The sequence below is a fragment of the Mesorhizobium sp. WSM4841 genome (genome assembly GCF_055811515.1).
In genome coordinates, this window is sequence record NZ_JBVVQC010000019.1 from 57,672 (window position 1) to 110,265 (window position 52,594).

A 52,594-nucleotide genomic window follows, 5' to 3' on the forward strand; every position below is an offset into this window, starting at 1 on the left:
CATCCAGCTCCGAAAAAGCAGCCGAGCGCGATCAGATCGTTTCTTGAATTCAGGAATCCTTTGGCGTGCTGCAGCGACACTGCGTCTTCACGCGAAGTGCAATCTTGCGACGTCCCCTAGCCGGTAACCCGCGCGTAACCCTGGCTTTCGAATGGTCCTGGGAAGCCGGTGGGTTCCATCCGCCCAAAACGCGAAAAAGCCGCGGCGGACCGCGGCTTTTCGATGCTTGATTCCCTTAGAGGAAACTGGAGCGGGTGAAGCGATTCGAACGCTCGACCCCAACCTTGGCAAGGTTGTGCTCTACCCCTGAGCTACACCCGCTCGCGCGGCTTTTGGGCCGCAAGCCGCGCCTATATGGCTGAAGGGCGCGGCGATTGCAACAGGGAAATCGCAGGTTTTTTGGCCGCACCGGCGACGTAAACGAGCCTTCCCTAGCGCGGATAGGAACGCAATCGGCAGCCTTGCTGCGCAACGGCCTTGTCTCGGCCGCGTCATTGGCCGTAAACGGCATGATCCAAACCGCGACAACAAGAAGTCCCACAAGAAACAACATGCCGAAAACCGAAGCCGAGCTTTTCGCCTTTCTCGCCGATCTCGGGATCGAGGTCTCGACCTTGCGTCATCCGCCGCTGTTCACGGTCGCCGATTCGCAGGCGCTGCGTGGAGAAATTGCCGGCGGGCACACCAAGAATCTTTTCCTCAAGGACAAGAAAGACAATTTCTTCCTGGTCAGCGTCGGCGAGGAGGCGGTGGTCGATCTCAAGCAGATCCACAATGTCATCGGCGCCGCCGGGCGCGTGTCCTTCGGCAAGCCGGAGATGCTGATGGAGCTTCTCGGCGTCGTTCCGGGGGCGGTCACGGTGTTCGGCTTGATCAACGATACGGAGTTGCGGGTCAAGGTCGTTCTCGACCAGGAGTTGATGAGCCATTCGGTCATCAATGCCCATCCGCTGACCAATGAGGCAACGACATCGATCGCCGCCGCCGACCTCGTCAAATTCGTCGAGGCAACCGGGCATGATGCTGTTATCTTGAAAGTCACAGCATGATCGCCACATGGATGACGATAAACCGACTTCCGACTGGGGATAAGGACGTTGCGCCGAGTCGGTGGCCGGCGTCGCGACCGAAAGGATGACGAGATGAGCGACAACAATCCATTTGGCAGCAGTGGCGGACAGTATGCCACGTCGGTGCAGTATGGCGGCACTGACGCCACCTCCGCGAAAGTCGCGCTTGGCGAGCCGCCTGTCGCCGTCGACGTCATCAAGGATACAACGACCGCCACATTTGCCGCCGACGTCATCCAGGAATCGCGCCGTCAGCCGGTGCTGGTCGATTTCTGGGCGCCATGGTGCGGACCCTGCAAGCAACTGACGCCGCTGCTGGAAAAGGCGGTCACGGCCGCCGGCGGCAAGGTCAAGCTGGTCAAGATGAACATCGACGACCATCCTTCGATCGCCGGACAGCTCGGCATCCAGTCGATACCGGCAGTCATCGCCTTCAAGGACGGCCAGCCGGTCGACGGCTTCATGGGCGCCATTCCCGAGAGCCAGATCGCCGCGTTCATCCAGAAGGTCGGCGGCAAGAACAACGGTGCGCCGCAGGTGGCCGAGGCACTTGCCGCGGCCGCAGAGGCGCGCGCCGCCGGCGATGTGCAGACCGCGGCGGACATCTACGACGCGATCCTGGAACAGGCGCCGGAGACAATCGAGGCCATTGCCGGGCTGGGCGATCTGCTGTTCGAGGCCGGCGATGCCGAGGGCGCCGAAGCCGTGCTGGCGCGGGCGCCGGAAGCAAAAAAGGATGCGCCGCCGCTCGCCGCGCTGCGCGCCAAGATGGCGCTTGCCGCGCAGGCACAAGCACTTGGCAATCCGGCCGAGCTCGAGCGGCGCCTGGCTGAGAACCCCGGGGACCACCAAGCACGGTTCGATCTTGCCATGATCCAGAACGCCAACGGCGAGCGCATGGCCGCTGCCGACAATTTGCTGGCGATCGTCAAAGCCGATCGCTCGTGGAACGACGACGGCGCCAAGACGCAATTGCTGCAGTTCTTCGAGGCATGGGGCATGACCGACGAAGCAACGTTGGCGGCGCGGCGCAAATTGTCGTCGCTGCTGTTTTCCTGAGCGCGCATCAAGCTGTTTTTGCTTGATGGCCTTGCGGTCGGCGGCGGCTGCGCCAGATTAGGGCGAGAGATCAGGCCGTCGGTTCTCTAGCTTGTGCCGATCGGGGAGGATCGGGATTTGATGCGCTTCTTGAGGAAGCGAGCGGAGGTTCGAAGTGCAGGCGGGAAACGCGCATTACCGGCTCGATACGGATTTGCCGTCGACGGTGCCGATCTTCCCGCTTGAAGGCGCATTGCTGCTGCCGGGTGGCCGCATGCCGCTCAACATTTTTGAGCCGCGCTATCTTGAGATGGTGGATGAGGCGATCGCCGGATCGCGGCTGATCGGCGTCATACAGCCCAGCCTCGACGGCGCGCGGCGTGCCGACGGCGAGCCGGAGCTTTGCAATGTCGGCTGCGCCGGACGCATTATCGCCCTTTCCGAGAGCGGCGACGGCCGTTACTTGATTTCGCTGCAAGGTGTGTGCCGGTTCCGCATCGTGCAGGAACTGGCGGTCAAGACGCCCTTCCGCCAGTGCCGGTTTGCGCCCTTTCTCACCGATCTCGACGAAGATCAGGCAGAGGCCGGGATCGACCGGCCGGCGCTGCTCAAGGCGTTTCGCGCCTATTTGCAGGCCAACGACCTTGAAGCCGACTGGGAAAGCGTCAGCCGCGCCGAAAATGCCATGCTGGTCAATGCGCTATCGATGATGGCTCCCTACGGGCCGGCCGAGAAACAGGCGCTGCTCGAAGCGGCGGATTTGAAGACGCGCGCCGAAACGCTGATCGCCATCACCGAAATGGCGCTGGCACGCGAAAACGAGGATTTCGGGTCGAGTCTGCAATAGGCAAGGTAGAAGGACGCAGGGATTAGCCCAATTGCGGAAGTCGGCGCCGCCCCTCATCCCCCTGCCGGGACCTTCTCCCTGTATAGTGACGGGGAGAAGGGGCTGGTGGCGGGGCTCGGCACCCGTCCTGCAACGCTGGTGATTGGCGAAACCGCTGATGGCAGCGTCAACGCCCGAAGACTGAGGGCGAACGCGAAAGCTGAAGTGATTGCCCCAAAGAAGGACAGACCAAAATGGTGGATGGTCGTGACGGAACGAAGGCCAATGTCGACCCGAAACTGCTGGAATTGCTGGCCTGCCCGCTGACCAAGGGCCCGCTTACCTGGGATCCGGAGCGCAACGAGCTCATCTCGAGGGTCGCACGGCTTGCCTATCCGGTGCGTGACGGCATCCCGATCATGCTGCCTTCGGAGGCGCGCGCAATCCCCTTCGAGGAAGGATTGCCCCCGCCGCGCCTGGGCGGACCGTCCTGAACGGTGTAAGGCCTATTGAAAATTGCGCCCCTTGGGCAGCACCTTCTCCGCCTTTCCCGACAGCGCCGCGAGATCCCGCTGGACCGGCGCGGCTTGTGGAGAACGTGCGTCTGCAGCGCCCTCTTCGCGGTTGTCATTCTCCATGCGCCCACTGGCCGGACGCTCATTGACAGGCTGGCCGGTACCGGCCTCCTCCAAAAGCACGGACAGCCAGGGCGTCAGATCCTCGACCTTCTCGGCAACGATATGGATGACGTCCGATTCCGACTGCAGTTTGCCGGTGACACGGACCAGCCGCGCGCCCATGACAATGGGCCGGTAGCGGTTGAAGGTTCTTTCCCAGAAAATGACGTTGGCGACGGCCTGCTCGTCTTCCAGCGTCAGGAAAATCGCTTTGGCGTTACCCGGTCGCTGCCGCACCAAAACAAGGCCGGCGACCGAAACGCGCTTGCCGTCCCGAACCTGGCCGAGGCGCGCATTGGGCGTGACGCCGGAACGGTCCAGCCGCTGGCGCAGAAAGGCCAACGGATGCGCCTTCAGCGACAGGCCGAGCGAACGGTAGTCGTGGATGACATGCTCGCCGAGCGGCATTGTCGGCAGCCTGGTCTCGGGCTCGAGATCGCGCAAGCGGATCCCCGGCTGGTCGAACAGCGGCAGGGTCTCGGCGGCACTCCTGCCGTCGAGCGCGCGGACCGCCCATAGGGCGTCGCGGCGGTCGAGGCCGAGCGAACGGAAAGCGTCGGCTTGCGCCAGCTTCTCGATCTCGTCGACATAGAGGCCTGAGCGAAGCCAGACATCGCGAACGGTTGCGTAGCCGTCGCCGCGTCTGGCGACAAACACCTCCATGCGCTCCTTCGACAGGCCCTTGACCTGGCGGAAACCCAGCCGGACGGCATGATTGGTCCGGATGACGCCGCGCATCTGGGCATGGCGGTCGAGGACGCGGGCCGGGTCGAAAGGCGCTTCCTCCAATGCGCAGTCCCAACCGGAAAAATTGACGTCAACCTCGCGGATTTCGACGCCGTGGTCGCGCGCGTCGCGGACAAGCTGAGCCGGCTGATAGAATCCCATCGGCTGGGAATTCAGGATCGCGGCGCAGAACACGTCGGGATAGAAGGTCTTGAACCAGCAGGAGGCATAGACCAGCAGGGCGAAGGAGGCGGCATGGCTTTCGGGAAAGCCGTATTCGCCGAACCCCTCGATCTGCTTGAAGCAGCGCTCGGCGAAGTCCTTTTCGTAACCCCGCAAAACCATGCCGTCGACCATCCGCTTGTGATAATTGCCGATCGTGCCGGTGCGCTTGAAAGTGGCCATGGCGCGGCGCAGTTCATCGGCCTCGCCCGGCCTGAAGCCGCCGGCGACGATGGCGATCTTCATCGCCTGTTCCTGGAACAGCGGCACGCCCAGCGTCCTGCCGAGTATCTCTTCCAGCTCCGGCTTGGGATATTCGGGCTTTTCCTTGCCTTGCCGGCGGCGCAGATAGGGGTGGACCATGTCGCCCTGGATTGGGCCCGGCCGCACGATCGCCACCTCGATGACGAGGTCATAAAAGGTGCGTGGCCTGAGGCGCGGCAGCATCGACATCTGGGCGCGGGATTCGATCTGGAAGACGCCGATCGTGTCGGCGCGGCAGATCATGTCGTAGACATGTTTGTCCTCGGCTGGGAGGGTGGCCAGCACATAGGGCTGGCCATAGTCATCCCGCGCATCGGGATAATGATCCTGGAGCAGGGTGAAGGCGCGCTGCAGGCAGGTCAGCATGCCGAGGGCCAACACGTCGACCTTGAGGATTTTCACCGCGTCGAGATCGTCCTTGTCCCACTCGACCATCTTGCGCTCGTCCATCGCCGTCTTGATGATGGGCACGATCTCGTCGAGCCGATCCCTGGTGATGACGAAGCCGCCGACATGCTGCGACAGATGACGGGGAAAGCCCATGATCTCGTTGGCGCATTCGATAACCTGCCTTGTCACTGGATCGGTCTGATCGAGGCCGCCGGCCCTGGTTTCCTTTTCGCCGAGCTCCGAGGTCGACCAACCCCAGATCGAGCTGGACAGCGCACTCCTGACATCGTCCGACAGGCCCATCGCCTTGGCCACTTCGCGCATCGCCGACCGGCCCCGGTAGCTGACGACGGCCGCGGCAAGCGCGGTACGCTTGGCGCTGTATTTCGAGTAGATGTACTGGATGACCTCTTCGCGCTTTTCATGCTCGAAATCGACATCGATGTCGGGTGGCTCGTTTCTTTCCTCGGAAATGAAGCGCTCGAAAAGCGAATCGATCCGCTCAGGCCCCACTTCGGTGATGCCGATGCAATAGCAGACCACCGAGTTGGCCGCGGAGCCGCGTCCCTGGCAAAGTATGCCCTGGCTGCGGGCAAATTTGACGATGTCGTAGACAGTCAGGAAATAGCGCGCGTAGTTCAGGCGCTCGATCAAAGCGAGCTCCTCTCGGATGCGCTTCGTCACATCGGCGGGAACGCCTGAGGGATATCGTATCGCCGCTCCCTCTCGAGCCAGCCGTTCCAGTTCGGCCTGTGGCCCGAGGCCGGATTCCGTCGGTTCGTCGGGATAGTTGTATTGGAGGTCACTGAGAGAGAAGCTCAATTCTCCGGCAAAGCGCAGCGTTTCCGCCAGTGCCTGCGGATGCCTGCGGAAAAGCCGTGCCATCTCCATTGGCGGCTTCAAATGGCGCTCGGCATTGGCCGCCAGTTCCAGACCCGCTTCGGCAACAGGTACGGTGAGGCGGATCGCCGTCAGCACGTCCTGCAACCGGCGCCGTTCGGACGTATGGTAGAGAACGTCATTGGTCGCCATCAGCGGAATACCAGATAGCTCAGCCATGGCAGCCGCCTGCTCGATCCGGAAGCGGTCGTGGCCATGATAATCCGGCGAAACGGCAAGCCGCAAAGCCTTGCCGAAGCGATCTTTAAGCCGGCTAAGCAAAGTGAGGTCATTATTGGCGCCCGCCGACAGATCCGGCAGGACTGCCAGGGACATGAGATCGCCCCATTCGAAAAGGTCGTTGCGATAGAGAAGCGGTGCGCCCTTTTCGCTTTCGTCGCGCATATTGGCTTGCGTCAGCATGCGGCACAGATGGCCCCAGCCCTTGCGGTCCTGCGGATAGGCGAGAACGTCGGGCGTGCCGTCGCAAAAAACCAGGCGGCAGCCGGGATGATAGGAAAGACCTTCCACCTTGGCCTGCTGCCAGGCGCGCACGACGCCGGCCACCGTATTGCGGTCGGCAAGCCCGATCGACGAAAAGCCCAGAAACTTTGCCGCGACCACCAGTTCCTCCGGCTTCGAGGCGCCGCGCAGGAACGAGAAATTCGACTGGATGCCGAATTCGGCATAGGGAATGACCGTCAGCGCGTTCATGCGAAGACCCCATGCATGAACCAGCGCGGCGTGGCGTGCGAGGCGCCGTAGAGACCCTGGCGGTAGAGCCAGTAACGGCGGCCGTCGCTATCCTCGATGCGGAAATAATCCCGGATCGCTTCCTGCCCCGCTGCCTCCCGCCACCATTCCGGGGCGATGCGTTCCGGCCCTTCGGCGCGCGCGACCCGGTACAGCGCGCGCCGCCAGCGGAAATTCATCGGCGGTCCCTCAGGCATTTCGGTGGCCGGCACCTCGATCGGTTCGGGCGAACGGAACAGCCGGATCGGCCGTTCCGGCCGAAAGACAGGCTTGGAGGAAGTGTCTTGTATCTTGCCCGGCTTCTTCGGCGGAGAGACCCTTTGCGGCGCCTCCGCATAGGGAAGCATGGCGACGGCGCGCTCCGGCAGATGACTCTCGACGGCGACCGGTTTCAAAACCGCGCTGTCGCCGAGCCGGGCGCGGATGCGGTCGGCGAAAAGGGCGATGTCGGCGCCGTCATCGCTCGTCTCTCCGGTCAAGTCGGCCTGCTGCATGTCGAAGGCCGCGGCCGACAGGACCGAGAGGCGCACGAGATCGAAGCCATAGCCGGCATCGATGTCCTGTTCGAGCGCGGCAAGCCTTTCGTGAAACAATTTCTGGATCAGCAGCGGCTCGCGCAACGGCCGCGAGGTGCCGACGGCGATGCGGCTGACGGCGCCGTCGACGCGGAAGAGCAGCAGCGCCAGCCTTCTTGCGCCCTCGCCGCGGCGCTCGAGGTCCGCCTTCAATGTCGTCGCCAGCATTTTCACCAGCCGCTCTATTTCGTCGGTCAGCATGATGGGTTCTGCGAGATGGCGTTCGACCGAAAGCGGCGCCACCGGCAGGCGCGGCGACACCGCCTCGTCGAGGCGGCCGAGCGCCTGGTCGAGGCGCAAAAGCAGCGAGACACCGAAGCGGCGGGCGAGCGGCGCGCGCGGTGCTGCCATGACGGCGCCCGCCGTGCGCAGGCCGACGCTTTCCAGGCTGGCGCGGATATCAGGCTCGATGCGCAGCGCCGCCAGCGGCAAGGGTGCGAGGAGCGCTTCCTCCTCGCCACCGGGGACGATGCGGTCACTGGCAAACCGCGCCGCCGCCCAGGCTGCACCAGGTGTGGCGGCAAGGCCGGCGCGGACATCGAAACCCTGATGGAAAAAGCGCGACAGGATGTCGTCCAGCATCGACCGTTCGCCGCCGAAAAGATGGGTGCAGCCGGTGACGTCGAGGAACAGGCCGTCGGCTGCGTCGAGCGCCACCAGCGGGGTGTAGCGGTCGCACCAGTCGGCAAGGCTTTCGAGCAGGCGGCGGTCGGCCTCGGGATCGGCTTCCACCACGTCGATCGAGGGATGCATGGCGCGCGCGTCGGCTATGCCCATGCCGCGCTTCAGGTGAAGCGCCTCAGCCCGCTCGTCGAGGGCGGCGATGCGCTGCGCGTTCCCCTGGCGATGGCTGATCACCAGGGGCAGGTGATCCGACGGCCGGGAACGCCAGGACCGCCCCAGACGCTGGCGCAGGATCCTTTCCGCGGCGAGATGCGGAAACCACAGGGACAGGATTCGCTGACCGTTCTTCCCCGGTCCTTCTTTCCTCGAAACTGCGTTCATCGGGGTTCCACTCCAGTGTGAATTGTCCTGGCAAGGCCGTGCGGCTCTTGCCGATGCTGACGGTGAAGGCGGGGCGGCCGATCGAGCCGGCGAGCGGCCCGGCGATCGTCTCGCGGGGTGCCGACGGCGCCGCCGACAGGACGAGGCGGACGGGTGCCGCCGTCGGCTCGGATTCGCCGGCCTGGCGCAGCAGGAACACCGGCCGGCCGGCATTCTGTGCCCGGGCGTGCAGCCGCCGCGTCGCGGTGAGGTCCAGCCGCTGCGGACTGCCGCGGATTTCGAGGATGACGGCGGCGAGCGCTGTCATCCGGGCGGCCTCCTCGGCGGTCCACAGCGCATCGAGGAGCCTTGGCGCCTCGGAAAACAGCAATTGCTCCGGCTCGATGCCGAAAAGGGCGTGAAGCCCCCTGGCATAGGGAAAGCCGGCCTCCCGGAAGATTTCCGCGGTGCCGATCCACAGGACCGGCAGTCGCGGCTCCTGTTTGAGGATCAGGCTGACGAGCGACAGGGCGAAGCCGGCGACGGCCCCGGCATCGCGGGTCGCGGCGCCATGGATCTCGCTCAGCGCCGCCTTCGGCAGGCCGCCGCCGAGCGCAGTATCGAGAGCTTCGGCGCCGGTGCGCAGAAACGCATCGGGCGGCGCCACGGCGAGGCCGCGGCGGACGATTGTCAGATCGTGGGGCGTGACATCAGCTGTTGGATTCCGGGGCGCATCAACGGGAGCGCCGGCCGGCGCCTCCAGGCGCTCGGGCAGCGTTCCCTCGATCTTCGCGATCTGGCGGCGCAGGGCAAAAACAGTCTCCCGCGCCACGGCGCTTGTCGCCATGACGGTCAGCTTCCACTCACAATTGTTCCTGTTATGTTCTCTAGGATTCCAGAGGGCGGCCGAAGAGTCAAGCGGAGTCATGGGCGGAGTCATGGGGAATTTATTCCTGCCGCACGTGGACGGCAACCCGGCCATTTGCCGAGTCCGGCGCGAAAGCCTATATGCCGGGATCAGAAGGACAACGCATGGCCCGCATCTACAAGACCCGCACCTGGCACGACCAGCTTTCGCCGTCGATGGAGGAAATGGAGTTCCTGGCGCTGGAGGCTTACGCCCATCTGCCGGAGGAGTTTCGCAAGCTGACCGGCGAGATCGTCATCCAGATCGCCGAATTCCCGACCGACGAGATCATGGACGATTTGTCGCTGGAAACGCCTTTCGACCTGCTCGGCCTGTTCGAGGGGCGCGGCATCGCTGAGCGCTGGAATCCGCAGACCGGCGAGGGGCCGAACCGCGTCACGCTCTACCGCCGCGCCATCCTCGACTACTGGGCCGAGAACGAGGAGACGCTGGGCGACATCGTCACCCATGTGCTGATCCACGAGATCGGCCACCATTTCGGCCTGTCGGACGATGATATGGAGCGGATCGAAGAGGCGGCGGAGTAGGCTGTGTTGATATTCAGGTGATGCCGGCCTGCGAACGGCAGTTCCCTGCGCTTCCGGTGCTCACGTACCCAAAAGTACGCTCCGCTCCGGTTCTCGGAAAACCACCCAGTCTGGTCGCTTCGCGCCCGTCTTCGACTCCGGCGCGGCCTGACCTGAATCTCAACACACCCTGCGTCGGAGCTTTGCAAAATCTACCAGTCGCTGAGCTTGGTGCTGGGCCCGTATTCCTGACCCTCGATATCCTTTACCACGGCCTGGCCGCAGCGCATGGCCTTGGCCTCCATGTCGTAGGAATAGGTCGGCGAGCCGAACAGGTGCCAGCCCTTGTTGAGCGCTGCCGTCACCTTGTGGCAGAAGCTGGAATCGTCCGGACCGGACAGAAAGCGGTAGAGTTTCATTTTTCATTCCTGTCGTGAGTTGCCAATCATGCCCCGATGGCGGCCGCCTTCGCCAGCAGTTTTTCGGCCTGCGCCAGATGCAGCCGTTCGACCATTTTTCCATTCAGCGCGATGACACCCTTGCCGGCATTTTCGGCAAGCGCGAAGGTATCCTTTACCGAGCGTGCCTCGGCCACCGCTTCGGCAGATGGCGCGAAGGCCCGGTTCGCGGCATCGATTTGAGCCGGGTGGATCAGCGACTTGCCGTCGAACCCCATGGCGGCCGCTTCCCCGCATTCGCGCGCAAAAGCGTCCAGATCGCGAAAATCGTTGAAGACACCATCGAGCAGGTCGAGGCCGCCGGCGCGCGCGGCGAGCACCATCTGCATCAGCCACGGTGCGAGGTAGCGCCGGTCGGGCGTGGCGAGAGTGCCGGTCTCCTTGACCAGATCGTTCGTTCCGGCAACGAAACAAACCAGCCGCGAGCCCGGATCGCGGCCAAGCTCGGCGATCGGTCCGATGTTGAGCAGAGCCTTGGGCGTTTCGATCATCGCCCATAGTTTCACCTCGTCGGGTGCGAAATTGTCGTCGAGGACGTCGCCGGCTTCCAGAACGGCGCGCGGTGTGTCGACCTTGGGCAGCAGGATGGCGTCGGGCTCGCAGAGTGCCGCCGCCAGCAAGTCCTTGGGGCCCCATTCGCTGGAGAGCGGGTTGATGCGCACGACCATCTCGCAGCGCCGGCCGGGGCGATTTGCGAAGATGCCGGCCAGTTTTTCCCGCGCGGAGACCTTGTCGGCCGGGGCGACGGCATCTTCGAGATCGATGATGACGGCATCGCAGGCCAGCGACGAGATCTTGGCCAGAGCCTTGTCGTTCGAGGCCGGGACGTAAAGCACCGAGCGGCGCGGGCGATAGGTTTCAGTCATCTCAGATCTATGCCGCCTGCGGCCGGTCGAGGCAAGCACGCAGGGCAATCGCTTCGGACAGTCATAGCTTGTATTGGATATGAGCCAATCGTCGAAGTTGGCGCCGCCCCTCATCGCCCTGCCGGGCACTTCTCCCCGTATAGTGACGGGGAGAAGGGGCTGGCGCAGCCTCGGCGCCATTCTTGCAAAGCTGGTGATTGGCGAAACCGGCGATGAGAGCACCCCTCTCCCCGTCACTACACGGGGAGAGGATGCCGGCAGGCAGGTGAGGGGCAGCGCAAGCGCCCGGAAAGGGTGACGGGGCGGATTCAAACCTGAAGTGATTGCCTGACCCTGCACAAAAACTGCACGAGATTGCGGAAATTCTCCTCAGATCCGCCCCGCCGCCTGCATTTCGATCGGCGACATACGCCGCATGCAAGAGCGAGAAAAGCCCCGTTGGTCCCTGCCGTACCGCCTCCGCAATGACGGTTGGTGGCTGGTCGATCCACCCCGGCCGGACGGTTCGGCGACCCTCTTCCCCTTCATCCGCAAATCTCCGCCCCCCGGCCGGATCAAAGCCGCTGCGAAAATCCGATCATGACATCGTGGCTTACGGCCGCGCCGAGCTATTGCGCGCGACTCGGCGTTGCCGTCCTGCTTGCCGCGCTGGCGGATTTCTTCTTCTATGGGCAGCCCGTCGGCATCACGTTTTTCCTGTTCGGCATCACGCTTGCCGCCGCAGCAGCGGCCATCCAGCCGTCGGCGCTCAGCGCCCGCGGCCTGTGGTCCGCTGCCTTGCTTGTCGGGCTGCTGCCGCTTATCGAAAATGTCAGTGCGCTGTCGGTCGCGATCGGGCTTGCGGCGACGGCCGTCTTTGCGCTTTCGCTGGTCGGGCGGCTGTGGCGCGGCCCTGCCCGCATTGCCGGCCAGGTCGCGCTCTTCCTGCTCGCAGCACCCTTCCGGTTCGTCCACGATTTCTTCCGCTGGCGCAAGGCGGCACGGCGGTTCGGTCGGCGGCGCATCCGCCTGGCGGCGATCGCCGTCTGGATCATGCCGCTGACCCTGGGCGCAGTGTTTCTCGCGCTGTTCGGCGCCGCCAATCCGGTCATCGAATACTGGTTGTCGCTGATCGATCTCCTCGCACTGCTCGACTTCATCGAGCTGCCGCGGCTGGCCTTCTGGCTGTTCGCGCTTGCCGGCACCTGGGTCTTTCTGCGCCCGCGGCTGCCGCGCTTTTTGCGCCGCATTGCGCATCTTGCGTTGCCTATCCCCCTCGGGGTGACGACCACAAGAGCCGCCGCCAAGCCGGTCGAGGACATCGTCTTCGGCAAGGCCGCCATTCTTCGTGCGCTGGTCGTCTTCAACATCCTGTTCGCGGTGCAGACCGCACTCGACGCCACCTATCTGTGGGGCGGCATCGCCCTTCCCGACGGGCTGACCTACGCCGCCTATGCGCATCGCGGCGCCTATCCCTTGATGGTCACTGCGCTGCTGGCCGCGGGCTTCGTGCTGGCGGCGTTGCGGCCGGGCAGCACGACCTCCGGCGATCCGTTCATCCGCCGGCTGGTCTATGTCTGGGTGGCGCAGAACATCGTTCTGGTCGTCTCCTCGATCCTGCGGCTCGAACTCTATATCGGCATTTATGCGCTGACCTACTGGCGCGTCGCTGCCTTTGTCTGGATGGGGCTGGTGGCGGCGGGCCTCGCCCTGATCATCGCCCGCATCGCGCTCGGAAAATCCAATGAATGGCTGCTTTCCGCCAATCTTCTGACGCTATCGGCGACGCTTTATGCCTGCTCGTTCATCAACTTTACCGCACTGATCGCCAACTACAATGTCGAGCACTCTTTCGAAATGACCGGCCAGGGCACCGAGCTCGATTTCTGGTATCTGCGTTTGCTCGGTCCCAGCGCCTGGCCGGCGCTCGATCGCTTCCTCGAGCATCAGGGCAGGACGAATGCGGCCAGCGTTCCCTCCTACCGCGAACTCGCCCGTTTGCTTGGGCAGGACGAGGCCCGCTACCGCGCCGGCCGAGAAAACTGGCGCGCGTGGAGCTTTCGCGACTGGCGGCTTCTGCGCTACCTCGACAGGAGAGGGTCGCTCGTGGTTCCTGACGGATACGAATCTCACGCGCCGGGTCGCTGATTGATGCCGCATAACATCCTAGTCGCCGACGACGATCCGCACATCCGCGAAATCATCTGCTTCGCGCTCGAAAAGGCCGGCATGAAAACGGTTGCCGTAGCCGACGGCGCCGGCGCATTGCAGGCGATCGAACGCCGCGCGCCCGATCTTGTCGTGCTCGACATCGGCATGCCGGAGATGGACGGGCTGGAGGTCTGCCGGCGGCTGCGGCACACATCCGATGTGCCGGTGCTGTTCCTGTCCGCGCGTGATGAAGAAATCGACCGCATCCTCGGGCTCGAAATGGGTGGCGACGACTATGTCACCAAGCCTTTCAGCCCGCGCGAACTGGTCGCCCGCGTCAATGTCATCTTGCGGCGCGCTCGCCCGACAAAGGCCGAACAGGCCGACGACAGGCAATTCTCGCACGGCAGACTGGCTTTGCTGCCGGCCAGCCACGCCGCCAGCTTCGACGGCAGGCCGCTGGTGCTGACCTCGATCGAATTCGCCATCCTGAAAGGGTTTCTGGAACGCCCGGCGCATGTGCTTGACCGCGACATGGTGATGGCCAGTGCTTATGCCGCTAACATCCATGTCGCCGACCGCACCGTCGACAGCCATATCCGCAACATCCGCGCCAAGCTGGCGGCGGCCGGCTGCACGGATGCGATCGAGACCGTGCATGGCGTCGGCTTCCGGCTGGGCAGGTGCGGCGCGTGACGGCGCAGAAATGGCGGCCGCGCCTCGCCACGGTCGTTGTTGCCATCTTGATCATGGTGATGGCGCTGCCGCTGGTCGGCCTGTTCTTCTTCCGGCTCTACGAGAACCAGCTGATCCGCCAGACCGAGGCCGAGCTGATCGCGCAGGGCGCCGTCCTCGCCTCCATCTATGCGCAAGACGTCCGCGCCGCGGGCATCCCGGCCGAGAGGCTCGGCGCGGCCGTGCCTGCCGACAGAGACAATCCGGACTCTCCCTACCGGCCGATCGAGCCAAGCCTCGATCTCGCCTCCGACAGGGTTCTGGCGACACGGCCTGCGGCGACGGCCGCCACCGTCGATCCCGCCTTCACGGCGATCGGCGCTCGCCTGTCGGGCATTCTTGCCGAGACGCAGAAGACCACGCTTGCCGGCTTCCGGCTGCTCGACCCAAAAGGCGTCGTCATCGCCGGGCGCGAAGAGGTCGGCCTGTCGCTCGGCGCCGTCGACGAGGTTCGCGCAGCATTTGCCGGCCGCTATGCCAGTGCGCTCCGGCAGAGGGTTCCGAACCAGCCGTCACCATCGCTCTATTCGGTCAGCCGCGGCACGAGAGTCCGCGTCTTCGTCGCCATGCCGGTCGCGGTCGACGGCAAGGTCGCCGGCGTGGTCTATCTGTCGCGAACGCCGAACAACATCGTCAAGCATCTCTATAGCGAGCGCGGCAAGGTGGTGCTGGCGGCGATCGCCGTCCTCGGCGGTACGCTGCTCATCGGCCTGATCTTCCTGCGCACCGTCAGCCGGCCGATCTACGCGCTGATGGAACGGACAAAGCGCATCGCCGCCGGCGACCGCGAAGCCATCAGGCCGCTCGATCATCACGGCACGCGCGAGATGGCAGCGCTTTCCGACGCCTTCCTCGACATGGCCGAAAAGCTGCATGCGCGGTCGGACAGCATCCAGACCTTCGCCACCCATGTCTCGCACGAGCTCAAATCGCCGCTGACGGCGATCCAGGGTGCGGCCGAATTGCTGCGCGATTCGGGTAGCGCAATGGACGAGGCCGAGCGGCGGCGGTTTTCGAACAACATCGTCACCGACGCGGGGCGGCTTAATCTGCTGGTACGCCGTCTGCTCGACCTGGCGCGCGCCGAAAATCTTGCGCCCAGCGGCGAAAGCACGTCGGTTGGCGCCGCGCTGGCACTGCTGCCGGCCGAGGATAGGCTGGCGGTCCGCGTCGAGGCCGGCGGCGATATCCGCCTGCGCATCTCGGCCGAGAACGCGGCGATCGTGCTCGCCAATCTCATCGACAATTCGGAGCGGCATGGCGCGACGCTCGTTTCGATCACGGCGGCGAGCGCGGACGGCAAGGCGACGATCCTGGTGAGCGACGACGGCGCCGGCATTTCGCCCAGCAACCGGGGGCGGATCTTCGAGCCGTTCTTCACCACGCGCCGCGATTCAGGCGGCACCGGCATGGGCCTCGGCATCGTGCTGGCCCTCCTGAAAGCGCATGATGGCACGATCCGGCTGGTTGACTCCGAGCGCGGCACGCGCTTCGAGATCATCCTGCCGGCTGCATGAATTGGAGCATTTATCCTTTCCGAAAGCCGGCTTTCGGCATCATGCTCTGGAACTGGAGAATCGAAAAAGTGCGCTACGACGTCGTCATCATCGGTGGAGCCATCGTCGGCTCCTCGATCGCCTATTATCTGCGCGAGGAAGGCTTTTCGGGCTCGATCGCGCTGGTCGAGCGCGACCCGCAATTCGCCCATGCGGCAACGACGCTGTCCTGCGCTTCGATCCGCCAGCAGTTTTCGATTCCCGAAAACATCCGCCTGTCACAGTTCACGTTGAAACTGTTCCGGCGACTGACGGAAGAATTCGGGGCCGACGCCGATATCGGCTTTCGCGAAGGCGGCTATCTCATCCTTGCCGGCGAGAACGGGTTGCCTATCCTCAAGGCCAACCACGAGACGCAGTTGGCCGAGGGCGCCGACATCGTGCTTGAGGATGCGGAGGCGCTCGTCCGCCGGTTTCCGTGGCTGTCGACGGAGGGCATCACCGCCGGCGCCTACGGCCGCACGGGCGAGGGCTGGTTCGACGCGCATGCCATGCTGATGCTGTTCCGCAAGGCCCTGCGGGACAAAAACATCGATTTCATCACCGCTGATGTGACCGGTATCGAACGGCAGGGCGACCGCGTCACCGGGGTAAACCTCGACAACGGCGAGCGGCTCGACGCCGGCATCGTCGCCAACGCCGCCGGGCCAAATGCCGGCAAGGTTTCCGCAATGGCCGGACTGGCGCTGCCGGTGGAGCCGCGCAAGCGCAATGTCTTCATCTTCGAGGCGCGCGAGAAATATGATGACATGCCGCTGCTGGTCGATCCCTCAGGTATCTATGTCAGGCCGGAAGGCTCGGTCTATATCACCGGCGGTGCCGAGCCGGAAGAGGACGACGGCCCTGCCGATCCCAGCGATTTCGAGCCCGACTGGCCGCTGTTCGAAGAGGTGATCTGGCCGGTGCTGGCGACCCGCATTCCCGCCTTCGAGGCGATCAAGCCGACGCGCGCCTGGGCCGGCCATTACGACTACAACACGCTCGACCAGAACGCGGTGATCGGCCCGCATCCGCAGGTCAGGAATTTTCTCTTCGCCAACGGTTTTTCCGGCCACGGCCTGCAGCAGGCGCCGGCCGTCGGCAAGGCGCTGGCCGAGCTGATCGTGCATGGCGGCTACCGCACGGTGGACTGCTCGGCGTTGGGGTATGAGCGCGTCGCCGAGGGGCGGGCTTTCAGGGAATTGAATGTGATCTAGCCAAGAAGGGCTGGCGCCGCGACGGTCCTTTAGATGCTGGAGGGACAGCCCCCCTCTGTCCGGCAGGACAGAGGGGGGCGCGAAGGATCGCGACAGGCGAGCCGTCAGCGCTCGCGGCCGAACCAGAACGCGTCGGCCATGCGCGCCATGCCGATCCGTTCGTAGAAGCCGACGGCGTCGGGCACGGAAATCAGTGAGATGGCGACGGACGGCCCGAGCTGCCGCCGCGCTTCGTCAAGCAGGCCCTTGCCGACGCCGAGCCCCTGCGCCGATTTGCAAACGGCGAGCTCGGAAATATAGCATACCCACGAGAAGTCGGTGATGCCTCGGGCGAGGCCAATCAGCGGCTTGCCAGGCGCATCGAGGCGCGCCGTCAACACCAGATCTGCATTGGCAAGCATCGCCTTCAGACGAACGTCGTCATCGATGGGCCGAGTGACACCGAGGCCGGATTCCACCAGCATGCGGCGGAACTCGGCTGCGTCGAGGGTCGGTTCGCTGGCGTAGAGGACTTTGGGACGTGTTGTCATGCCGGCCAAGGTGCACCATAGGGGGCAACTTTGAAGCGGCCTGTGCTCCAGGACCAGGGCCAGCCCAAAACAGCCGCCTTTTATTTGCCCGCAGCTTTGTGTAAACCGGGCGCCAACACATCCCCGCAGCGAAAAGAAGACGGGCAAAGACCATGGAAAAATTCACCAAGCTCACCGGCGTTGCCGCGCCGATGCCGATCGTCAATGTCGATACCGACATGATCATCCCCAAGGATTATCTCAAGACGATCAAGCGCACCGGGCTCGGCAGCGGGCTGTTCGCCGAAATGCGCTACAAGGACGACGGTTCGGAAAATCCGGACTTCGTGCTCAACAAGCCGGCCTATCGCAAGGCGCAGATCCTGGTCGCCGGCGACAATTTCGGCTGCGGCTCTTCGCGCGAGCACGCGCCGTGGGCGCTGCTCGATTTCGGCATCCGTTGCGTCATCTCGACCTCGTTCGCCGACATTTTCTACAACAACTGCTTCAAGAACGGCATCCTGCCGATCACCGTCAGCCCCGAGGATCTGGAGAAGCTGATGGACGACGCCTCGCGCGGTTCCAACGCAACGGTGTCGGTCGACCTCGAAGCCAAGGAAATCCGCGGACCGGACGGCGGCGTGGTCAAGTTCGACCTCGACGACTTCAAGCGGCACTGCCTGCTCAACGGGCTCGACGATATCGGCCTGACCATGGAGAAGGCCGACGCTATCGCCTCGTTCGAGAAGAAGAACGCCGCTGAGCGCCCCTGGGCCTGAGCGGTACGATGACCCGGCCGCGACAGGCCGGGTTCGTGGCGGCTGAACTGAGGGACAGTCATGACACGTTCGCTTCTTGCCGGCGCCTGCGCGCTGGCGTGGATTCTGATGCCGGTGGCTGGCGCGCATGCACAGACCGACATGGTGCTCGTGCCGGCTGACAATGCGTCCGGCCGGGCCGCCGACCTGGGCGCGTCGAGCAATGCGGCCCTAGCCGACGATGACAGCCAAGCACCGGTCCCGTTCGAGAGTGGGCAGCTGACCATCACCCAGCAGGAAGAGTATGGCGAGAAGGTGCTGGCCTATGACGGCAAGCAGCTGGCCAGCAATTACGAGGTGTCCTTCGACAAGATCGTCAAGGTCGGCGGGGTCAACGTCGCGCTGGTCGATGTCGGCGATGGCGGCAACCAGTGCGGCCCGGCCACGGTGATCGTCTGGAAGCCAGAAGGCGGCACCATCCAGAGCATCACGGTCGAGCAGGATGAATGCGGCGCACCGCCGGCTGCGATCTCCGACAGCGCCATCTATTTCGTGCCCTATCTGCTGCCGGGCGTTTCCAAGCCGGCGCTGCAATGGTCGCCGACGGACGGGCTGACGATTTCCGGCAATCTCACCTATATGCCGGAGCCCGGCACTGACTGGAAAGACGTCGATCCGTCGAAATACGACAACATCGTCGCCGCTTTCCACAACGAGGCCGTCTACAGGCTGGCCGAGACGCTGCTCGGCAAGGAGATGCCCGAGATGGCGACCAGCCTGCTGGTCGGCGGCGGCACCGAGAAAACCGCCTCGGGCGCCTTCTATGCCAGCGGCTGCGTGCCGCACAATTGCGGTGGCAATGACGGCTTCATGGCGGTCGACCCGGCCAACCACAAGCTCTATTTCGCCCGCCGGGGCGACAAGCCCGAGCCGGACGCGTGGCCAGCTGTGAACACGTGGCCCGCCGAGGTCAGGGAAGCGATGGACAAGGCGCTCGGCTCGCCGAATTAGCTTCTCTGCTTCGCGCCTTCGTTCCCGAGGCGGGGCCGAGCGGCGGCAGTCGTAACCCTAAAGCGCGTTGCGTCTGAAAGGATTCACGCAACGCGCTTTAAGTTCTTGTTTTTATGCATTTCGCTGTCCCAAAACCGCTGCGCACTTTTGGGCGACATGCATTAGAGCATCAACAAAAAGGCCCGGCGCATGGCCGGGTTTTCCGTCGAATAGAGATTTCCATCAGTCGCCATCGATCGCCGTGGCCATGCGGGCGATGGCCTGTTGATAGACGCTCGCGGAATTCCAGCCAGCAATTGCGCCCATATTCGCCTGCGCGCTCCCGCCGGCCCGCCAACCATGACCCTTGAGGAAGTTGGCGGTGGAAGCCAACGCAGTGCTCTTGTCGCGCAGATTTTTGTTGCCGACTCCATACTTCAAAACATTTCCGGGCAGGAACTGCGTGTGGCCAATCTCGCCATGCGCGGCACCGACCGACGACGCGCTCAACGCGCCGCGATCAACCAGCTTCAGGGCTGCAATGGCATGCGGATAAAAGAACTCCGGTCGGCGGCAATCATAGGCAAGCGTTAAAATGGCAGAGACCGTATTCTGGTTGCCCATGGAGGAACCGAAGCCGGTCTCCATGCCCCAGATGGCGAGCAACACACCCGGCGACACGCCGTAGGTTCCCTCGATCTTGTCGAACAGCGCCGCGTTCGACTTCTTCAGCGAACGGCCCTTGGAAATGATGGTGGATGCGCCACGGCGCTTCATGAAAGCTTCCACCGAGCCGCTGAAAGCCTTGTGGATAGCGCGGTCGGCGGCGATCGTCCTTTTTGCGTAGGTCGCGTTAGCCAGTGCGGCCAGACCCTTCGAGCCTACACCGTTGGCTCTAGCCTCCGAGGCGAACTCAGCCTTCCACGCTTCGAAGCCCGCGCCAGTATTGCCGCACTGGGCGGCCTGTGCCGCTGTTGCCGCCGCAAGCATCATCAATGCTGCCGCCGCGAAAATCTTTCCCTTGGCAAAAAATGCCATGTTTCTCTCCTGGTTGCCTGGATCTTGTCCCAAATACGAATTTGCCAGCGAAACGCCCGCTTGTCACCGTTGGAGCGACGTGCGCCCAGTTGGACGCAGTACGCTCCAACACTTTACAATCAGCGCATCGTGCTTTCCGACAATCGAAACCGATTTTCGAGCCGCCGCGCTAAGAAGTCGTTTACGCATCGCCACCGCAGCGCTGGCGAATGCCGGAGAACTTGCTTACGATCAAGCAATTATTGTGTCGGGGGCTAGAATATTCATGGAAGACGTTGACGTCGTGGTCATCGGCGCCGGTTCGGCGGGACTTTCCGCCGCCAAGACCCTGCGTGCGGCCGGCCTTTCCTTCAAGCTGCTCGAAGCGATGAACCGTATCGGCGGCCGCGCCTGGACCAGCGATCAGCATTTCGGCGTTCCTTTCGACATCGGCTGCGCCTGGCTGCACGCGGCCGACCGCAATCCCTATTTTGCCGAGGCGCAAGCCGCCCGCTGGACGCTTCATCATCACGACATGAATGTCGACCATCTCTATTATCGCAACCGAAAGGCGAGCGAGGACGAAGAGGCAGCAATGAAGGCGGCCGATATCAGGCTGTTCGAGCTGCTGGCGGCGCATGAGGTCAAGCCCGGCGACGACGACCGTCTTTCGGCGTTGCTCGCCAGGGGCCATGCGCCGCGCGCCGCCGCCACCTTTGCCGGACCGATGGACTTCGGTGCCGACGAGGACGAGATATCGATCCGCGACTTTCAGGCCGCCGCCGATCTCGAGCCGAACTATTTCACCAAGGAGGGGTTCGGCGCGCTGGTCGCCCGTTTCGGCGTCGACGTGCCGGTCGAGCTGTCGACGCCGGTGCGGAAAATCCTCTGGGACGTGCCCGGCGTCGCCTGCGTCACCGATCGCGGCACCATCCGCGCCAAGGCGGCCATCGTCACCGCCTCGCCGGCGGTGCTCGCCTTCGAGGAGGTCGAATTCGCGCCGGCGCTGCCCGACACGCATTTCGCTGCCTTCTTCGACCTGCCGATGGGCATGCTGACCAAGCTGCCGGTTGAAATCACGGGCACAAGGCTCGGGCTGGCGCCCTTCGACGACCTGCTGATCGAGCGGCTGGCCAGGCACGACATCTACTTCCTTTGCTTTCCCTTCGACCTCGACCTGATGGTCGGCTTCGTCGGCGGCGATTTTGCCTGGGAGATGTCGGCGGCGGGCGAGGCGGCAGGCGTCGACTTCGTCGTCGACCGGCTGTGCGCCATCTTCGGCGGTGACGTGCGAAAACATGTCGGGCGCGCCATGATGACCAATTGGGGCGGCGAGCGGTTCGTGCGCGGCGCCTATGCGGCGGCCCGACCCGGCCGTTCGCAGGCGCGCGCCACGCTGATGCAGCCGGTGGCGGAAAAAATCTTCTTCGCCGGCGAGCATCTGGCCGGTCCGCTGATGCAAACCTGCGGCGGCGCCAGGCTATCGGGCGAGGCGGTGGCGAGAACGGTCGCCGCCCAGCTTGCGGCAAAATAGCAACGGCAGGAACGCCGGCCGCCGACAGGCGTTTGGGCGATATGCCGCTCCGCACTATATCCGGGCTGATGATTTGAGACCTGGTGATTTGAGATTGGTATGAAGCTCTTCGATTGCCCGCATTGCGGCCACCGCCTCTATTTCGAGAACGCCCAGTGCCTGAACTGCGCCAGCTCCGTGCTCTACGATCCCGGGCATGCGCGCTTCGTGTTGTCAGGCGCCGGCGGCGTTTTCCAGTGCACCAATGCCGACGAGTGCGCCTGCAACTGGATGGCTGAACCTGGCCATGCCTTCTGCCGCGCCTGCGTGCTGAACCAGTTGATCCCGGACCTTTCGGTCGAGGGCAACCGCCGTCGCTGGATCCGCGTCGAAGCGGCAAAGAAGCGGGCAATCTATTCGCTGCTCGCCGCCGGACTGCCGGTCGCACCCAAGCAGAACGCCGGCGACGAGGCCGGCCTCGCCTTCGACTTCCTCGCCGATCCGATCGGCGGTCCGGGTGGCGAGCGTATCCTGACCGGCCATGACAACGGCCTGATCACACTCAATGTCGCCGAGGCGGACTCGGCCGAGCGCGAAAGACGGCGCGTCGAGATGGGCGAGAACTACCGCACTTTGCTCGGCCATTTCCGCCACGAGCTCGGCCACTATTTCTGGGACCGCCTGATCCGCGACGACCCGCAACGGCTTGCTGCCTTCCGTGCATTGTTCGGCGACGAGCGCACCGATTATGAGCAGGCGCTGAAGGCCTACCATGCCAATGGCGCGCCGCCCGATTGGCAGCAGGACCACATTTCCGCCTATGCCACGTCCCATCCCTGGGAGGACTGGGCTGAGACATGGGCACACCATCTGCACATCACCGATACGCTGGAGATGGTGCATGCGCTGAATTTCCCGCTCGGCCGGCTGGAAACCGTGGAGGCCAATGACCTGTCGCGGGACGACACCGGCGGCGAGCTGCAACCGGCGCCGTCGGAACCTGCCGCCGTTCCCGAACCGTTCGAAAAGATCCTGGCCCGCTGGCTGGTGCTGTCGGAAGCGTCGAACTCGATCAACCGCTGCATGGGCCTGCCGGACCTCTATCCCTTCGTCATCTCGGAGCTGACGGCACAGAAGCTGGCCTTCGTCCATGAACTCCTGACTGGTGTAGTGAAAGAAACCGGAACAAAACGTGAGCCGGCCGAGGCCTTTTAGCCGGAACGCATGAGGCCTTGCTTCGTTTTCGTTCGCGAGGGACCATCAACACGGAGCGAAACCATGAAGCGCATACTGTTTCCTGCTGTCGCCGGAGCGCTTGTCGCCATGTCGGGCACGGCCTTGGCCGATACCGCCGTCTCGGCTGTCGCCGATCTCAACATTCGCGCCGGCCCAGGCCCGCAATACCCGGTCATCGGCGTGCTCGCCGCCGGCCAGTCGGCAACGCTCGATGGCTGCATCCAAAACAGCAAATGGTGCACCATAGCCGAGGCCAATGGCCAGGGCTGGATCTATTCCGACTATGTGACGGCCGATTTCGGCGGCAACGAGGTCGTCCTGACCCGGCGCCCGGCCGACGCAGACATTACCATCGTCGAAGCGCCCGCCGACGTCGACGATCCCGACACCTATACCGGAGCGATCGTCGCTGGCGAGCCGATCGAGCCGATCAGGCGGCCGCCGGCCGAAATCCGCACCTATATCGAGACCAACCGGGTCGACCCGGTCTATCTCGAGGGCGAGGTGGTTACGGGCGCGACCTTGCCCGACACCGTCGAGTTGCGTGAGATTCCGGACTACGACTACCGCTATGTCTATGTGAACGGTCAGCCGGCACTGGTCGATCCCGGCACCCGACGCATCATGTACGTCGAGCGCTGACATCAGCGAGCAATCAGGCGGCCGCCCGGCAAGAGCCAACGTCGGCCGCCTCTGTCCGATATCGTTAACCTGAGCTTCGTGCTGGAGCGGCGTGCCCGCCGCTCCAGCCTTTTGTTCGAGCATCGGATTTTCCCAAAACCGGTTCCACTTTTGGGTCCGATGCTCTAGATCATGCGACCCGATGCATCAGGCAAGGAACCCGCGTGATATCAGACCCTGCCGCCTTCGAGCATTATCGGCGCTCTCCCAACGCCAAGACGACCCTGCCGCGGCTCCTGCTCGGAACGGCGATCGTCGTCCTGTTCTGGGTCGCGACAACCATCGCCGTGCTGTTCGGCGGCGCCTATCTTTTTGTTATCTGGCAGGCATCGTCTGGCACCCCGATGGAAGGAGGGGCGGTGCAGAATTTCTTGGCCTCGCCCGCCGGGATCCTCGCCGCGCTCGCCTCGTTCGCCGGAATCTGGCTCGGCCTGTGGGGTGCCATGCGCTGGGTCCATCGCGAACCGCTGATGGCGCTGATCGGCACCAGCCACCGCGTTTCGCGCTCGGGATTTCTTAGGGGATTGGCCGCGGTGCTGATCACATCGCTGCTCTCCGAAATCCTGCTCTATCTCTTGCAGCCCGACATTGCGCGCGGTGCGATCGGCCTGTCGTCCTGGCTGCTGTTCCTGATCCCGATCGCTGCGCTGGCCCTGCTGCAGACCTCGTCCGAAGAGGTGCTGTTTCGCGGCTATCTTCTCAGGGGCCTGGCCAACCGGTTTCAAAACCCCTTCATCTGGGCATTGCTGCCAGCGCTTCTGTTCACTTCGATGCATTGGAGCCCAAGCTCGACGGTCGCCATCAACGCTTGCGTGCTGGCCTCGATCGCTGCTTTTGCGCTGCTCCTGACGCTTATGGTCTATGCCACGGGCAACCTCGGCGCGGCCTTCGGCGCCCACCTCGGCAACAATCTGACCGGCTTCCTGCTGATTTCGCATCAGCAAAGCTACAATTCCTTCGCCCTGTTCAACGCCATGCCGCTCGAAGGCCCCGGCTGGACGACGCTTGATGCCGTCCTCATCGCGGCGATCGGCATCGTCTGCAGCCTGTTGACTGTTCTGCTGCTGCTGCATCCGCGCTCGCCGCTGAAGGTCGAGCCGGATAAGTCGGAGTCGGGAGAAAACGCCTGATGTCACTATACGGGGAGATGTGCCCGGCAGGGCGATGAGGGGCAGCGCAAACCTGAAGCGATTGGCCATCGCTTTTTGTCCGCGCCTTGACTCCGCGGCCGATTTCCTGTCTACACGCCGCGAATTCCGCGACGAGTATCCCTCCGAGCAAGCCGACCGGGACGCCGAAGCCTCTTTGAGGTGACGTGCTGTAAATCGATCCTGGAGGCCAACATCCGGCAGCGCTGTGCGCCCCCGGGTGCTTTTTGGCTTTGGGCTTTTGCCCGGGCTGGCTTTGTTTGGGCTGGCTTTGAGTTGGATACTGGGCGCGAACGCATTACCTCTCGGATCGAACCCGAACCGAGATTGAAGGAAGACAGATGTTTGAATCCCTTCAGGAGCGCCTTGGCTCCATCCTGAACGGCCTTACCGGCCGCGGTGCCCTGTCCGAGGCCGATGTCTCGGCGGCGCTGCGCGAGGTGCGCCGTGCGCTGCTCGAGGCCGACGTGGCGCTGGAAGTGGTGCGTTCCTTCACCGACAAGGTGCGCGAGAAAGCCGTCGGCGCCGCCGTGCTGAAGTCGATCAAGCCCGGCCAGATGGTCGTCAAGATCGTCCATGACGAGCTAGTCGAGATGCTGGGCGCCGAGGGCGTCGCCATCGACCTCAATGCGCCGGCTCCGGTCGTCATCATGATGGTCGGCCTGCAGGGCTCCGGCAAGACGACGACATCGGCCAAGATCGCCAAGCGCCTCACCGAGCGTCAGAACAAGAAGGTCCTGATGGCCTCGCTCGACACGCGGCGCCCCGCCGCGCAGGAGCAGCTCCGTCAGCTCGGCGAGCAGGTCAAGGTCGCCACGCTGCCGATCGTCGAGGGCCAGACGCCGGTCGACATCGCCCGCCGCGCCGTGCAGGCGGCAAAGCTCGGCGGCCATGACGTGGTCATCCTCGACACCGCCGGCCGCACCCATATCGACGAGCCGCTGATGGTCGAGATGGCCGACATCAAGAAGGTGTCGTCGCCGCACGAAATCCTTTTGGTCGCCGATTCGCTGACCGGCCAGGACGCCGTCAATCTGGCGAAAAGCTTCGATGAGCGCGTCGGCATCACCGGCCTGGTGCTGACCCGCATGGACGGCGACGGCCGTGGTGGTGCAGCACTTTCCATGCGCGCCGTCACCGGCAAGCCGATCAAGCTGATCGGCACCGGCGAGAAAATGGACGGGCTGGAGGAATTCCATCCCAAGCGCATCGCCGACCGCATCCTTGGCATGGGCGACATCATCAGCCTGGTCGAAAAGGCTGCCGAAAACATCGACGCCGAGCAGGCGGCGGCGATGGCCAAGAAGATGCAGTCGGGCAAGTTCGACCTGAACGACCTTGCCGGCCAGCTTCAGCAGATGTCGAAGATGGGCGGCATGGGCGGCATCATGGGCATGATGCCGGGCATGGGCAAGATGAAGGACCAGATGGCTGCCGCCGGTCTCGACGACAAGATGTTCGGCCGCCAGCTCGCCATCATCTCGTCCATGACCAAGGCCGAGCGCGCCAACCCCGATATTCTGAAGCACTCGCGCAAGAAGCGCATCGCCGCCGGCTCCGGCACCGATGCGGCCGAGATCAACAAGCTCCTGAAGATGCATCGCGGCATGGCGGACATGATGAAGGCGATGGGCGGCAAGGGCAAAGGCGGTGGCCTGATGCGCGGCATGATGGGCGGCCTGGCCCAGAAGATGGGCCTCGGCGGCATGGGAGGCATGGGTGGCCCGGGCGGCATGATGGGCGGCGGCATGCCGGACCTGTCCAAGATGGACCCCAAGCAACTCGAAGCCTTGCAGAAGCAGGCGCAGGCAGCCGGTCTCGGCGGCATGAAGGGCCTGCCCGCTGGCCTTCCAGGTGGCGGTGGCCTGCCTGGGCTGCCCGGCGGCATGAAGCTTCCTGGTTTGCCGGGATCTGGCGGCGGTCTGCCAATGCTTGGCAAGAACGGCCCCGGCAAGAAGAAGTGAGGGCGCGATGAACGAAGAAAAGGACATGGCCGACGCACGTGCGGCGCTGGTCGACTACCGCGCCTCGATCGACAACATCGACGCAGCGCTCATCCACATGCTGGCCGAGCGTTTCCGCTGCACCAAGGCGGTCGGCGAACTGAAGGCGTCGCATGGCCTGCCACCGGCCGATCCGGCACGCGAGCAGCAGCAGATCGCCCGCCTTCGCCAACTGGCGAAGGACGCCCATCTCGACCCGGATTTCGCGGAGAAATTCCTGAACTTCGTCGTCCGTGAAGTGATCCGGCATCATGAGCATATCGCCGCATCCAACGGCGTAACGAAAACCGGCTGAGGACCAGTGCATGTCGCCCAAAAGTGCGCAGCGGTTTTGGGACAACGACATGCATAAAGACAACAGTCATAACCCCGATCAACGAAAATCAGAATTTTAGGAGAAAGAAAATGCCACTGAAAATCCGACTGTCCCGTGCGGGCTCGAAGAAGCGTCCCTATTACCACGTCGTCGTCGCCGACGCCCGTTCGCCGCGCGACGGCCGTTTCATCGAGTCGCTCGGCTCGTGGAACCCACTGCTGCCCAAGGACGGCGAGCGGGTCAAGGTCGACGCCGACCGCGTCAAGCATTGGCTTTCGCACGGCGCCCAGCCGACCGACCGCGTGCTGCGCTTCCTCGATGAGGCCGGCATCGCCAAGCGTGAGACCCGCTCCAACCCGAAGAAGGCCGAGCCCGGCAAGAAGGCGCAGGAACGCGCCGCACTTCTGAGGAAGGCGCAGGACGATGCAGCCGCCGCTGTTGCCGCCGCGGCCGCCGCGCCGGCCGAGGCGGAAGCCGCGACCGCCGAATAGTCGACCTTTATCGGTCATGAAGACGGCGGGCCATTGCCCGCCGTTGTCTTTTCAGGGCATGCCCGTGAGGGAGGCCGCGCCTGTTCAATAGCCCTGCGGGCAACGGGCGATGTATACGCGGCCATAGCGATCCCGGTAGCGGCAGCGGCCGGGTTCGGTAGCACGACCGATCAGTGCGCCGGCGAGGGCGCCGACAGCACCACCGACCACCGCACCTTCAACTGCGTCATCGGCCACTGCAGCACCGACCGCCGCGCCACCCAGGCCACCGACCGCAGCGCCCTGTTCTGTCCGGGAACAGGCTGCGAGCGAGGTTGCCAGTACCATCAGGATTACCAGTTTCTTCATCGTCGTTCCTCTCAACCGGGGTTTTCCGTCCTCGCCGCCACATCTTCTAACTCGCAACCGGGCGATTTGATCCAAAGACAAAGAAGAAGGGCGGCGGCAGACGGCGCCTTCTCTGGCGGCGTGACCGCCATCGAACGGCTTTTGAAGTCGCCGCTATCGGTTGAACTGGATCAGCGCTCGCATCCTGGGATTGCGCAGGAAAAGGCCACCCCACAAGATGAAGCCGAGATAGACGCCGAACAGTGTGTGCGAAAACAGCGGGCTGCCGATACGTATATGCGTTGCGATGGCGCCACCGAGGTAGGCGGTGAGCAGGATGGCGCCAAGCACCGAGGTGCGCGGCACCGCATAGAGCGCGGTCGAGACCAGTCCGATGATGCCGAGCATGCGCGAGACGTTGGGATCGGCCGGCCAGCCGAGCTGCACCATGGTCTGGGTGACGACATCGAGCGGCGGCAGCTTGATGACGCCGTCGAAGATCATGAACAGCACGATGAGGGCGCTGAGCCCTCGGCCGGTCCACAGCGCGCCCGGCGTGACGGATGCTGTTTGAGACATGGTCATTGGTCCTCCGGTTGTTTCGAGCCCTCTTGGCGAGGGTCGAACCAAGGACGCGGCGTGAGGCGGCGATCCGACACGTCTACGATCTTTTGAGCGCACGGCGCTGCCATACGCGTGGGAACAAACCCTAGGAAAAATAGTATTTTTCGGCGGGGATCATTTTTGGCGGCGCCTCGCCGAGCGCCTCGAACACCGAGATTTCACAGACGCGGCACAGGCCGTCGAGGGCGAGATCGTTGGCCTCGGTGCCGAACGGGTCCTCGAGTTCCTCCGAAAGCGCGTCGAGGCCGAAGAAGGTGTAGGCGATCAGCGCCGTGAACAGCGGCGTCGCCCACCCGGCAGTCGAGGCGAGCCCAAACGGCAGCAGCAGGCAGAAGATATAGGCGGTGCGCTGCAGGAGCAGCGTGTAGGCAAACGGAAGCGGTGTTCCCATAATGCGCTCGCAGCCGGCCTGCGCTGCGGCGATTTCAGCCAGGCGCTCGTCGAGGATGCGGTAGCCCATGACGTCGATCGCCCCGGCCCTGTATAGTGCGGCGGCTCGCTCGCCCATCCGCCGCACCATGGCGTCGGGCGCGTTGGCCGTCTTGGCGGCACTTTCGGCTTCGTCGCCGATGAACGCGCGTGCGTCCGACGTTGCGTCCACCCGCCGAAGCAGGCCGCGCAGGAAGTGGCAGAAGGCCATCGCCTCCATCAGCAGGCCGCGCAGTTCCGCCCGGTTTTCGATCAGCCCGGTGCTGGCGCGCGCCAGATTGCGAATGTCGAAGACAAGCTGGCCCCACAGCTTGCGCGCTTCCCACCAGCGGTCATAGGCGGCATTGTTGCGGAAACCGAGATAGATCGACAGCGCCACACCGAGCAAGGCGAACGGCGCGGGGCCGGCATTGCCGAGGTCGAGCTTCAGGGCTCTGACCGCCAGCACCACCAGCGCGCCATAGACGCCGAAGCCGAAGATCTGCGGCAGGATGCGCGGCACCACCGAGCCGCGCATGATGAAGAACAGATGCAAGAATCCCGGGCGCGGGCGAACGATCATCGAAACCCCTTTCACGGACCGGCAATGATCCTGATCGGTTCCATTGTTTGACGCAATACACGCACAAGCCCAGCCGCCAGCGACATGGCGATGTCGTCTTGCCGGTCTGGGCCCGAGCACGTTATCGAAAATCCGCAAGACATTCGGGAGCAATCGATGGCCGGCGAGACCGATCTGAAGAAACTGCTGGCAACGATGACGCCGGAATTGCGTCCCGGCGTCCACGTCTTCGCCACATTGCCGCGCGATGCGCCCATACCAGACGCCTTTGAGCCAGTGATGCTGTTTCGCGAGCGCGAGGGCACGACGGTGATCGCGCTAGAGGAGAAAGCCAAGGCCGCTGGCCTGGAGATCGTGTTTCGCTGCCGCATGGTGACGCTGAACATCCATTCGTCGCTGGAGGCGGTAGGCTTTCTCGCCGCCATCACCACGCGTCTTGCCGCCGCCGGCATGGGCGTCAATCCGGTCTCGGCCTTCTACCACGACCATTTGTTCGTCCCGGCCGACCGGGCGGAGGAGGCGGTGGCGATACTGACGAAGCTGGCGGAAGAGAATCGTGGGTGAGGCGGGCGCCTGCCTCGTTTACGATAGAGAGACGCCGGAGTTGGTGAGGCGTTGCGTCAAAACTGACCAGAACTTGAGACGCCGTGCCGCCCCTCATCCCCCTGCCGGGACCTTCTCCCCGTGAACGGGGAGAAGGGAGCTATCGGCCGAAGGCCGAGCCCGCGACTGCGGGCCGCCGGTTGTCCGGCGCCCCCGCGGAGGGCCCGCCGCGGCAGCGGCGATACGGCCCGCGAGCGAAAACTAAGCCGCCTTCTTCTTCGGCTGGATCAGCCCGCGCTCGATCAGCAATTCGGCGATCTGCACGGCGTTGAGTGCCGCGCCTTTGCGCAGATTGTCGGAGACGATCCACATCGACAGGCCGTTGTCGATGGTTGAATCCTCGCGGATGCGCGAGATGAAGGTGGCGTCCTCGCCGGCCGAGTCCAGCGGCGTGATGTAGCCGCCGTCCTCGCGCTTGTCGAGAACCTGGCAGCCCGGCGCTTCGCGCAGGATCTCACGTGCTTCCTCGGCGGTGATCGGCTTTTCGAACTCGATGTTGACCGCTTCCGAATGGCCGATGAACACCGGCACGCGCACGCAGGTCGCCGTCAGCTTGACCTTGGGGTCGAGCATCTTCTTGGTCTCGGCGACCATCTTCCACTCTTCCTTGGTGAAGCCGTCGTCGAGAAAGACGTCGATATGCGGGATGACGTTGAAGGCGATGCGCTTGGTGAACTTCTTGACGTCGACCTGGTCGGCGACGAAAACGGCGCGGGTCTGCGTGAACAACTCGTCCATGCCTTCCTTGCCGGCGCCGGAGACCGATTGATACGTGGCGACGACGACGCGCTTGATGGTGGCGAAGTCATGCAGCGGCTTCAGCGCCACGACCAGCTGCGCCGTCGAGCAGTTCGGATTGGCGATGATGTTCTTGCGCGTGAACAGCGAAATCGCGTCCGGGTTCACTTCCGGCACGATCAGCGGCACGTCCTGGTCGTAGCGGAAAGCCGACGAATTATCGATGACGACGCAGCCCTGCTTGCCGATCTTCGGCGACCATTCCTTAGAGACGTTGCCGCCGGCCGACATGATGCAGATGTCGGTGTCGGAAAAATCATATTGGTCGAGCGCCTTGACCTTCAGCGTGCGGTCGCCGAACGACACTTCCGTGCCCTGGCTGCGCCGCGAGGCCAGCGCCACCACCTCGCTCACCGGAAAGCCGCGCTCTTCCAGTATGTTGAGCATTTCCCGGCCCACATTGCCCGTGGCGCCGACGATTGCAACCTTGAAACTCATCGAAATCTCCTGTCCTCTCCGCTCGGTTTTGGAGAAAACCCGCCGGCCGATGCGGGTTTCAACCCCCGGGCCGGACCCGGGAGAGGGTGGTTAGGCCAAGGGAATCAGACCGTTTGAGTGGTCGTTTTAGCCGTAGTTTTGCTGGAACGAGGAGACGCGCCGACACGCCCGGCCCAATGGTTCGCATTGCGGCCGGGAAAGTCGAATGCAAGAAGCGCCATCAAAAGGCCGCGCATCGAAACTATCCCGTTCGGTGCCGGCTTTTACCCGGTTTGCGTAAAGAGTCAATCGCGATGCGGCGAGGCGGCTTGCCCTGTACAATGGCGGCGGCGCGAAGTACGAACGATTGGATCGTTTGGCTTGTGGCGCTCCTGGCGCTCGCCGACGGATGACCCATTGCCGGGCATAAAAGAATCCGAATTCCGAAAGAAGCATATGTCCAATTTCGAAGCACTTGTCCCTGCGCTGGCAAAGGCGCTGGAAAAACGCGGTTATGTCGAGCTGACACCGGTGCAGAAGGCGGTTCTCGAGCTCGGGCAGGCCGATGCGCTGGTTTCGGCGCAGACCGGCTCCGGCAAGACCGTCGCCTTCGGGCTGGCCCTGGCGCCGACCCTTCTCGATGGCGCCGAGCGCTTTTCCCACGCCGCCGCACCGCTGGCGCTGGCCGTCGCGCCGACGCGCGAGCTCGCTTTGCAGGTAACGCGCGAGCTCGAATGGCTCTATGAACTGACCGGCGCAGCGATAGCGTCCTGCGTCGGCGGCATGGACATGCGAACCGAGCGACGCACGCTGGAACGCGGCGCCCACATCGTCGTCGGCACGCCTGGCCGGCTACGCGACCACATCACCCGCAGCTCGCTCGACATGTCTGATCTGAAGGCGGTCGTCCTCGACGAGGCCGACGAGATGCTCGATCTCGGCTTTCGCGAGGATCTGGAATTCATCCTCGACGCTGCCCCTGCCGAGCGTCGCACGCTGATGTTTTCGGCCACCGTGCCGCGCTCCATCGCCACGCTGGCCAAAGGCTATCAGCGCGATGCGGTGCGCATCTCGGCCGCCGGTGAGGAAAAGCAGCATCTCGACATCGAATACCGGGCGCTGAGCGTGGCCCAAGCCGACCGGGAAAACGCCATCATCAACGTGCTGCGCTATTACGAGGCGAAGAACGCACTGGTGTTCTGCAACACGCGCGCCGCCGTCAATCACCTGACTGCGCGCTTCAACAACCGCAACTTTTCCGTGGTGGCGCTTTCGGGCGAGCTGAGCCAGAACGAGCGCAGCCACGCGCTGCAGGCGATGCGCGACGGCCGCGCAAAAGTCTGCATCGCCACCGACGTGGCGGCGCGCGGCATCGATCTGCCCAATCTCGAACTGGTGATCCACGCCGACCTGCCGACCAATCCGGAGACACTTCTGCACCGAAGCGGGCGGACCGGACGGGCGGGACGCAAAGGCGTCAGCGCGCTGATCGTGCCCAACAATGCCCGCAGGCGCACCGAACGGCTGCTGCAAAGTGCCGGTCTTGCGGCGACATGGGCAAGCCCGCCTTCGGCCGACGACGTGCTGCGCCGCGACGACGAGCGCATCCTCGCCGACCCGGTCTTCAGCGAGCCTGTGACGGATGATGAGCGCGGCTTCGTCAGCACGCTTCTCGACCAACGTGGCGCCGAACTGGTGGCGGCGGCCTTTGTGCGGATGTGCCGCTCCAGCCGCTCGGCGCCCGAGGATCTCCTTGACGTCGCACCGTTCACGCCGTCAGGCGACAGGCCCTCTGGCGATCGATCCGCCCGTCGCGACGAGGCGCCAAGCCGCCGCGACGATTTCGGCGACAGCGTCTGGTTCTCGCTGTCGGTGGGGCGCCGGCAGAATGCCGAGCCGCGCTGGCTGATCCCGATGCTGTGCCGGACCGGCGGCATCAGCAAGCGCGAGATCGGCGCCATCAAGATGCAGCCGGAGGAAACCTTCGTGCAGATCGCGGCGGATTGGGCCGACCGGTTTCTCCAGGCGATCGGCCCCGACCGCAAGCTGCAGAACAACATCGCGGTGAAGCGGCTGGACGGCACGCCCGACCTGTCGCGGGCCGGCTATCAGGAGCCACGGCCGGACAAGAAGCCACACCGTGGCAAGCGGACATTCGACCAGAACGCGCCCAAATTCGAGAAGCGCGCACCGTCAGCCGATCAGCGCCCTGCCGCGTTCGAGGCAAAGCCTTGGGCCGGGAAGGCGGGCAAACCGAAATTCGACAAGGCCGGACCCGCCAAGAACAAGAAATCGAAGAAGCGGCCGGCCTGAATTATGCGATCTTGACAGGTGGCCAAAGAACGCCGCGGAAAACGAAAGCTGTAGCAAGGTTCTGCACGTCGCTTCGCTCCTGCCGCCCCGGGGATGACGAAGGCATGGTGGCGCGACATGCCCACAGCTCCATTTCGCACGCACCCCTTGCGGTCTGCCGCAACTTTGAACAGTCTGGCCAGCGGGACGAGGGGCAGGACATGCGCGGCGAAGTGCTTCACTATGACGAGGACCACGGCTTCGGTTTCATCACCGGAGCCGACGGCAACCGCTACACGTTCGCGCGCGAGGATCTGCGCCGAGAGGCGACGATAGGCAGGGGCACAGCCATCGAGTTCCAGCCGGCTGGCGGACGGGCACGCGACGTTTTTTCGGTCCGCGCCCAAACCGCCAGTCCGACGGACGCATCCGTCGCCCCGTCTCAGGCCGGCAATGCGCCCGGGGCGCCGCAACATTTCGGCCGGTCCGCTGAAAGTCGTCCCGCCGCGGCTACCGGATTGTGGGATTATTTCTGGCGGGGCCTGACTGAAAATTACTTCAACTTCGCCGGTCGTGCCCGCCGCAAGGAATATTGGGGCTTTTGCCTGTTCTGGACGATCGCGCTGATTGTGGTCTTAGGCATTGGCCTCTTCATCGACGACGCCATGGGCAATATTGACGAATTGCCGGCAGTGACGGTCGGTCTTTGCGGTACGTTTGTGCTGGCGACGATCCCGCCATGGATCGGACTGAACGTGCGTCGCTTGCACGACATCGGCCTGACCGGCTGGCTTTTTCTGGCGGTGCTCATCCCAACCATCGGCTGGCTGATCATCCTGGTCTTCGCGCTGATCCCAACGCAGGCCCGTGAAAACCAGTGGGGTCCAGTGCCGGCGGGCGTCAGGGCCTAGCTGCTCGACACAGTGATTTTGAGGGGCTGGAAGGCGGGCGGACTTCGACCGCCACAGGCTCAGCCCAGGAACTTGGCAATGATCGCGTCGCCCATCTGAGTGGTGCCGACCTCGGTCATGCCCTCGGAAAGAATATCCCTTGTGCGCAAGCCCTGGTCGAGCACGGCGGCGATGGCGCTTTCCAGACGGTCGGCCTCGGCCACCATGCCGAAGGAATAGCGCATGCACATGGCGAAGGAGGCGATCATGGCGATCGGGTTGGCGATGCCCTTGCCTGATATGTCGGGCGCGGAGCCATGCACCGGCTCGTAGAGCGCCTTGCGCTTTTTCGTCTTGGCATCCGGCGCGCCGAGCGACGCCGACGGCAGCATGCCGATCGAGCCGGTCAGCATGGCGGCGATGTCGGACAGCATGTCGCCGAACAGATTGTCGGTGACGATGACATCGAACTGCTTGGGCCAGCGCACCAGCTGCATGCCGCCGGCATCGGCCAGCATGTGGTCGAGCTTGACGTCGGCATATCTGGCCTTGTGAGTCTGCGTGACGACCTCGTTCCACAACACGCCTGATTTCATCACATTGCGCTTTTCCATCGAGGTGACGTGGTTCTTGCGGGTGCGCGCCAATTCGAACGCAACTCCCGAAATGCGCTCGATCTCGAACGTGTCGTAGACCTGCGTGTCGATGCCGCGTTTTTGGCCATTGCCGAGATCGATGATCTGCTTCGGCTCGCCGAAATATACGCCGCCGGTGAGTTCGCGCACGATCAGAATGTCGAGTCCTTCGACCACCTCTTGCTTGAGCGAGGACGACGCCGCCAGCGCCGGATAGCAGATGGCCGGCCTGAGATTGGCGAACAGCTCCATGTCCTTGCGCAGCCGCAGCAGTCCGGCTTCCGGGCGCACTTCATAAGGCACCGCATCCCATTTCGGCCCGCCGACGGCGCCGAACAGCACCGCGTCGGCAGCCATCGCCTTGGCCATATCGGCATCGGAAATCGCCGCGCCATGCGCGTCATAGGCGCAGCCGCCGACCAGCCCCTCATCGGTGACGAAACCACTGCCGAGCTTGTCGTTCATGGCGGCGATCAGCTTCTTCACCTCGGCCATCGCCTCGGGGCCGATGCCGTCGCCGGCGAGCAGGAGAAGATTTTTCGAAGCCATTAGAACCGTCCTAACTGTGGCGCATGACCCCGAAATCGGCATCGATTTCGGAAAGATCATGCGCAGAACCAAAATTCTACAGGGTCGTTTGCGTCCAAAAGGACGCGCGGCGCTGTAGAGCCGCGGCCTTGCTAAACGCCAAGCGGGCTATGCGCAAGCGTTTGGTTCAGAGCATCTTTGGCGATGCTTGACGCCCGCCGACGTCGCGCAAGCTTCTGCACCGCCGCCGCGCTCAGGCCGTGCGCTTGAGTGCCGTCACTTCGATCTCGACCTTCATTTCCGGCTTATTGAGCTGGCAGACGATCATCGTCGCCGCTGGCCTGATGTCGCCAAAGGCCTCGCCGAGGATCGGAAAGACGATATCCACGAAAGCCGCGTCGGTGATGTAAAAATGCGCCCGCACCACATCGGCCATCTCGAAGCCGCCATCCTGCAACGCCTTGGCGATCGTCGCCAGGCAATTGCGCGTCTGCCCCTCGACCGTCTCCGGCATCGACATGGTCGCATAGTCGTAGCCAGTCGTTCCGGAAACGAAACACCAGTCGCCTTGTACCACGGCGCGCGAATATCCGGCGGCCTTCTCGAACGGCGAGCCGGTGGAGATCAGTTTTCGCATGGTTCCCTCGCATATGCTTCAGGCAATATGAGCTGAAGACGTGCCTTCCAGCTATGGGCCAGGCGGGCGCCTGGGCACATCACGCTCAATAATGCGCGTAGCCGCTCAATGGGCATTTCTGGGAAATGGGAACCTGGAAGGTGCCGTCAACACCGTTGCAAGTACGGAACTTGAGCATCCACGGCGCCGGGGCAGCCGCCTTTGGAATGCCCTCGACGACCATCGGGACTCCGGGAGCCTGCGCGTAGCCGCTCAACGGGCATTTCTGGGAAGCGGGAATCTGGAAGGGGCCGTCAACACCTTTGCAGGTACGGAATTTGGAGTTCCGCGGCGCCGGGGTAGCCGCCTTTGGCTTGCCCTCGATGACCATCGGGACTCTGGAACCCTCCGCGTAGCCGCTCAACGGGCATTTCTGGGACGCGGGAATCTGGAAGGGGCCGTCAAAACTTCTGCAGGTACGGAATTTGGATGTTTGCCCCGCCAGGGCTTGCGTGGATTGACACCCGGTAAAAACGGCGACCGCCGCAAGCAGAAGAAAAATTCTAGTTTTCACTGTCAAAGCTCCCCGACCCGAAAGAGAAGTAAGATCAAACCACCGAAAAGTCAAACAGGAGACGATCTGAGAGCGCGGCCTCTATTATATTAGAAGCGCCAAATAAAACCCGGCGTCTTCACCGGGCTCCTAACTCGTCTAAGCATTGGGCCTGGTTGGAATATCAACCCTTACGACTACGCGCCGCCAGCGTCCTCAGCCTCAGCGCGTTGAGGCGGATGAATCCCTCGGCGTCCTTTTGGTCGTAGGCGCCACGGTCGTCCTCGAAGGTGACCAGCGCGTCGGAATAGAGCGTCTTTTTCGACTTGCGGCCGGTGACGATGACGTTGCCCTTGTAGAGCTTCAGCCGCACCGTGCCTTCGACATCTTCCTGGCTCTTGTCGATCATCGCCTGCAGCATCAGGCGCTCGGGCGCGAACCAGAAGCCGTTGTAGATCAGCTCGGCGTAGCGCGGCATGAACTCGTCCTTGAGGTGAGCGGCACCGCGGTCGAGCGTGATCGATTCGATCGCCCGGTGGGCTGATATCAGTATGGTGCCGCCGGGGGTCTCGTAGACACCGCGCGATTTCATCCCGACGAAGCGGTTCTCGACAAGGTCGAGCCTGCCGATGCCGTTGTCGCGGCCGAGATCGTTGAGCGCCGCCAGCATCGTAGCCGGCGACAGTTTTTTGCCGTCGAGCGCGATCGGATCGCCCTTCAGGAATTCGATTTCGATCTCGGTGACCTTGTCCGGCGCGTCCATCGGCGAGATGGTGCGCTGATGGACGAATTCCGGCGGCTCGCTCCATGGATCTTCCAGCACTTTGCCCTCGGAAGACGAATGCAGCAGGTTGGCGTCGACCGAAAACGGCGCGTCGCCCTTCTTGTCCTTAGGCACCGGAATCTGGTGCTGCTCGGCAAAATTGATCAGGTCGGTGCGCGACTTGAACGACCAATCGCGCCATGGCGCGATGACCTTGATGTCGGGGTTGAGCGCATAGGCCGAGAGCTCGAAGCGGACCTGGTCGTTGCCCTTGCCGGTGGCGCCGTGCGCAATCGCATCGGCGCCGGTTTCTTTTGCGATCTCGACCAGGTGCTTCGAGATCAGCGGCCGTGCGATCGAGGTGCCGAGCAAATACGTGCCTTCATAGACGGCATTGGCGCGAAACATCGGGAAGACGAAGTCGGAAACGAACTCCTCGCGCACATCCATGATGCGGATGTCGTTGATGCCCATCATCTCGGCCTTGCGCCGCGCCGGCTCCAACTCGCCGCCCTGGCCGAGATCGGCGGTGAAGGTGACGACTTCGGCGCCAAGCTCGGTCTGCAGCCATTTCAGGATGATGGAAGTGTCGAGGCCGCCGGAATAGGCGAGCACGACCTTCTTGACGGCTTTTGCTTTTGACAGGCTGGGGGACATATTGGCGGTTCCGCGACAAGGGTTCTCGCCGGGCGAGGTATCACGGGCTTTCCGGGCTGCGCAAGAGACGAACGGTGTTCAGGCCGTCGGTGAAGCTGCCGATCTCCGCGCAAGCGGGGAGATCGGATGTCGCTGCGGCCTTCGCCAACTACCAACGGCGCCGACATCGACCTTTCGACCCGGCTGGACCAGACGCTTTGCTAGCGAGAAGCTGGCGCCGGCTTGGCGCCTGCGATATAGGCTCCACCTGTTTATCCAGGGCCCGCCCATGTCCTTCATTCCCGACACCACGACGCTGATCCAGTTCGCCATTGCCACCGTGATCCTGGCGATCACACCCGGGCCTGACATGACACTGTTCGTGTCGCGCACGCTGAGCCATGGCCGCGCCACCGGCTTTGCCTCGATGGCCGGTGCACTGTGCGGCACACTGATCCACACCACGCTGGTCGTGGTCGGCATCTCGGCGCTGATCGTCGCCTCGCCGATGTCCTTCCTGGCCCTGAAGATCTTCGGCGCCGGCTATCTCGTTTTCCTGGCCTGGCAGGCGATCACCAAGGGGTCGGCCTTTTCACCCGAGAAGAAGAGCGGGCCGGAGATTTCGCTGTTCCGCGCTTGGGCGGCAGGGCTCGGTGTCAATCTGCTCAACCCGAAGATCATCCTGTTCTTCATGACCTTCCTGCCGCAATTCGTCTCGGCGCATGATCCGAACGCGCCTGGAAAGCTGTTCTTCCTCGGCGCGATGTTCGTCATTTTGTCGATCCCGGTAACAGCGCCAATGGTCTTTGCAGCAGAAAAATTCTCCGCGGCGATGAAGACCAGCCCGCGGGTGACGCGCGTCGTCGATTATCTGTTCGCCGGGGTGTTTTCGGCCTTCGCGCTTAAGATCCTGACCGCCCAGGCGAAGTAGGCGCGGACCTTCCGGCTTGACGCCAGCTTCCGGCCGAGCGCCCGGCGCTTAGCCAGTAGAAAATGCCGCCGACCATGCCGCAGCCGATCACGGCAGCGACGACGCGCGGATCGGTGATCTCGAAATTGGCATCGGCGGTCTGGTAGGCGAAGCCGAGGAAGACCGCCGCGACCACCGCGCCCGCCAGCGCATAGAACAGCCAGTCGCGCCGTCCGAGGATTTCCGAGACGAGAATGGCGATGGCTGCCGGCATGAAGGCGAAATAGGCGACGAACAGGGCAACGAAGGGGATAGAAAAATACAGCGAAGCCGTCGCCGTGGGGTGCGCGTGCTCCGGCGTATAGCCCAGCGACGCCAGAAACATGATATTGAGGAAGGCGCTGGCGGCCAGCGCGGCGACGACATAGCCGATCAGGATGACGGCGAAGCGGACGAGATAGGCAATGAGACGGGTCACGCCTCGCCGTGCCCCGCGATCATCATCGCTTCCAGCGCCAGCCGGTCGACCTTGCGCATGCGCTCGGACTCCGACTTGAGCTGGCCGCAGGCGGCGAGAATATCGCGGCCGCGCGGCGTGCGGATCGGCGAGGCATAGCCGGCATTGTTGATGTAGTCGGCGAATTTCTCGATCGTCTCCCAGTCAGAGCACTGGTAGTTGGTGCCCGGCCACGGGTTGAACGGGATCAGATTGATCTTGGCCGGAATGCCCTTGAGCAGCTTGATAAGCCCCTTGGCGTCCTCGATCGAATCGTTGACGTCCTTCAGCATCACATATTCGAAGGTGATGCGCCGGGCATTCGACAGGCCGGGATAGGCGCGGCAGGCGGCGATCAGCTCTTTCAACGGATATTTCTTGTTGATCGGCACCAAAAGGTCGCGCAAATCGTCATTGGTGGCGTGCAGCGAGATCGCCAGCATGACGCCGATCTCCTCGCCAGTGCGGAAGATTTCCGGCACGACGCCGGAGGTCGACAGCGTGATGCGTCTTTTCGACAGGGAAAGCCCGTCGCCGTCGGACGCGATCAGCAGCGCCTTCTTCACCGCCTCGAAATTGTAGAGCGGCTCGCCCATGCCCATCATGACGACGTTGGACACTTTCCGGCCCTCGGCCGGCACGATGGCGCCATCGGGCGTGTCGCGGTCGGGGAAATCGCCGAGCCGGTCGCGGGCGGCCAAAAGCTGGGCGAGGATTTCCTCTGATGTCAGGTTGCGCACCAGCTTCTGCGTGCCGGTGTGGCAGAAGGAGCAGGTCAGCGTGCAGCCGACCTGCGACGAGATGCAGAGCGTGCCGCGGCCTTCTTCGGGAATATAGACGGTCTCGATCTCGACCGGCCGGCCGGCGCCGCGCGGCGGAAAACGAAACAGCCATTTGCGCGTGCCGTCGGAGGAAATCTGCTCCTCGACGATCTCGGGTCTGGCGACGGTGAAATGCTTGTCGAGCTCGGCGCGCAAATCCTTGGAGATGTTGAACATGCCGGCAAAGTCGGAGACGCCACGCACATACATCCAGTGCCAGAGCTGCTGGGCGCGCATCTTGGCCTGGCGCTCCGGCACGATGCCTGATGCAACCAGGGCAGCGCCAAGCTCGGCGCGGGTCAGGCCAATCAGCGACGGTTTTTCGGCCGGCGTGGCGCGGGCGCGCAACGCGTCACGGGCGCCTTCGGCGGTGAGGTCGAATGAAAGGGTCATTGTTGCGCCAATATAAGCGATTTGCGGCCGATTACAGCATCGTGCTGGAAATGAAGCGCGGCGCATAACACAGGTTGACGGCGGAGTCATGCACGGGCGATCTTTACCTTCTCCCCTTGTGGAGAAGGTGGATCGGCGCGCAGCGCCGAGACGGAAGAGGGGTGTTGGAAGAAATGAGGCGTTGGCGCTCCCTGGAACACCCCTCATCTCGCGGAGCCTGTCCTCGGGCTTGCCGGAGGCAAGACCCGTGGGCGAGGCCACCTTCTCCCACAGGGGGAGAAGGGAGAGCCGCGCCAGGCACGGCCCGGCCCTACTCAAACTCCGCTTCGCCTATGGCTATTTGCACTTGGCGATGGACGACAGCGCCGCCGAAATGCCTTTCAGCGAAAAGACATAGGTGGTGGTGTTGCCGCGGCCGGACTTGGCCTGCACCTTCATGTCGCTGCCGGTTTTCATCGCGGCGATCAGCACCGGCTCCTCGGCGGCATTCTCGACCCAGGCCGACTTGCCGCGGGTGAACATCGAAAAGCTCTTGCCGTCGATGGTGACGGTGGCCTTGGAGTTTTCCTGGAAATTGTAGCCGGCGATGAATTGCGGCTCGTAGGACACCTGCTGTCCCGGCCGCTGGCTGACGAAGAAGAACATGTCGCCATGGTCAAGCGTCGGCGGCTGCTTGTCGGTCGGCACGGTCAACACATAGCAAACCTTGCCGCCCGACGCCTGGTAGCTGTAGGTGCCCCAGGCATTGTGCTGGCCGATCTTGGTCGCCGACTGCGCCAGAGCCGGCGCTGTCATGGCCACCAGTGCCAGGCTCGAAATTGTAGCAATCAATCCGCGCATCGCTTTTCCCATATATGGTGCGGAGGCAGGCCGGCTCAGCGTCCTGCCCGTCGCTTCATTTTGATTTAATCTGGGTTACCAAACGGTGAATTTCCCTTGGGAAAAGGACATCCACCCAGGAAACCGCCGCCATCCTTGCGCCCGTCGCTCGAAAAGCGGCAGTTGCAACGTCCATTTCGCGACTTGGAGGCCACGAAAGCGGCAAGAGTTTGACTTTTCTGCCTTGTCGTCGGCTCAGCTGTTGTCGGCAATCGCCTGCTTGGCGGCGAGCCGATGCGCTGATGTGATGTGGGCTTTGACCGTGGTGATCGCGGCGGTAAGCACCGCGATGTCGTCGGTAAAGCCCAGTCCGAAGACGAAGTCGGGGATGACGTCCGTCGGCAGCACGAAATAGCCGAGCGCCGCCACCAGGATGCCCTTGGCGCGCAGTGGCGTGTTCTTGTCCATGGCGCAGTAGTAGGCGGCGACCAGCTCTTCCATGAACGGGATCTGCCGGGCAGCCCTCTTGGCCGTGCGCCAGAATTTCTCGCGCACTTCGCTCTCCTCGCCCGGCTTGCCGCTAAAGCCGAAGAAATCAAAACCTGATTTTTGCGCCATCAGTCTCTCCTAAGGAGGCTACGCATGTCGTTCCACGCGCGCCTGCCAGCGGAAAATGTGGTGAAAGCAGTGCCCCACTACAAGATGCCGCTGTCTCGACGCAGCGATTCTGACAGCTTGGAAAGGACCGGCAGCGAACGTCGGGAACCAGCGAGTTCAACCGCCGAAATAGCGTTCCATCGTCTTGGCCAGTTCGAAATCAAGCGCCGTCAGGCCGCCGGCATCATGGGTGTTCAGCGTCACGTTCACGGTCTTGTAGACATTCGACCAGTCGGGGTGATGGTCCATCTTCTCCGCCGCCAGGGCACGGGTCATGAAGGCGAAGGCTTCGGAAAAACTCCTGAAGGTGAAGGTGCGAGCGATCGAGCCGCCGTCCCTGGCCAGCGACCAGCCGTCGAGCCCGGCCAGCGCCTCGACGACCGCCTCCTTGCTCAGTTTCTCTCTCATCATAGTCGTTTCCCGTGCTATCTGGATCCGCAGTCTTCAGCATAGTGCCGGATCGATGAGCGCAAAGCCGATAAAATCCATTCTTTTCGTCTGTCTCGGCAATATCTGCCGCTCACCGTTGGCGGAGGGCGTGTTGCGCGCCGTCCTGGCGGAGCGCGGTCTCGATCGGGATATCCTGCTTGATTCGGCCGGAACCAGCGACTGGGAAGCCGGTTCGGCGCCCGACCCGCGCTCGGTGTCGATCGCAGAGCGGCACGGCATCGATATTTCCAGACAGCGGGCGCGCAAGCTGACGCCGGACGATTTTTCGCGTTTCGACCTGATTCTCGCCATGGACCGATCGAATCTCCGGGATCTGAAAGCGCTGGTGCCTGCCGCCATGCGCGACCGTGTCCATCTGTTCCTGGAGTTCGCGCAGGGAAGGGTGAGCGATGTGCCGGACCCCTATCACGAGGGGCCGGAGGCGTTTGCCTCGGTCTACCGCATGATCCGCGAAGCGTCGGAGGCGCTGGCGACGCGGCTCGAGGCACGGCTGTCGGCGCCCGACAGCGGCCAGGCCTCCTCGACGATGTAGGGTCCGCCGCCGACCGAATCGCGCGACGACATCAGGACGAAGCGGCTGACACGGAAGGGGAGCGTCGAAAAATTGCCGCGTGCCGAAAGATACTGGGCGACGTCGAGCGGGCTCGAATTGCGTAAGCGGGCCAAGGTCACATGCGGCATGAACTTGCGCGGATCAGCGGGGATGCCGAGGCGCTGGCAGATGCGCTCGATCTCGGCTTGCAGTGCCAAAAGATCGGGCGAGGCGGAGGCGCCGGCCCACACCGCATGCGGTTTCTTCTGGCCGAAGGCGCCGACTCCGGACAGCGTCAGCGGGAAGGATGGCCGGTGGACACGGTCGAGCGCGTTGGCGATCTCGTCGGCGACATGGCCCTCGACATCGCCGATGAAGCGCAGCGTCAAATGGTAGTTCTCGACGTCGATCCAGCGGGCCCCGAGCAGGCCGCCCCGGAGCAGGGACAGCGAAAGGGCGGCGTCACGCGGAATTTCGAGGGCGGTGAAAAGACGCGGCATGGGAAGCCTCCTGTCCTCGAATCGAACTCTTGTCCCTAGCGAATCATCGAAAATCGAACGGGGCAAGCGGTTTATTGGTCGCAGCCCTGCCTAAAATTCAAATCGTCCCTGCGGAACGCATAGCCATTCCTTCAAGAGTTGCCCTTAGCCACGGCAATGGCCTTTTCGACGGCCGGCAGAATGCGCTCGACCATAAGGTCGACGCCTTGCGCATTCGGGTGCAGACCGTCGAGCTGCAAGGCGGGCTCGCCGGCGACGCCGTCGAGAAAGAACGGATAGAGCGGAACGCCGTATTTTTCCGCCAGTTCCGGAAAGATCGCGTCAAAGCCGTTCTGGTAGTCGGCGCCGAGATTGGGTGCGGCGCGCATGCCGGCCAGCAGCACCGCGATCTTGCGCTGCTTCAGCTTCGCCAGCATGGCGTCCAGATTCTTTTGGGTGATGGCGGGAGAAACGCCGCGCAGCATGTCGTTGGCGCCGAGCTCGAGGATGACGAGCTGAGTGCCGTCCGGCACCGACCAGTCGAGCCGTGACAGGCCGCCACTCGACGTATCGCCGGAGACACCGGCATTGGTGACGGTCACATCGTGGCCCTTGGCGCGAAGTGCTGCCTCAAGTTTTTGGGTGAAGCCCTCATCCGGTCCGAGGCCAAAGCCCGCCATCAGACTGTCGCCGAAACCGACGATCTTGAAGGGCTCGGCGCGCGCCGACGAAATGGCGCCGCAAAATCCGAGGAAAAGGATCAAGGCTGCGGCAAGAGTGTGTTTGAAAGCCATGCGGCAGGCCCCATATGACCGAGAACATTATACCAGCGGATTCTGGCCACCCTTTCCCATATAGGACGATTTTATTTTGACAGAAACCGTCATCGCGCTGAAAAATGTATCGTTGACGCTCGGCGAAGGAGCGTCTTCCGTTCATGTGCTGAAAGGTGTCAGCCTCGATGTGGCTGATTGCGAGGCGACCGGCATCGTCGGGCCGTCGGGCTCGGGAAAGTCGACGCTGCTGATGGTGTTGGCCGGCTTGGAAAGGGTCGATTCGGGTACGGTACGAATTGCCGGAGAATTGCTGAACGGCAGGAGCGAAGACCAGATCGCATCGTTTCGGGGGCGAAACATTGGCATCGTCTTCCAGTCCTTCCACCTCATCCCCAATATGACGGCGCTCGAAAATGTCGCAGTGCCGCTGGAACTTGCCGGCCATGCCGATCCGTTCGGGGTGGCGGCGCGGGAGCTGGAGGCGGTGGGCTTGAGTGACCGCATCACCCACTATCCCGGCGAATTGTCCGGCGGCGAACAGCAGCGTGTGGCGATCGCCCGGGCGCTGGCGCCTTCGCCGCGCATCCTGATCGCCGACGAGCCGACCGGCAATCTCGACCAGACCACGGGACGGCAGGTCGCCGATCTTCTGTTCGCCAAGGCTGCCGAGCGCGGCATGACGCTGGTGCTGGTCACCCACGATCCGGCGCTTGCCGCACGCTGCTCCCGGCAGGTATCGATGCGGTCGGGCCGGATCGAGGGCGCGCCATTGCTTAAAGTGACGGCGTAGCGCAAATGGCTGACAAGATCCCCTCATCCGGCCCTTCGGGCCACCTTCTCCCCGGCGGGAAGAAGAGGCTGGCGCCGGCGCTGGAGACCTCCTCTCCCCTCGGGGAGCAGGTGGACGCCCCCGGGTCTTGCCTTCGGCCAGCCCGCGGACCGGCGCCGCGGCCGGCTGCAGCGGCCACTTGGGCGCGCACCTTTTCACTCGCCTTCCGCTTTTCGCTGCGCGAGATGCGCGGTGGGCTGTCCGGCTTCCTGATCTTCCTTGCCTGCATCGCGCTCGGCGTCGCGGCGATCGGCGGCGTCAATTCGGTGGCCCGGGCGATTACCGCCGGTGTCGCCAACGAGGGCCAGTCGCTGCTCGGCGGCGATCTTCGTTTCCAGCTCAATCAGCGCGCCGCGACGCAAGCCGAGCACGTCTTTCTTGACGGGCTGGGCACGGTCTCGCACAGCGCCAACATGCGTTCGATGGCTCGGCTCGAGGACGGTTCCGATCAGGCGCTGGTCGAGGCCAAGGCGGTCGATGGAGCCTATCCGCTCTATGGCGCGCTGGAGACCGAGCCGGCGCTGTCGAAGCAGGAATTGTTCGGCGAAGAATCCGGTGTTTTCGGCGCTGCAGCACCCGACCTTTTGTTCGAGCGGCTGAACCTTGGGGTCGGCGACCGGCTGAAGCTGGGCAGCGCCACCTTCGAACTGCGCGCCAGGCTCGTCAACGAACCGGACGCGGTGTCCGACGGCTTCGGCTTTGCGCCGCGGCTGATGATCTCGACGGACGGGCTTGCCGCTTCCGGTTTGATCCAGCCCGGCAGCCTGGTCGAGAACGCCTACAAGGTCCGCCTGCCCGGCGGCACCGGCGAGGCGGGCATAAAAGCCATTCAGGATCAGGCGGCGGAGGATTTTCCCGAGTCCGGCTGGTCGATCCGCACGCGCAGCAACGCAGCACCGGCGTTGTCCTCCAACATCGAACGGTTTTCGCAGTTCCTGACGCTGGTCGGGCTGACGGCGCTGGTGGTCGGCGGCGTCGGCGTCGCCAATGCGGTGCGCGCCTATCTCGACGGCAAGCGCGGCGTCATCGCCACCTTCAAGAGCCTGGGGGCTTCGGGCGGTTTCGTCTTTACCGTCTATCTGGTGCAGATCCTGATGATCGCCGGGCTCGGCATCACGGTCGGCCTTGTGCTTGGCGCGCTGATGCCGTTTGCGGCGAGCGCGGTACTCCAGTCGGTCATTCCGGTGCCGGCGGAAGGTGGGTTCTATCCCGGCGCACTCGGCATGGCGGCGCTGTTCGGGCTGCTGGTGACGCTGGCTTTCGCCTTGCTGCCGCTCGGCCGTGCGCGCGACGTGCCGGCGACGGCGCTGTTTCGCGAGATGGGTTTTGAGGGCCGCGGTTTTCCGCGCCCACTCTACACGGCGGCGGCGCTCGGCATCGCGCTGCTCCTGGCGGCGCTGGCCATTCTGTTTTCCGGCGACCGCTATATCGCCTCGATCTTCGTCGGCGCCACCATTTTTGCTTTCCTGGTGCTACGCATCGTCGGCGCGCTGGTGCAGTGGGCCGCCAAAAAGAGCCCGCGCGTTGGCTCGACGGTGCTCAGGCTCGCCATCGGCAACATCCATCGGCCAGGTGCCTTGACGCCGTCGGTGGTGCTGTCGCTGGGGCTGGGATTGACGCTTCTGGTGACGCTGGCGCTGATCGATGGCAATCTCAGGCGGCAGATTTCCGGCAGCCTGCCGGAACGGGCGCCGAACTTCTTCTTCGTCGACATCCAGAGCAGCGACGTCGACGCGTTCTCTGCGCTGGTCGGCAGGCAAGCGCCGAAGGGCACGCTGGTCAAGGTGCCGATGCTGCGCGGCCGGGTGATGGCGCTGAACGGCGTCGACGTCGACAAGGCTAGGGTTGCGCCGGAAGGGGCCTGGGTGCTGCGCGGCGATCGCGGGCTGACCTACGAGGCCAGTATTCCCGCGAATGCGACGCTGACCGAAGGCTCCTGGTGGCCGGACAACTATGCCGGCGAGCCGCTGGTGTCGTTTTCGGCCGAGGAAGGCGCAGAGATCGGGCTGAAGCTCGGCGACACCATCACCGTCAACGTGCTTGGCCGCAACGTGACGGCGAAGATCGCCAATTTCCGCCAGGTCGAATGGGAGACGATGGGCATCAATTTCGTCATGGTGTTCTCGCCCAGCACGTTTGCCGGCGCGCCGCATAGCTGGCTGGCGACGCTGACCGACAAGGGCGCGTCGCCGGCCGACGATGCCCGTCTTCTCAACGCCGTCACCCGTGCCTTTCCGGCCGTGACGACAGTCAGGGTCAAGGACGCTCTCGACATCGTCAACCGGCTGGTGGCGCAACTCGGCACTGCGATCAGGGCCGCGGCCGGCGTGGCGCTGATCGCCTCGGTGCTGGTGCTGGCCGGCGCGCTGGCCGCCGGCAACCGCGCCCGCATCCACGATGCAGTGGTGCTGAAGACGCTGGGCGCTACCAGGAAGACGCTGATCGCGGCCTTTTCGCTGGAGTACATGCTGATCGGCCTCGCCACCGCGATCTTCGCGCTGGCGGCAGGCGGGATTGCGGCGTGGTTCGTTGTCGCGCGCGTCATGACGCTGCCGTCGCATTTCATGCCCGATGTGGCGGTGGCAACCATCGTCTTTGCGCTGGTGGTCACGGTCGGCATTGGCCTCGCCGGCACCTGGCGGGTGCTGGGCCACAAGGCGGCGCCGGTGCTGCGCAATCTCTGATCCGCAGGCATCTGCAGGCTCAACGCGACTGGGATTCGGTTAAATCTTGTTAATGTTGGGGTTCGGAAGGCCGATAAATCCGGATTTTCGTGTCTTCACGAAGCATTACGCCCGGTTACGGTCTTGTTCTTGGCGCCAATAACCATCATATTTCGCCGCAGGCATGCTGGAGCCCCGCCAGCGGCGCCGCGGTCCAAATGGGCCGGACACCGGACGGGGCAGAAGCAATATGAGGATTTCCATGGCTGAACCCGTTCGCAATTATCAGACGCGTGCCGTGCCCGGCGCCGGCGTCGATGCTGCTATCGACCAGGGCCTGCGCGCCTATATGATCAAGGTCTACAATCTGATGGGGCTTGGCCTCCTCATCACCGGCCTCGCCGCGGTCGGAACGATCATGCTGGCCACTACCACCGATCCGGCTTCGGCGGTCGCCACGCTGCCGAATGGCGACATGCTGACCTCCTTCGGCTACGCGATCTTTGGTTCGCCGCTGAAATGGCTGGTGATCTTTGCCCCGCTGGCAGCGGTGATGTTCCTGTCGTTCCGTGTCCAGTCGATGAGCGTTTCGGCCGCGCAGACGACGTTCTGGGTCTATGCCGGCCTCGTCGGCCTGTCTCTGTCGTCGATCTTCCTGGTCTACACCACCGCCAGTATCTCGCAGACCTTCTTCGCCACCGCCGCCGCCTTTGGCGGACTGTCGCTCTACGGCTACACGACCAAGCGCGACCTTTCCGCGTTCGGTTCGTTCCTAGTCATGGGCCTGGTTGGTCTGATCATCGCGATGGTGATCAACATCTTCCTGCAGTCGTCGGCGCTTTCCTTCGCCGTTTCGGCGATCGGCGTGCTGATCTTCGCGGGTCTCACCGCCTATGACACGCAGAACATCAAGGAGATGTATTTCGAGGGCGACGAGACTGATGTCGCCGGCCGCAAGGCGATCATGGGCGCTCTGAGGCTCTATCTCGACTTCATCAACCTGTTCATGTTCCTGCTGCAGTTCATGGGCGACCGCCGATAGAGCCGGGTCCATCCCGATAAAGTCGGGATGGAGCCCTGTCTTTTTGTTTGACCATGATCTTTTCCGAAAACCGGTTCCCACTTTTCGGGATCATGGTTTAAGGCAAGTCCTTGGACCAGTGAGTTTGGAAAGGGCGGCCCAACGGCCGCCCTTTTCTTCTGCCCCGGTCTTTGATGAAATGGCCGGCAGATGATTGACGTGCATAAATTATGAGCAACATCACGATACGCGCCGCGACTTCGGCCGATCTCGATCGGATCACGGATATCTATGCCGACGCGGTGACCCATGGCACGGCGAGCTACGAGCTGGAACCACCTGATCGCGCCGAGATGGGCCAACGCTTCGATAGTCTGATGGCGGGTGGCTTTCCCTATCTGGTGGCGGAAAAAGACGGCATTGTGCTCGGCTATGCCTATGCCGGCGCCTTCCGGCCGCGGCCTGCGTACCGTTTTGTCGTCGAGGACTCCGTCTATGTCGCGCCCGAGGCCAAGGGCCATGGCATCGGGCTCAAGCTAATGCAAGGGCTGATCGAGGCGGCCAAGGCGGCGGGCTTCCGCCAGATCATCGCGGTAATCGGCGACGGCCGGCCGGACAGTGCCTCGGTGCGGTTGCATGAAAAGCTCGGCTTTCGTCATTCGGGCCGCCTGGAAGGCTCCGGCTACAAGCACGGACGCTGGCTCGACACCGTTTTCATGCAACTGCCGATCAATGATGGAGCTCTGGTTCCGCCCGACCCCAACTCGTTGCCGGAACGGAGATTCCGCCAGCAGCAATAAGTAGTTAGGCCTCGACCAGCTTCAGCGTGCGGTCGAAGACGCCGAGCACGCGGCCAAGTTCCTGGCCGCGCTTGAGAATACGGCCGCCGGCGGCAATGACGGCGAATGCGCCTTGCCGGCGCGCCAGCTTCGGATCCTTGACGATCTGGAACAGCGGCACCTCGCTGGTGCGACGAAAGACGGAAAAGACGGCGCGGTCGGTGAGATGGTCGATGGCGTAGTCGCGCCATTCATTGGCGGCGACCATGCGCCCGTAAAGCCTCAGGATCTGGTCCAATTCACGCCGGTCGAACCGCACCGGCTGGTCGAGGCGTTCGCCTCTTGCCTCATGCAGCGGGATCAGTATTGCGGATGCGTCCCCATCCTCCGTCCCGCTGCCGTGATCAGTCATGCCTCGATCCCTTCGAATGAATCTTACGCCAACCAAAGTTGGCGCTTTCGCCGTGGAATTGCAAGCCCAGCCGGACAAAGGCGGCGCCGCACCGTTTCCCCGGTGTCCAGTCACGTTTATAAAACGCTCGTTGGAATTGGTGATGCTTCGCCACAATTCTGCCTTCTTTTATCCGCGCTAATGCCCCAATGTCCGACGAATTTACGGGTGTTGCCTGAGACGGTTCGGTCCGGCACTGGCTCGTAAACCCCAAGCCCCCCGCCCACGGGTCTGCGTCGGATCGAACCAACCTCGGTTTTTCCTTGGGAAAAATCGGGTGCGACGATCCCAAAACCTAAATGACCGGCGTCAGAAGCAAGCTGACGTCGGTTTTTTAATGCCTGGATGAAAGTGGGATGCGCGCGGCTTCCCTTCTCCGCTTGTGGGAGAAGGTGGCCTCGCCCACGGGTCTTGCCTCCGGCAAGCCCGAGGACAGGCTCCGCGAGGTTGGATGAGCGACTATCTCTGATGTCAAGTTGCATTAGCGAACTCTTTGCGCGCATCGCGTGCTTTTCCATTGAGAATGACGAGCAGCTTTCTGGCGAGTGCGATGCGGATAACCATCTTTTCCTTTCCGGCGGCCTGCAACCGTTGGTGGAAGGCGCCGAGGTGAGGATCTAGCGGGCAATGAGGAAGAGGATGGAGCGCGGTCCTGCGCGCCGATCCACACCCGGGGCGAGTCGCGGGCCTCGCCCGCCCTTCGGGCCCCACAACGGGAGAAGGAGAGGTCCCCGCTCAAGGCTTGTGGATCAAGGCGGCGCCGAGGATGGGACCCGGCATGCCGTCCTTGCCCACCGATTGCAGCAGCACGGCGCAGCCGCCTTTCTTGGAAATCACGCTCATCGGCAATTCGTAGCGCTGCGCCTTGCCGTGCCACATGCCGGCGGTCTGGATGCCGGAGACGGCGTTCCAGTAGGTCATGCTGCGGCCGGTGTTTTCGCCCTTGCCGATCTTGATCGTCTGCGGCGGGTCGAAATAGACGATGACGACATGGGCATCGCTGGGGCCGGTCCCGGCATCGCCGGCGTCGATGATGACGCGGTCGCTGGTCCGGATGACGTTGATGCTGACCCGCATGCCCTCGCCGGATCCTTTCATGCGGGCGAGCGCGCCGTCGACTTCCTTGCGGCGGGCGCCGTTGACATGGCTGCGGCCATTGATGACGGCCTGCGGCGTATAGACCGAGCGGCTGCCGAAGGCGCGCATATACTCATACTGCCGCTCGGTGTTCTCCTTGCGGCTCAGCGTGTCCTTCCAACCGAGATAATCCCAGTAGTCGACATGATAGGCGAGCGCGACGATGTTCTCCTTGGCGGCAAGCTCGGCAAAAAACTCATCGGCCGGCAGGCAGGAACTGCAACCCTGGCTGGTGAAGAGCTCGACCACGCCCAAGAGCTGATCAGTCGAGGCTTTGTCAGCCTGGGGTTTGTCGGCCTCGCCGGCAAGCGCATTGCCGGCAAGTCCAGCGCCGGCAAGCACCGAGAGGGCCAGCGCCAATGCCGCAAGCCGCAATGGTCTTCGAGGTGTCATAGCCGTTTCGACTCCCGCCGGTGATGGCCGGCTTTATTCTGATTGGCGAAATATGTGGCAGAAGCGGCAGTCAACGGGAAGTCACGTTGCGGTGAAATTTACCGCTGTAACCAACTGCAAGGGCGCAATAGGACGGCTACACTTCAGGGTAGATACCGATTCGGGCGACAATCAGCATGTGGCAAACTCTCCTGACGCCGGTCGACCTGTACTGCGAGCGGGTCGGGCCGGGGCTCTGGGCCGAGCCGGTCAACGCACTGACCAATCTGGCTTTTCTTGTCGCCGGGCTGTGGGGTGTCCGGGAGGTGCGCCGGCGTGGCACCGGCATCTTCGCCGAAGTGCTGGCCTGGTGGGTGGTGGCGATCGGCATCGGCTCGGCGCTGTTCCACACCTTTGCCAACCACGGCACGGTCTGGGCCGACGTGCTGCCGATCGCCGGGTTCACGCTGGCCTACACGCTGTTCAACCTGCGCCGGTTCCTCGGCATGAAATGGGGCAAGACGGTCGCCATCTTCGTCGCCTTCTATGCCGTCACCGGGTTGTTGACCTGGGCCGTGCCGGACTGGCTGCGCCAGGCATCGAACGGCACGACCGGCTATCTGCCGCCCTTCCTGGCGCTCGCCTTCTTCGGCGTCATAGTGGCGGCGAGCGGCAACCGCGCCGGCTGGTACAATCTGGCGGGCTCGGCGATCTTCGTCGTGTCGGTCATCTTCAGGATGATCGATCCGCTGGTCTGCGGCAGCTTCCCGCTCGGCACGCATTTCCTGTGGCACATCCTCAACGGGCTGATGCTCGGCGTGCTGCTGGCGGCGGCAGCGCGCTTCGGGGCGCCGAAGAAGGGGAATAGGGGAATAGGGGAATAGGGGAATAGGGG

52 protein-coding genes, 1 tRNA gene and 1 pseudogene are annotated in these 52,594 nt (G+C 63.6%); 28 read left to right on the forward strand and 26 right to left on the reverse strand.

Features of this window, described 5'->3' with window-relative positions:
- Window positions 1–246: 246 nt before the first annotated feature.
- Window positions 247–321 (reverse strand) — tRNA-Gly (locus AC0L14_RS21465).
- A gap of 230 nt (window positions 322–551) precedes the next feature.
- Here AC0L14_RS21465 and AC0L14_RS21470 point away from each other — a divergent pair.
- From AC0L14_RS21470 to AC0L14_RS21485, 4 genes are all read left to right on the forward strand, one after another.
- Window positions 552–1,049: a prolyl-tRNA synthetase associated domain-containing protein gene (locus AC0L14_RS21470; RefSeq protein WP_473641708.1), complete on the forward strand. Its 498-nt coding sequence runs from the start codon at window positions 552–554 to the stop codon at window positions 1,047–1,049.
- A gap of 93 nt (window positions 1,050–1,142) precedes the next feature.
- Window positions 1,143–2,129 carry a thioredoxin gene (gene trxA / locus AC0L14_RS21475; protein ID WP_473750667.1) on the forward strand — a complete coding sequence of 329 codons (987 nt, stop codon included), beginning with the start codon at window positions 1,143–1,145 and terminating at the stop codon, window positions 2,127–2,129.
- Window positions 2,130–2,283: 154 nt separating this feature from the next.
- A complete protein-coding gene (locus tag AC0L14_RS21480; protein ID WP_095495673.1) occupies window positions 2,284–2,955 on the forward strand; it encodes an LON peptidase substrate-binding domain-containing protein in 672 nt (223 codons plus the stop codon).
- A 233-nt stretch (window positions 2,956–3,188) separates the two neighbouring features.
- Window positions 3,189–3,428 carry a Trm112 family protein gene (locus AC0L14_RS21485; protein WP_473485992.1) on the forward strand — a complete coding sequence of 80 codons (240 nt, stop codon included), beginning with the start codon at window positions 3,189–3,191 and terminating at the stop codon, window positions 3,426–3,428.
- Window positions 3,429–3,440: 12 nt separating this feature from the next.
- Here the strand turns inward: AC0L14_RS21485 and AC0L14_RS21490 are convergent, their stop codons facing one another.
- The 3 genes from AC0L14_RS21490 to AC0L14_RS21500 are packed head-to-tail and all read right to left on the reverse strand — an operon-like array spanning window position 3,441 to window position 9,251.
- The gene (locus AC0L14_RS21490; RefSeq protein ID WP_473750668.1) at window positions 3,441–6,806 is read right to left on the reverse strand and encodes an error-prone DNA polymerase; all 3,366 of its coding nucleotides are present in this window, start codon (window positions 6,804–6,806) and stop codon (window positions 3,441–3,443) included.
- Window positions 6,803–8,278, reverse strand: a complete 1,476-nt coding sequence (locus tag AC0L14_RS21495; protein WP_473525915.1) for a DUF6504 family protein — start codon at window positions 8,276–8,278, stop codon at window positions 6,803–6,805. Before AC0L14_RS21495 ends, AC0L14_RS21490 begins: the two co-directional genes overlap by 4 nt.
- A complete protein-coding gene (locus AC0L14_RS21500; RefSeq protein WP_473525914.1) occupies window positions 8,220–9,251 on the reverse strand; it encodes an ImuA family protein in 1,032 nt (343 codons plus the stop codon). The genes AC0L14_RS21495 and AC0L14_RS21500 overlap by 59 nt, the downstream gene beginning before the upstream one ends.
- A gap of 185 nt (window positions 9,252–9,436) precedes the next feature.
- On the opposite strand from AC0L14_RS21500, the gene AC0L14_RS21505 reads away from it, so the two are divergent.
- On the forward strand, window positions 9,437–9,859 hold the full coding sequence (locus AC0L14_RS21505) for a metallopeptidase family protein (RefSeq protein ID WP_095495668.1): 423 nt from the start codon (window positions 9,437–9,439) through the stop codon (window positions 9,857–9,859).
- Between the two features lie 191 nt (window positions 9,860–10,050).
- On the opposite strand, the gene AC0L14_RS21510 is transcribed toward AC0L14_RS21505, so the two are convergent.
- The gene (locus tag AC0L14_RS21510) at window positions 10,051–10,257 is read right to left on the reverse strand and encodes a DUF1737 domain-containing protein (protein WP_473750669.1); all 207 of its coding nucleotides are present in this window, start codon (window positions 10,255–10,257) and stop codon (window positions 10,051–10,053) included.
- Window positions 10,258–10,283: 26 nt separating this feature from the next.
- Window positions 10,284–11,162: an HpcH/HpaI aldolase/citrate lyase family protein gene (locus AC0L14_RS21515; RefSeq protein ID WP_473750671.1), complete on the reverse strand. Its 879-nt coding sequence runs from the start codon at window positions 11,160–11,162 to the stop codon at window positions 10,284–10,286.
- 579 nt (window positions 11,163–11,741) lie between these two features.
- Between AC0L14_RS21515 and AC0L14_RS21520 the strand changes: the two genes are divergently transcribed.
- From AC0L14_RS21520 to AC0L14_RS21535, 4 genes are all read left to right on the forward strand, one after another.
- Window positions 11,742–13,289, forward strand: a complete 1,548-nt coding sequence (locus AC0L14_RS21520) for a DUF4153 domain-containing protein (RefSeq protein WP_473750672.1) — start codon at window positions 11,742–11,744, stop codon at window positions 13,287–13,289.
- Between the two features lie 3 nt (window positions 13,290–13,292).
- Window positions 13,293–13,988: a response regulator gene (locus AC0L14_RS21525; RefSeq protein ID WP_473750674.1), complete on the forward strand. Its 696-nt coding sequence runs from the start codon at window positions 13,293–13,295 to the stop codon at window positions 13,986–13,988.
- A 59-nt stretch (window positions 13,989–14,047) separates the two neighbouring features.
- Window positions 14,048–15,544 (forward strand): ATP-binding protein, encoded by a 1,497-nt coding sequence (locus AC0L14_RS21530; protein ID WP_473750692.1) that lies wholly within the window; start codon window positions 14,048–14,050, stop codon window positions 15,542–15,544.
- A gap of 68 nt (window positions 15,545–15,612) precedes the next feature.
- Window positions 15,613–16,779 carry an NAD(P)/FAD-dependent oxidoreductase gene (locus tag AC0L14_RS21535; RefSeq protein ID WP_473485985.1) on the forward strand — a complete coding sequence of 389 codons (1,167 nt, stop codon included), beginning with the start codon at window positions 15,613–15,615 and terminating at the stop codon, window positions 16,777–16,779.
- 104 nt (window positions 16,780–16,883) lie between these two features.
- Here AC0L14_RS21535 and AC0L14_RS21540 read toward each other — a convergent pair whose 3' ends face one another.
- On the reverse strand, window positions 16,884–17,309 hold the full coding sequence (locus AC0L14_RS21540; protein WP_473750675.1) for a GNAT family N-acetyltransferase: 426 nt from the start codon (window positions 17,307–17,309) through the stop codon (window positions 16,884–16,886).
- A gap of 152 nt (window positions 17,310–17,461) precedes the next feature.
- Here AC0L14_RS21540 and leuD point away from each other — a divergent pair, with 152 nt between their 5' ends.
- Window positions 17,462–18,067, forward strand: coding sequence for a 3-isopropylmalate dehydratase small subunit (leuD, locus tag AC0L14_RS21545; RefSeq protein ID WP_123148747.1), 606 nt, complete (start codon window positions 17,462–17,464; stop codon window positions 18,065–18,067).
- A gap of 60 nt (window positions 18,068–18,127) precedes the next feature.
- The gene (locus AC0L14_RS21550; protein WP_473750676.1) at window positions 18,128–19,057 is read left to right on the forward strand and encodes a hypothetical protein; all 930 of its coding nucleotides are present in this window, start codon (window positions 18,128–18,130) and stop codon (window positions 19,055–19,057) included.
- Window positions 19,058–19,279: 222 nt separating this feature from the next.
- Here AC0L14_RS21550 and AC0L14_RS21555 read toward each other — a convergent pair whose 3' ends face one another.
- The gene (locus AC0L14_RS21555; RefSeq protein WP_473525907.1) at window positions 19,280–20,074 is read right to left on the reverse strand and encodes a lytic murein transglycosylase; all 795 of its coding nucleotides are present in this window, start codon (window positions 20,072–20,074) and stop codon (window positions 19,280–19,282) included.
- A gap of 265 nt (window positions 20,075–20,339) precedes the next feature.
- Between AC0L14_RS21555 and AC0L14_RS21560 the strand changes: the two genes are divergently transcribed.
- The 7 genes from AC0L14_RS21560 to rpsP all read left to right on the forward strand — a co-directional run bounded on the left by AC0L14_RS21560 (window position 20,340) and on the right by rpsP (window position 27,441).
- Window positions 20,340–21,587 carry a flavin monoamine oxidase family protein gene (locus AC0L14_RS21560; protein ID WP_473485981.1) on the forward strand — a complete coding sequence of 416 codons (1,248 nt, stop codon included), beginning with the start codon at window positions 20,340–20,342 and terminating at the stop codon, window positions 21,585–21,587.
- Window positions 21,588–21,686: 99 nt separating this feature from the next.
- Window positions 21,687–22,781: a zinc-binding metallopeptidase family protein gene (locus AC0L14_RS21565; RefSeq protein ID WP_473485980.1), complete on the forward strand. Its 1,095-nt coding sequence runs from the start codon at window positions 21,687–21,689 to the stop codon at window positions 22,779–22,781.
- A gap of 63 nt (window positions 22,782–22,844) precedes the next feature.
- Window positions 22,845–23,444, forward strand: a complete 600-nt coding sequence (locus AC0L14_RS21570) for a DUF1236 domain-containing protein (RefSeq protein WP_123148752.1) — start codon at window positions 22,845–22,847, stop codon at window positions 23,442–23,444.
- Window positions 23,445–23,647: 203 nt separating this feature from the next.
- Entirely contained in the window at window positions 23,648–24,613 is a 966-nt protein-coding gene (locus tag AC0L14_RS21575) for a lysostaphin resistance A-like protein (protein WP_473525906.1), read from the forward strand.
- A gap of 359 nt (window positions 24,614–24,972) precedes the next feature.
- Window positions 24,973–26,595, forward strand: a complete 1,623-nt coding sequence (ffh, locus tag AC0L14_RS21580; protein ID WP_473485978.1) for a signal recognition particle protein — start codon at window positions 24,973–24,975, stop codon at window positions 26,593–26,595.
- A 7-nt stretch (window positions 26,596–26,602) separates the two neighbouring features.
- Window positions 26,603–26,929 carry a chorismate mutase gene (locus tag AC0L14_RS21585; protein WP_095495656.1) on the forward strand — a complete coding sequence of 109 codons (327 nt, stop codon included), beginning with the start codon at window positions 26,603–26,605 and terminating at the stop codon, window positions 26,927–26,929.
- A gap of 110 nt (window positions 26,930–27,039) precedes the next feature.
- Window positions 27,040–27,441 (forward strand): 30S ribosomal protein S16, encoded by a 402-nt coding sequence (gene rpsP / locus AC0L14_RS21590; RefSeq protein ID WP_473485977.1) that lies wholly within the window; start codon window positions 27,040–27,042, stop codon window positions 27,439–27,441.
- An 84-nt stretch (window positions 27,442–27,525) separates the two neighbouring features.
- On the opposite strand, the gene AC0L14_RS21595 is transcribed toward rpsP, so the two are convergent.
- From AC0L14_RS21595 to AC0L14_RS21605, 3 genes are all read right to left on the reverse strand, one after another.
- Complete coding sequence (locus AC0L14_RS21595) at window positions 27,526–27,789, reverse strand: YMGG-like glycine zipper-containing protein (protein ID WP_473485976.1); 264 nt, start codon at window positions 27,787–27,789, stop codon at window positions 27,526–27,528.
- 153 nt (window positions 27,790–27,942) lie between these two features.
- Complete coding sequence (locus AC0L14_RS21600) at window positions 27,943–28,353, reverse strand: DoxX family protein (RefSeq protein ID WP_473750677.1); 411 nt, start codon at window positions 28,351–28,353, stop codon at window positions 27,943–27,945.
- Window positions 28,354–28,477: 124 nt separating this feature from the next.
- The gene (locus AC0L14_RS21605; protein WP_473750678.1) at window positions 28,478–29,383 is read right to left on the reverse strand and encodes a bestrophin family protein; all 906 of its coding nucleotides are present in this window, start codon (window positions 29,381–29,383) and stop codon (window positions 28,478–28,480) included.
- 156 nt (window positions 29,384–29,539) lie between these two features.
- Here AC0L14_RS21605 and AC0L14_RS21610 point away from each other — a divergent pair, with 156 nt between their 5' ends.
- Window positions 29,540–29,947: an ACT domain-containing protein gene (locus AC0L14_RS21610; RefSeq protein ID WP_473750679.1), complete on the forward strand. Its 408-nt coding sequence runs from the start codon at window positions 29,540–29,542 to the stop codon at window positions 29,945–29,947.
- A gap of 240 nt (window positions 29,948–30,187) precedes the next feature.
- Here the strand turns inward: AC0L14_RS21610 and AC0L14_RS21615 are convergent, their stop codons facing one another.
- The gene (locus tag AC0L14_RS21615; RefSeq protein ID WP_473525902.1) at window positions 30,188–31,222 is read right to left on the reverse strand and encodes an aspartate-semialdehyde dehydrogenase; all 1,035 of its coding nucleotides are present in this window, start codon (window positions 31,220–31,222) and stop codon (window positions 30,188–30,190) included.
- Between the two features lie 435 nt (window positions 31,223–31,657).
- On the opposite strand from AC0L14_RS21615, the gene AC0L14_RS21620 reads away from it, so the two are divergent.
- The gene (locus AC0L14_RS21620) at window positions 31,658–33,514 is read left to right on the forward strand and encodes a DEAD/DEAH box helicase (RefSeq protein WP_473750680.1); all 1,857 of its coding nucleotides are present in this window, start codon (window positions 31,658–31,660) and stop codon (window positions 33,512–33,514) included.
- A 200-nt stretch (window positions 33,515–33,714) separates the two neighbouring features.
- Window positions 33,715–34,404, forward strand: a complete 690-nt coding sequence (locus AC0L14_RS21625) for a DUF805 domain-containing protein (RefSeq protein WP_473750693.1) — start codon at window positions 33,715–33,717, stop codon at window positions 34,402–34,404.
- Window positions 34,405–34,463: 59 nt separating this feature from the next.
- Here AC0L14_RS21625 and leuB read toward each other — a convergent pair whose 3' ends face one another.
- The 4 genes from leuB to AC0L14_RS21645 form a co-directional block, all read right to left on the reverse strand.
- On the reverse strand, window positions 34,464–35,567 hold the full coding sequence (gene leuB / locus AC0L14_RS21630) for a 3-isopropylmalate dehydrogenase (protein ID WP_473485971.1): 1,104 nt from the start codon (window positions 35,565–35,567) through the stop codon (window positions 34,464–34,466).
- 232 nt (window positions 35,568–35,799) lie between these two features.
- On the reverse strand, window positions 35,800–36,183 hold the full coding sequence (locus AC0L14_RS21635) for a RidA family protein (RefSeq protein WP_473485970.1): 384 nt from the start codon (window positions 36,181–36,183) through the stop codon (window positions 35,800–35,802).
- An 85-nt stretch (window positions 36,184–36,268) separates the two neighbouring features.
- Window positions 36,269–36,736, reverse strand: a complete 468-nt coding sequence (locus tag AC0L14_RS21640; RefSeq protein WP_473750681.1) for a hypothetical protein — start codon at window positions 36,734–36,736, stop codon at window positions 36,269–36,271.
- Window positions 36,737–36,899: 163 nt separating this feature from the next.
- Window positions 36,900–38,123, reverse strand: coding sequence for an argininosuccinate synthase (locus AC0L14_RS21645; protein ID WP_473750694.1), 1,224 nt, complete (start codon window positions 38,121–38,123; stop codon window positions 36,900–36,902).
- A 280-nt stretch (window positions 38,124–38,403) separates the two neighbouring features.
- Between AC0L14_RS21645 and AC0L14_RS21650 the strand changes: the two genes are divergently transcribed.
- The gene (locus AC0L14_RS21650; RefSeq protein WP_473485969.1) at window positions 38,404–39,045 is read left to right on the forward strand and encodes a LysE family translocator; all 642 of its coding nucleotides are present in this window, start codon (window positions 38,404–38,406) and stop codon (window positions 39,043–39,045) included.
- Here AC0L14_RS21650 and AC0L14_RS21655 read toward each other — a convergent pair.
- The 5 genes from AC0L14_RS21655 to AC0L14_RS21675 all read right to left on the reverse strand — a co-directional run bounded on the left by AC0L14_RS21655 (window position 39,017) and on the right by AC0L14_RS21675 (window position 42,621).
- The gene (locus tag AC0L14_RS21655; RefSeq protein ID WP_473485968.1) at window positions 39,017–39,502 is read right to left on the reverse strand and encodes a hypothetical protein; all 486 of its coding nucleotides are present in this window, start codon (window positions 39,500–39,502) and stop codon (window positions 39,017–39,019) included. The two genes, AC0L14_RS21650 and AC0L14_RS21655, sit on opposite strands and share 29 nt — an antisense overlap.
- Window positions 39,499–40,734: a dual-specificity RNA methyltransferase RlmN gene (gene rlmN / locus AC0L14_RS21660; protein WP_473750682.1), complete on the reverse strand. Its 1,236-nt coding sequence runs from the start codon at window positions 40,732–40,734 to the stop codon at window positions 39,499–39,501. Before rlmN ends, AC0L14_RS21655 begins: the two co-directional genes overlap by 4 nt.
- A 336-nt stretch (window positions 40,735–41,070) precedes the next feature.
- On the reverse strand, window positions 41,071–41,574 hold the full coding sequence (locus AC0L14_RS21665) for an invasion associated locus B family protein (protein ID WP_023803328.1): 504 nt from the start codon (window positions 41,572–41,574) through the stop codon (window positions 41,071–41,073).
- 234 nt (window positions 41,575–41,808) lie between these two features.
- Window positions 41,809–42,171 carry a YkvA family protein gene (locus AC0L14_RS21670; RefSeq protein WP_123148767.1) on the reverse strand — a complete coding sequence of 121 codons (363 nt, stop codon included), beginning with the start codon at window positions 42,169–42,171 and terminating at the stop codon, window positions 41,809–41,811.
- A gap of 156 nt (window positions 42,172–42,327) precedes the next feature.
- Window positions 42,328–42,621: a 4a-hydroxytetrahydrobiopterin dehydratase gene (locus AC0L14_RS21675; protein WP_473750683.1), complete on the reverse strand. Its 294-nt coding sequence runs from the start codon at window positions 42,619–42,621 to the stop codon at window positions 42,328–42,330.
- Window positions 42,622–42,673: 52 nt separating this feature from the next.
- On the opposite strand from AC0L14_RS21675, the gene AC0L14_RS21680 reads away from it, so the two are divergent.
- Window positions 42,674–43,192, forward strand: a complete 519-nt coding sequence (locus tag AC0L14_RS21680) for a low molecular weight protein-tyrosine-phosphatase (protein WP_473750684.1) — start codon at window positions 42,674–42,676, stop codon at window positions 43,190–43,192.
- Here AC0L14_RS21680 and thpR read toward each other — a convergent pair.
- Window positions 43,096–43,692 carry an RNA 2',3'-cyclic phosphodiesterase gene (gene thpR / locus AC0L14_RS21685; protein ID WP_473750686.1) on the reverse strand — a complete coding sequence of 199 codons (597 nt, stop codon included), beginning with the start codon at window positions 43,690–43,692 and terminating at the stop codon, window positions 43,096–43,098. The genes AC0L14_RS21680 and thpR overlap by 97 nt on opposite strands.
- Before the next feature lie 131 nt (window positions 43,693–43,823).
- On the reverse strand, window positions 43,824–44,465 hold the full coding sequence (locus tag AC0L14_RS21690) for an arylesterase (protein ID WP_473750687.1): 642 nt from the start codon (window positions 44,463–44,465) through the stop codon (window positions 43,824–43,826).
- Between the two features lie 76 nt (window positions 44,466–44,541).
- Here AC0L14_RS21690 and AC0L14_RS21695 point away from each other — a divergent pair, with 76 nt between their 5' ends.
- From AC0L14_RS21695 to AC0L14_RS21710, 4 genes are all read left to right on the forward strand, one after another.
- On the forward strand, window positions 44,542–45,237 hold the full coding sequence (locus AC0L14_RS21695) for an ABC transporter ATP-binding protein (RefSeq protein WP_473750688.1): 696 nt from the start codon (window positions 44,542–44,544) through the stop codon (window positions 45,235–45,237).
- A gap of 224 nt (window positions 45,238–45,461) precedes the next feature.
- Window positions 45,462–47,960 (forward strand): ABC transporter permease, encoded by a 2,499-nt coding sequence (locus tag AC0L14_RS21700; RefSeq protein ID WP_473750695.1) that lies wholly within the window; start codon window positions 45,462–45,464, stop codon window positions 47,958–47,960.
- 241 nt (window positions 47,961–48,201) lie between these two features.
- A complete protein-coding gene (locus tag AC0L14_RS21705) occupies window positions 48,202–48,981 on the forward strand; it encodes a Bax inhibitor-1/YccA family protein (RefSeq protein ID WP_095495795.1) in 780 nt (259 codons plus the stop codon).
- A 209-nt stretch (window positions 48,982–49,190) separates the two neighbouring features.
- Window positions 49,191–49,760, forward strand: coding sequence for a GNAT family N-acetyltransferase (locus tag AC0L14_RS21710; RefSeq protein ID WP_473525888.1), 570 nt, complete (start codon window positions 49,191–49,193; stop codon window positions 49,758–49,760).
- 4 nt (window positions 49,761–49,764) lie between these two features.
- Here the strand turns inward: AC0L14_RS21710 and AC0L14_RS21715 are convergent, their stop codons facing one another.
- The 3 genes and pseudogenes from AC0L14_RS21715 to AC0L14_RS21725 form a co-directional block, all read right to left on the reverse strand.
- On the reverse strand, window positions 49,765–50,151 hold the full coding sequence (locus AC0L14_RS21715; protein WP_123148775.1) for a DUF2794 domain-containing protein: 387 nt from the start codon (window positions 50,149–50,151) through the stop codon (window positions 49,765–49,767).
- 510 nt (window positions 50,152–50,661) lie between these two features.
- A pseudogene (locus AC0L14_RS21720) lies at window positions 50,662–50,808 on the reverse strand (IS110 family transposase); the annotation flags it as partial.
- A 117-nt stretch (window positions 50,809–50,925) separates the two neighbouring features.
- Complete coding sequence (locus AC0L14_RS21725; protein ID WP_473750689.1) at window positions 50,926–51,720, reverse strand: DUF1223 domain-containing protein; 795 nt, start codon at window positions 51,718–51,720, stop codon at window positions 50,926–50,928.
- A 176-nt stretch (window positions 51,721–51,896) separates the two neighbouring features.
- Between AC0L14_RS21725 and AC0L14_RS21730 the strand changes: the two genes are divergently transcribed.
- Window positions 51,897–52,583: a ceramidase domain-containing protein gene (locus AC0L14_RS21730; protein ID WP_473750690.1), complete on the forward strand. Its 687-nt coding sequence runs from the start codon at window positions 51,897–51,899 to the stop codon at window positions 52,581–52,583.
- The last annotated feature ends 11 nt before the right edge of the window (window positions 52,584–52,594 follow it).

Bases quoted from the DNA above. Each gene is read 5' to 3' on its own strand.
- AC0L14_RS21470 (WP_473641708.1), top strand. From the start codon at position 552: ATGCCGAAAACCGAAGCCGAGCTTTTCGCCTTTCTCGCCGATCTCGGG.
- trxA (WP_473750667.1), top strand. From the start codon at position 1,143: ATGAGCGACAACAATCCATTTGGCAGCAGTGGCGGACAGTATGCCACG.
- AC0L14_RS21485 (WP_473485992.1), top strand. From the start codon at position 3,189: ATGGTGGATGGTCGTGACGGAACGAAGGCCAATGTCGACCCGAAACTG.
- AC0L14_RS21490 (WP_473750668.1), bottom strand. From the start codon at position 6,806: ATGAACGCGCTGACGGTCATTCCCTATGCCGAATTCGGCATCCAGTCG.
- AC0L14_RS21500 (WP_473525914.1), bottom strand. From the start codon at position 9,251: ATGGCGACAAGCGCCGTGGCGCGGGAGACTGTTTTTGCCCTGCGCCGC.
- AC0L14_RS21505 (WP_095495668.1), top strand. From the start codon at position 9,437: ATGGCCCGCATCTACAAGACCCGCACCTGGCACGACCAGCTTTCGCCG.
- AC0L14_RS21510 (WP_473750669.1), bottom strand. From the start codon at position 10,257: ATGAAACTCTACCGCTTTCTGTCCGGTCCGGACGATTCCAGCTTCTGC.
- AC0L14_RS21515 (WP_473750671.1), bottom strand. From the start codon at position 11,162: ATGACTGAAACCTATCGCCCGCGCCGCTCGGTGCTTTACGTCCCGGCC.
- AC0L14_RS21520 (WP_473750672.1), top strand. From the start codon at position 11,742: ATGACATCGTGGCTTACGGCCGCGCCGAGCTATTGCGCGCGACTCGGC.
- AC0L14_RS21525 (WP_473750674.1), top strand. From the start codon at position 13,293: ATGCCGCATAACATCCTAGTCGCCGACGACGATCCGCACATCCGCGAA.
- AC0L14_RS21530 (WP_473750692.1), top strand. From the start codon at position 14,048: ATGGCGCTGCCGCTGGTCGGCCTGTTCTTCTTCCGGCTCTACGAGAAC.
- AC0L14_RS21540 (WP_473750675.1), bottom strand. From the start codon at position 17,309: ATGACAACACGTCCCAAAGTCCTCTACGCCAGCGAACCGACCCTCGAC.
- leuD (WP_123148747.1), top strand. From the start codon at position 17,462: ATGGAAAAATTCACCAAGCTCACCGGCGTTGCCGCGCCGATGCCGATC.
- AC0L14_RS21550 (WP_473750676.1), top strand. From the start codon at position 18,128: ATGACACGTTCGCTTCTTGCCGGCGCCTGCGCGCTGGCGTGGATTCTG.
- AC0L14_RS21555 (WP_473525907.1), bottom strand. From the start codon at position 20,074: ATGGCATTTTTTGCCAAGGGAAAGATTTTCGCGGCGGCAGCATTGATG.
- AC0L14_RS21560 (WP_473485981.1), top strand. From the start codon at position 20,340: ATGGAAGACGTTGACGTCGTGGTCATCGGCGCCGGTTCGGCGGGACTT.
- AC0L14_RS21565 (WP_473485980.1), top strand. From the start codon at position 21,687: ATGAAGCTCTTCGATTGCCCGCATTGCGGCCACCGCCTCTATTTCGAG.
- AC0L14_RS21570 (WP_123148752.1), top strand. From the start codon at position 22,845: ATGAAGCGCATACTGTTTCCTGCTGTCGCCGGAGCGCTTGTCGCCATG.
- ffh (WP_473485978.1), top strand. From the start codon at position 24,973: ATGTTTGAATCCCTTCAGGAGCGCCTTGGCTCCATCCTGAACGGCCTT.
- AC0L14_RS21585 (WP_095495656.1), top strand. From the start codon at position 26,603: ATGAACGAAGAAAAGGACATGGCCGACGCACGTGCGGCGCTGGTCGAC.
- rpsP (WP_473485977.1), top strand. From the start codon at position 27,040: ATGCCACTGAAAATCCGACTGTCCCGTGCGGGCTCGAAGAAGCGTCCC.
- AC0L14_RS21595 (WP_473485976.1), bottom strand. From the start codon at position 27,789: ATGAAGAAACTGGTAATCCTGATGGTACTGGCAACCTCGCTCGCAGCC.
- AC0L14_RS21600 (WP_473750677.1), bottom strand. From the start codon at position 28,353: ATGACCATGTCTCAAACAGCATCCGTCACGCCGGGCGCGCTGTGGACC.
- AC0L14_RS21605 (WP_473750678.1), bottom strand. From the start codon at position 29,383: ATGATCGTTCGCCCGCGCCCGGGATTCTTGCATCTGTTCTTCATCATG.
- AC0L14_RS21610 (WP_473750679.1), top strand. From the start codon at position 29,540: ATGGCCGGCGAGACCGATCTGAAGAAACTGCTGGCAACGATGACGCCG.
- AC0L14_RS21615 (WP_473525902.1), bottom strand. From the start codon at position 31,222: ATGAGTTTCAAGGTTGCAATCGTCGGCGCCACGGGCAATGTGGGCCGG.
- AC0L14_RS21620 (WP_473750680.1), top strand. From the start codon at position 31,658: ATGTCCAATTTCGAAGCACTTGTCCCTGCGCTGGCAAAGGCGCTGGAA.
- AC0L14_RS21625 (WP_473750693.1), top strand. From the start codon at position 33,715: ATGCGCGGCGAAGTGCTTCACTATGACGAGGACCACGGCTTCGGTTTC.
- leuB (WP_473485971.1), bottom strand. From the start codon at position 35,567: ATGGCTTCGAAAAATCTTCTCCTGCTCGCCGGCGACGGCATCGGCCCC.
- AC0L14_RS21635 (WP_473485970.1), bottom strand. From the start codon at position 36,183: ATGCGAAAACTGATCTCCACCGGCTCGCCGTTCGAGAAGGCCGCCGGA.
- AC0L14_RS21650 (WP_473485969.1), top strand. From the start codon at position 38,404: ATGTCCTTCATTCCCGACACCACGACGCTGATCCAGTTCGCCATTGCC.
- rlmN (WP_473750682.1), bottom strand. From the start codon at position 40,734: ATGACCCTTTCATTCGACCTCACCGCCGAAGGCGCCCGTGACGCGTTG.
- AC0L14_RS21665 (WP_023803328.1), bottom strand. From the start codon at position 41,574: ATGCGCGGATTGATTGCTACAATTTCGAGCCTGGCACTGGTGGCCATG.
- AC0L14_RS21670 (WP_123148767.1), bottom strand. From the start codon at position 42,171: ATGGCGCAAAAATCAGGTTTTGATTTCTTCGGCTTTAGCGGCAAGCCG.
- AC0L14_RS21675 (WP_473750683.1), bottom strand. From the start codon at position 42,621: ATGATGAGAGAGAAACTGAGCAAGGAGGCGGTCGTCGAGGCGCTGGCC.
- AC0L14_RS21680 (WP_473750684.1), top strand. From the start codon at position 42,674: ATGAGCGCAAAGCCGATAAAATCCATTCTTTTCGTCTGTCTCGGCAAT.
- thpR (WP_473750686.1), bottom strand. From the start codon at position 43,692: ATGCCGCGTCTTTTCACCGCCCTCGAAATTCCGCGTGACGCCGCCCTT.
- AC0L14_RS21690 (WP_473750687.1), bottom strand. From the start codon at position 44,465: ATGGCTTTCAAACACACTCTTGCCGCAGCCTTGATCCTTTTCCTCGGA.
- AC0L14_RS21700 (WP_473750695.1), top strand. From the start codon at position 45,462: ATGCGCGGTGGGCTGTCCGGCTTCCTGATCTTCCTTGCCTGCATCGCG.
- AC0L14_RS21705 (WP_095495795.1), top strand. From the start codon at position 48,202: ATGGCTGAACCCGTTCGCAATTATCAGACGCGTGCCGTGCCCGGCGCC.
- AC0L14_RS21710 (WP_473525888.1), top strand. From the start codon at position 49,191: ATGAGCAACATCACGATACGCGCCGCGACTTCGGCCGATCTCGATCGG.
- AC0L14_RS21715 (WP_123148775.1), bottom strand. From the start codon at position 50,151: ATGACTGATCACGGCAGCGGGACGGAGGATGGGGACGCATCCGCAATA.
- AC0L14_RS21725 (WP_473750689.1), bottom strand. From the start codon at position 51,720: ATGACACCTCGAAGACCATTGCGGCTTGCGGCATTGGCGCTGGCCCTC.
- AC0L14_RS21730 (WP_473750690.1), top strand. From the start codon at position 51,897: ATGTGGCAAACTCTCCTGACGCCGGTCGACCTGTACTGCGAGCGGGTC.